This is a genomic window from Streptomyces sp. NPDC041940, assembly GCF_055589465.1.
In genome coordinates this window covers 112,686-166,888 of sequence record NZ_JBVJBP010000020.1, presented here as the reverse complement: position 1 = coordinate 166,888, position 54,203 = coordinate 112,686, and the positions used below count along the sequence as shown (strand labels likewise).

The 54,203-nt window shown below is 70.3% G+C and carries 59 protein-coding genes and 1 pseudogene (2 of these 60 cut by a window edge); 31 read left to right on the top strand and 29 right to left on the bottom strand.

Annotation, left to right across the window (positions count from 1 at the left end):
* A protein-coding gene (locus tag ACZ6I3_RS29410; protein WP_469418670.1) for an HAD family hydrolase crosses the window boundary here: on the bottom strand, positions 1-239 show its 5' end (the start). 679 nt of this gene lie to the left of the window's left edge; the window shows 239 of its 918 coding nt (coding positions 1-239); the start codon lies at positions 237-239; the stop codon falls past the left edge of the window.
* Between the two features lie 97 nt (positions 240-336).
* Here ACZ6I3_RS29410 and ACZ6I3_RS29405 point away from each other — a divergent pair, with 97 nt between their 5' ends.
* From ACZ6I3_RS29405 to ACZ6I3_RS29385, 5 genes are all read left to right on the top strand, one after another.
* A complete protein-coding gene (locus ACZ6I3_RS29405) occupies positions 337-615 on the top strand; it encodes a glutaredoxin family protein (RefSeq protein WP_184558945.1) in 279 nt (92 codons plus the stop codon).
* Between the two features lie 313 nt (positions 616-928).
* Positions 929-1,693 carry a redox-sensing transcriptional repressor Rex gene (locus ACZ6I3_RS29400; protein ID WP_469418668.1) on the top strand — a complete coding sequence of 255 codons (765 nt, stop codon included), beginning with the start codon at positions 929-931 and terminating at the stop codon, positions 1,691-1,693.
* A complete protein-coding gene (locus ACZ6I3_RS29395; RefSeq protein ID WP_469418666.1) occupies positions 1,690-3,390 on the top strand; it encodes a glutamyl-tRNA reductase in 1,701 nt (566 codons plus the stop codon). Before ACZ6I3_RS29400 ends, ACZ6I3_RS29395 begins: the two co-directional genes overlap by 4 nt.
* Positions 3,387-4,346, top strand: coding sequence for a hydroxymethylbilane synthase (gene hemC, locus ACZ6I3_RS29390; protein ID WP_469418664.1), 960 nt, complete (start codon positions 3,387-3,389; stop codon positions 4,344-4,346). The genes ACZ6I3_RS29395 and hemC overlap by 4 nt, the downstream gene beginning before the upstream one ends.
* Complete coding sequence (locus tag ACZ6I3_RS29385) at positions 4,343-6,049, top strand: bifunctional uroporphyrinogen-III C-methyltransferase/uroporphyrinogen-III synthase (protein ID WP_382827181.1); 1,707 nt, start codon at positions 4,343-4,345, stop codon at positions 6,047-6,049. The genes hemC and ACZ6I3_RS29385 overlap by 4 nt, the downstream gene beginning before the upstream one ends.
* Before the next feature lie 51 nt (positions 6,050-6,100).
* Here ACZ6I3_RS29385 and ACZ6I3_RS29380 read toward each other — a convergent pair whose 3' ends face one another.
* Positions 6,101-7,489 (bottom strand): FAD-binding oxidoreductase, encoded by a 1,389-nt coding sequence (locus ACZ6I3_RS29380; RefSeq protein WP_469418662.1) that lies wholly within the window; start codon positions 7,487-7,489, stop codon positions 6,101-6,103.
* Between the two features lie 321 nt (positions 7,490-7,810).
* On the opposite strand from ACZ6I3_RS29380, the gene hemB reads away from it, so the two are divergent.
* Complete coding sequence (gene hemB / locus ACZ6I3_RS29375) at positions 7,811-8,809, top strand: porphobilinogen synthase (protein ID WP_469418661.1); 999 nt, start codon at positions 7,811-7,813, stop codon at positions 8,807-8,809.
* Between the two features lie 8 nt (positions 8,810-8,817).
* Here hemB and ACZ6I3_RS29370 read toward each other — a convergent pair whose 3' ends face one another.
* Positions 8,818-9,486 carry a DUF4232 domain-containing protein gene (locus tag ACZ6I3_RS29370; protein WP_469418659.1) on the bottom strand — a complete coding sequence of 223 codons (669 nt, stop codon included), beginning with the start codon at positions 9,484-9,486 and terminating at the stop codon, positions 8,818-8,820.
* A 227-nt stretch (positions 9,487-9,713) separates the two neighbouring features.
* Between ACZ6I3_RS29370 and ACZ6I3_RS29365 the strand changes: the two genes are divergently transcribed.
* A complete protein-coding gene (locus tag ACZ6I3_RS29365; protein WP_469418657.1) occupies positions 9,714-11,105 on the top strand; it encodes a helix-turn-helix domain-containing protein in 1,392 nt (463 codons plus the stop codon).
* 27 nt (positions 11,106-11,132) lie between these two features.
* On the opposite strand, the gene ACZ6I3_RS29360 is transcribed toward ACZ6I3_RS29365, so the two are convergent.
* A complete protein-coding gene (locus ACZ6I3_RS29360; RefSeq protein WP_469418655.1) occupies positions 11,133-11,489 on the bottom strand; it encodes a hypothetical protein in 357 nt (118 codons plus the stop codon).
* Between the two features lie 86 nt (positions 11,490-11,575).
* On the opposite strand from ACZ6I3_RS29360, the gene ACZ6I3_RS29355 reads away from it, so the two are divergent.
* Positions 11,576-12,478: an SAM-dependent methyltransferase gene (locus ACZ6I3_RS29355; RefSeq protein WP_469418654.1), complete on the top strand. Its 903-nt coding sequence runs from the start codon at positions 11,576-11,578 to the stop codon at positions 12,476-12,478.
* Positions 12,479-12,503: 25 nt separating this feature from the next.
* Here the strand turns inward: ACZ6I3_RS29355 and ACZ6I3_RS29350 are convergent, their stop codons facing one another.
* Entirely contained in the window at positions 12,504-13,289 is a 786-nt protein-coding gene (locus tag ACZ6I3_RS29350; RefSeq protein WP_469418652.1) for a DUF4253 domain-containing protein, read from the bottom strand.
* Positions 13,290-13,368: 79 nt separating this feature from the next.
* Between ACZ6I3_RS29350 and ACZ6I3_RS29345 the strand changes: the two genes are divergently transcribed.
* Entirely contained in the window at positions 13,369-13,869 is a 501-nt protein-coding gene (locus ACZ6I3_RS29345) for a DinB family protein (RefSeq protein ID WP_469418651.1), read from the top strand.
* 45 nt (positions 13,870-13,914) lie between these two features.
* On the opposite strand, the gene ACZ6I3_RS29340 is transcribed toward ACZ6I3_RS29345, so the two are convergent.
* The gene (locus ACZ6I3_RS29340; protein WP_469418649.1) at positions 13,915-14,745 is read right to left on the bottom strand and encodes a helix-turn-helix domain-containing protein; all 831 of its coding nucleotides are present in this window, start codon (positions 14,743-14,745) and stop codon (positions 13,915-13,917) included.
* Positions 14,742-15,509 (bottom strand): peptidoglycan-binding protein, encoded by a 768-nt coding sequence (locus ACZ6I3_RS29335; RefSeq protein ID WP_469418647.1) that lies wholly within the window; start codon positions 15,507-15,509, stop codon positions 14,742-14,744. Before ACZ6I3_RS29335 ends, ACZ6I3_RS29340 begins: the two co-directional genes overlap by 4 nt.
* A 305-nt stretch (positions 15,510-15,814) precedes the next feature.
* Between ACZ6I3_RS29335 and ACZ6I3_RS29330 the strand changes: the two genes are divergently transcribed.
* The gene (locus ACZ6I3_RS29330) at positions 15,815-16,198 is read left to right on the top strand and encodes a peptidase inhibitor family I36 protein (RefSeq protein ID WP_469418645.1); all 384 of its coding nucleotides are present in this window, start codon (positions 15,815-15,817) and stop codon (positions 16,196-16,198) included.
* Positions 16,199-16,275: 77 nt separating this feature from the next.
* On the opposite strand, the gene argS is transcribed toward ACZ6I3_RS29330, so the two are convergent.
* The gene (gene argS / locus ACZ6I3_RS29325; RefSeq protein WP_469418644.1) at positions 16,276-18,030 is read right to left on the bottom strand and encodes an arginine--tRNA ligase; all 1,755 of its coding nucleotides are present in this window, start codon (positions 18,028-18,030) and stop codon (positions 16,276-16,278) included.
* A gap of 142 nt (positions 18,031-18,172) precedes the next feature.
* Between argS and lysS the strand changes: the two genes are divergently transcribed.
* Positions 18,173-19,915: a lysine--tRNA ligase gene (gene lysS / locus ACZ6I3_RS29320; protein WP_469418642.1), complete on the top strand. Its 1,743-nt coding sequence runs from the start codon at positions 18,173-18,175 to the stop codon at positions 19,913-19,915.
* Between the two features lie 42 nt (positions 19,916-19,957).
* On the opposite strand, the gene ACZ6I3_RS29315 is transcribed toward lysS, so the two are convergent.
* The 3 genes from ACZ6I3_RS29315 to ACZ6I3_RS29305 form a co-directional block, all read right to left on the bottom strand.
* Complete coding sequence (locus tag ACZ6I3_RS29315; protein ID WP_469418640.1) at positions 19,958-21,247, bottom strand: DUF2637 domain-containing protein; 1,290 nt, start codon at positions 21,245-21,247, stop codon at positions 19,958-19,960.
* Between the two features lie 88 nt (positions 21,248-21,335).
* The gene (locus ACZ6I3_RS29310) at positions 21,336-22,226 is read right to left on the bottom strand and encodes a DUF3558 family protein (RefSeq protein ID WP_469418639.1); all 891 of its coding nucleotides are present in this window, start codon (positions 22,224-22,226) and stop codon (positions 21,336-21,338) included.
* Positions 22,227-22,360: 134 nt separating this feature from the next.
* Positions 22,361-23,230 carry a DUF3558 domain-containing protein gene (locus ACZ6I3_RS29305; RefSeq protein ID WP_469418637.1) on the bottom strand — a complete coding sequence of 290 codons (870 nt, stop codon included), beginning with the start codon at positions 23,228-23,230 and terminating at the stop codon, positions 22,361-22,363.
* Positions 23,231-23,401: 171 nt separating this feature from the next.
* Here ACZ6I3_RS29305 and ACZ6I3_RS29300 point away from each other — a divergent pair, with 171 nt between their 5' ends.
* The gene (locus tag ACZ6I3_RS29300) at positions 23,402-24,595 is read left to right on the top strand and encodes an RtcB family protein (protein WP_469418634.1); all 1,194 of its coding nucleotides are present in this window, start codon (positions 23,402-23,404) and stop codon (positions 24,593-24,595) included.
* Positions 24,596-24,604: 9 nt separating this feature from the next.
* On the opposite strand, the gene ACZ6I3_RS29295 is transcribed toward ACZ6I3_RS29300, so the two are convergent.
* Positions 24,605-24,727: a hypothetical protein gene (locus ACZ6I3_RS29295; RefSeq protein WP_469418633.1), complete on the bottom strand. Its 123-nt coding sequence runs from the start codon at positions 24,725-24,727 to the stop codon at positions 24,605-24,607.
* 124 nt (positions 24,728-24,851) lie between these two features.
* On the bottom strand, positions 24,852-25,628 hold the full coding sequence (locus ACZ6I3_RS29290; protein ID WP_399018403.1) for an SDR family NAD(P)-dependent oxidoreductase: 777 nt from the start codon (positions 25,626-25,628) through the stop codon (positions 24,852-24,854).
* 136 nt (positions 25,629-25,764) lie between these two features.
* Between ACZ6I3_RS29290 and ACZ6I3_RS29285 the strand changes: the two genes are divergently transcribed.
* The gene (locus ACZ6I3_RS29285) at positions 25,765-26,202 is read left to right on the top strand and encodes an ester cyclase (RefSeq protein WP_469418631.1); all 438 of its coding nucleotides are present in this window, start codon (positions 25,765-25,767) and stop codon (positions 26,200-26,202) included.
* Between the two features lie 32 nt (positions 26,203-26,234).
* Here ACZ6I3_RS29285 and ACZ6I3_RS29280 read toward each other — a convergent pair whose 3' ends face one another.
* Positions 26,235-26,570: a YnfA family protein gene (locus tag ACZ6I3_RS29280; protein WP_215119737.1), complete on the bottom strand. Its 336-nt coding sequence runs from the start codon at positions 26,568-26,570 to the stop codon at positions 26,235-26,237.
* 5 nt (positions 26,571-26,575) lie between these two features.
* A complete protein-coding gene (locus ACZ6I3_RS29275) occupies positions 26,576-27,442 on the bottom strand; it encodes a DUF6597 domain-containing transcriptional factor (protein WP_469418630.1) in 867 nt (288 codons plus the stop codon).
* A gap of 62 nt (positions 27,443-27,504) precedes the next feature.
* Here ACZ6I3_RS29275 and ACZ6I3_RS29270 point away from each other — a divergent pair, with 62 nt between their 5' ends.
* From ACZ6I3_RS29270 to ACZ6I3_RS29255, 4 genes are all read left to right on the top strand, one after another.
* Positions 27,505-28,149: a TIGR03086 family metal-binding protein gene (locus ACZ6I3_RS29270; RefSeq protein WP_469418629.1), complete on the top strand. Its 645-nt coding sequence runs from the start codon at positions 27,505-27,507 to the stop codon at positions 28,147-28,149.
* 22 nt (positions 28,150-28,171) lie between these two features.
* Complete coding sequence (locus tag ACZ6I3_RS29265) at positions 28,172-29,248, top strand: LLM class flavin-dependent oxidoreductase (protein WP_469418628.1); 1,077 nt, start codon at positions 28,172-28,174, stop codon at positions 29,246-29,248.
* Between the two features lie 137 nt (positions 29,249-29,385).
* Entirely contained in the window at positions 29,386-30,183 is a 798-nt protein-coding gene (locus ACZ6I3_RS29260; protein WP_469418626.1) for a response regulator transcription factor, read from the top strand.
* Positions 30,184-31,623 (top strand): HAMP domain-containing sensor histidine kinase, encoded by a 1,440-nt coding sequence (locus ACZ6I3_RS29255; RefSeq protein ID WP_469418625.1) that lies wholly within the window; start codon positions 30,184-30,186, stop codon positions 31,621-31,623.
* Between the two features lies 1 nt (position 31,624).
* Here the strand turns inward: ACZ6I3_RS29255 and ACZ6I3_RS29250 are convergent, their stop codons facing one another.
* A complete protein-coding gene (locus tag ACZ6I3_RS29250; RefSeq protein WP_469418624.1) occupies positions 31,625-31,813 on the bottom strand; it encodes a hypothetical protein in 189 nt (62 codons plus the stop codon).
* 55 nt (positions 31,814-31,868) lie between these two features.
* Positions 31,869-32,678 (bottom strand): GNAT family N-acetyltransferase, encoded by an 810-nt coding sequence (locus tag ACZ6I3_RS29245; RefSeq protein ID WP_469418622.1) that lies wholly within the window; start codon positions 32,676-32,678, stop codon positions 31,869-31,871.
* Between the two features lie 161 nt (positions 32,679-32,839).
* On the opposite strand from ACZ6I3_RS29245, the gene ACZ6I3_RS29240 reads away from it, so the two are divergent.
* The gene (locus ACZ6I3_RS29240; protein ID WP_469418620.1) at positions 32,840-33,076 is read left to right on the top strand and encodes a hypothetical protein; all 237 of its coding nucleotides are present in this window, start codon (positions 32,840-32,842) and stop codon (positions 33,074-33,076) included.
* A 36-nt stretch (positions 33,077-33,112) separates the two neighbouring features.
* Here ACZ6I3_RS29240 and ACZ6I3_RS29235 read toward each other — a convergent pair whose 3' ends face one another.
* From ACZ6I3_RS29235 to ACZ6I3_RS29220, 4 genes are read right to left on the bottom strand one after another with little or no spacing between them, the layout of a single operon-like run.
* Entirely contained in the window at positions 33,113-34,453 is a 1,341-nt protein-coding gene (locus ACZ6I3_RS29235; RefSeq protein ID WP_469418619.1) for a cation:proton antiporter, read from the bottom strand.
* Between the two features lie 38 nt (positions 34,454-34,491).
* Complete coding sequence (locus ACZ6I3_RS29230) at positions 34,492-34,911, bottom strand: SHOCT domain-containing protein (protein ID WP_469418618.1); 420 nt, start codon at positions 34,909-34,911, stop codon at positions 34,492-34,494.
* Entirely contained in the window at positions 34,911-35,258 is a 348-nt protein-coding gene (locus ACZ6I3_RS29225) for a carboxymuconolactone decarboxylase family protein (RefSeq protein ID WP_469418617.1), read from the bottom strand. Before ACZ6I3_RS29225 ends, ACZ6I3_RS29230 begins: the two co-directional genes overlap by 1 nt.
* Positions 35,251-36,585 carry a hypothetical protein gene (locus ACZ6I3_RS29220; protein ID WP_469418616.1) on the bottom strand — a complete coding sequence of 445 codons (1,335 nt, stop codon included), beginning with the start codon at positions 36,583-36,585 and terminating at the stop codon, positions 35,251-35,253. Before ACZ6I3_RS29220 ends, ACZ6I3_RS29225 begins: the two co-directional genes overlap by 8 nt.
* Before the next feature lie 295 nt (positions 36,586-36,880).
* Here ACZ6I3_RS29220 and ACZ6I3_RS29215 point away from each other — a divergent pair, with 295 nt between their 5' ends.
* Positions 36,881-37,372 (top strand): hemerythrin domain-containing protein, encoded by a 492-nt coding sequence (locus tag ACZ6I3_RS29215; RefSeq protein ID WP_469418615.1) that lies wholly within the window; start codon positions 36,881-36,883, stop codon positions 37,370-37,372.
* A gap of 25 nt (positions 37,373-37,397) precedes the next feature.
* On the opposite strand, the gene ACZ6I3_RS29210 is transcribed toward ACZ6I3_RS29215, so the two are convergent.
* On the bottom strand, positions 37,398-37,574 hold the full coding sequence (locus tag ACZ6I3_RS29210) for a hypothetical protein (protein WP_469418614.1): 177 nt from the start codon (positions 37,572-37,574) through the stop codon (positions 37,398-37,400).
* Positions 37,575-37,962: 388 nt separating this feature from the next.
* On the opposite strand from ACZ6I3_RS29210, the gene ACZ6I3_RS29205 reads away from it, so the two are divergent.
* Entirely contained in the window at positions 37,963-38,319 is a 357-nt protein-coding gene (locus tag ACZ6I3_RS29205) for a hypothetical protein (protein ID WP_469418698.1), read from the top strand.
* 286 nt (positions 38,320-38,605) lie between these two features.
* Here the strand turns inward: ACZ6I3_RS29205 and ACZ6I3_RS29200 are convergent, their stop codons facing one another.
* Together ACZ6I3_RS29200 and ACZ6I3_RS29195 are read right to left on the bottom strand one after the other, a co-directional pair.
* The gene (locus ACZ6I3_RS29200) at positions 38,606-39,136 is read right to left on the bottom strand and encodes a GNAT family N-acetyltransferase (RefSeq protein ID WP_469418612.1); all 531 of its coding nucleotides are present in this window, start codon (positions 39,134-39,136) and stop codon (positions 38,606-38,608) included.
* Positions 39,121-40,374 carry a helix-turn-helix domain-containing protein gene (locus ACZ6I3_RS29195; RefSeq protein WP_469418610.1) on the bottom strand — a complete coding sequence of 418 codons (1,254 nt, stop codon included), beginning with the start codon at positions 40,372-40,374 and terminating at the stop codon, positions 39,121-39,123. The genes ACZ6I3_RS29200 and ACZ6I3_RS29195 overlap by 16 nt, the downstream gene beginning before the upstream one ends.
* 253 nt (positions 40,375-40,627) lie before the next feature.
* Here ACZ6I3_RS29195 and ACZ6I3_RS29190 point away from each other — a divergent pair, with 253 nt between their 5' ends.
* The 7 genes from ACZ6I3_RS29190 (at position 40,628) to ACZ6I3_RS29160 (ending at position 45,994) form a co-directional block, all read left to right on the top strand.
* Positions 40,628-41,044 (top strand): ATP-binding protein, encoded by a 417-nt coding sequence (locus tag ACZ6I3_RS29190; RefSeq protein ID WP_469418695.1) that lies wholly within the window; start codon positions 40,628-40,630, stop codon positions 41,042-41,044.
* 371 nt (positions 41,045-41,415) lie between these two features.
* Positions 41,416-41,718 (top strand): putative ATP-grasp-modified RiPP, encoded by a 303-nt coding sequence (tgmA, locus tag ACZ6I3_RS29185; RefSeq protein WP_469418609.1) that lies wholly within the window; start codon positions 41,416-41,418, stop codon positions 41,716-41,718.
* A gap of 5 nt (positions 41,719-41,723) precedes the next feature.
* Positions 41,724-42,686: an ATP-grasp ribosomal peptide maturase gene (gene tgmB / locus ACZ6I3_RS29180; RefSeq protein ID WP_469418607.1), complete on the top strand. Its 963-nt coding sequence runs from the start codon at positions 41,724-41,726 to the stop codon at positions 42,684-42,686.
* The gene (gene tgmC, locus ACZ6I3_RS29175) at positions 42,676-43,863 is read left to right on the top strand and encodes an ATP-grasp peptide maturase system methyltransferase (protein WP_469418606.1); all 1,188 of its coding nucleotides are present in this window, start codon (positions 42,676-42,678) and stop codon (positions 43,861-43,863) included. The genes tgmB and tgmC overlap by 11 nt, the downstream gene beginning before the upstream one ends.
* A gap of 31 nt (positions 43,864-43,894) precedes the next feature.
* Positions 43,895-44,221 (top strand): DUF6087 family protein, encoded by a 327-nt coding sequence (locus tag ACZ6I3_RS29170; RefSeq protein ID WP_469418604.1) that lies wholly within the window; start codon positions 43,895-43,897, stop codon positions 44,219-44,221.
* 199 nt (positions 44,222-44,420) lie between these two features.
* The gene (locus ACZ6I3_RS29165; RefSeq protein ID WP_469418603.1) at positions 44,421-44,858 is read left to right on the top strand and encodes an NfeD family protein; all 438 of its coding nucleotides are present in this window, start codon (positions 44,421-44,423) and stop codon (positions 44,856-44,858) included.
* 29 nt (positions 44,859-44,887) lie between these two features.
* Positions 44,888-45,994 (top strand): SPFH domain-containing protein, encoded by a 1,107-nt coding sequence (locus tag ACZ6I3_RS29160; protein ID WP_469418601.1) that lies wholly within the window; start codon positions 44,888-44,890, stop codon positions 45,992-45,994.
* A gap of 176 nt (positions 45,995-46,170) precedes the next feature.
* On the opposite strand, the gene ACZ6I3_RS29155 is transcribed toward ACZ6I3_RS29160, so the two are convergent.
* The 3 genes from ACZ6I3_RS29155 to ACZ6I3_RS29145 form a co-directional block, all read right to left on the bottom strand.
* On the bottom strand, positions 46,171-46,662 hold the full coding sequence (locus ACZ6I3_RS29155) for an SRPBCC family protein (protein ID WP_469418599.1): 492 nt from the start codon (positions 46,660-46,662) through the stop codon (positions 46,171-46,173).
* Complete coding sequence (locus ACZ6I3_RS29150) at positions 46,659-47,042, bottom strand: ArsR/SmtB family transcription factor (protein ID WP_469418597.1); 384 nt, start codon at positions 47,040-47,042, stop codon at positions 46,659-46,661. Before ACZ6I3_RS29150 ends, ACZ6I3_RS29155 begins: the two co-directional genes overlap by 4 nt.
* 101 nt (positions 47,043-47,143) lie before the next feature.
* Positions 47,144-48,391 (bottom strand): lactonase family protein, encoded by a 1,248-nt coding sequence (locus ACZ6I3_RS29145; RefSeq protein ID WP_469418693.1) that lies wholly within the window; start codon positions 48,389-48,391, stop codon positions 47,144-47,146.
* A gap of 335 nt (positions 48,392-48,726) precedes the next feature.
* On the opposite strand from ACZ6I3_RS29145, the gene ACZ6I3_RS29140 reads away from it, so the two are divergent.
* Positions 48,727-49,287, top strand: coding sequence for a DM13 domain-containing protein (locus ACZ6I3_RS29140; protein WP_469418596.1), 561 nt, complete (start codon positions 48,727-48,729; stop codon positions 49,285-49,287).
* Positions 49,288-49,309: 22 nt separating this feature from the next.
* Here the strand turns inward: ACZ6I3_RS29140 and ACZ6I3_RS29135 are convergent.
* Both ACZ6I3_RS29135 and ACZ6I3_RS29130 read right to left on the bottom strand, forming a co-directional pair.
* Positions 49,310-49,429, bottom strand: a pseudogene (locus tag ACZ6I3_RS29135) (PucR family transcriptional regulator); the annotation flags it as partial.
* Between the two features lie 258 nt (positions 49,430-49,687).
* The gene (locus ACZ6I3_RS29130; protein ID WP_149512092.1) at positions 49,688-50,125 is read right to left on the bottom strand and encodes a hypothetical protein; all 438 of its coding nucleotides are present in this window, start codon (positions 50,123-50,125) and stop codon (positions 49,688-49,690) included.
* A 612-nt stretch (positions 50,126-50,737) separates the two neighbouring features.
* Here ACZ6I3_RS29130 and hemL point away from each other — a divergent pair.
* The 3 genes from hemL to ACZ6I3_RS29115 all read left to right on the top strand — a co-directional run.
* Positions 50,738-52,054, top strand: coding sequence for a glutamate-1-semialdehyde 2,1-aminomutase (gene hemL / locus ACZ6I3_RS29125; RefSeq protein WP_469418594.1), 1,317 nt, complete (start codon positions 50,738-50,740; stop codon positions 52,052-52,054).
* Positions 52,051-52,797 carry a histidine phosphatase family protein gene (locus ACZ6I3_RS29120; protein WP_469418593.1) on the top strand — a complete coding sequence of 249 codons (747 nt, stop codon included), beginning with the start codon at positions 52,051-52,053 and terminating at the stop codon, positions 52,795-52,797. Before hemL ends, ACZ6I3_RS29120 begins: the two co-directional genes overlap by 4 nt.
* A gap of 130 nt (positions 52,798-52,927) precedes the next feature.
* A protein-coding gene (locus tag ACZ6I3_RS29115) for a polysaccharide deacetylase family protein (protein ID WP_469418591.1) crosses the window boundary here: on the top strand, positions 52,928-54,203 show its 5' portion. 14 nt of this gene lie beyond the right edge of the window; the window shows 1,276 of its 1,290 coding nt (coding positions 1-1,276); its start codon is at positions 52,928-52,930; its stop codon lies beyond the right edge, outside the window.

The following is a 54,203-nucleotide window of genomic DNA, read 5'->3' as shown; positions in this document are numbered from 1 at the left end:
TTCCGCTTGTACAGGCCCCGCCCGAAGTGGAAGATCGCGGCGCCCTGCATGACCGTGTTGTCCAGGTCGAAGAAGGCGGCGGCCCGGTCGTCGCCGTGGACCGGGAACTGCGGTTCCTCGGTCGTGCTGGAAGCTTCCTGCGTGGATTTGCGGGCTGCCTCCGCCGAGGCCTCGCCTGCCAAAACGCTCCGCGCCGTGGCGGAGCGCCTACGGGGAGTGAGCCATCCGAGAGCGGCCATGGCGTGAGCATAGCCAGTTTGTTCGGGGGTTCCGGAGTCGAGAGGTTGGGAGCGTGTGAACTCTCGGCGAGTGTGTCGTTAAAGAGGGCGCGCGACAATGGCCGACATGAGTCCCCTCTTTCGCCGCACACCCCCTCGGGACCGGCTCGTCACCCTGATCCGCAAGCCCGGCTGCCATCTGTGTGATGACGCACAGGTCGTTGTGGAGAAGGTGTGCGGTGATCTCGGTGTCCCCTGGGAGCAGAAGGACATCACCGAGGACCGGGAGCTGCACGACCAGTACTGGGAGCAGATCCCGGTTGTGCTGGTGGACGGCAGGCAGCACACGTTCTGGCGCGTGAACGAGGGGCGGCTGCGCAAGGCCCTGACCGACTGAGTCCGGCCGTCCGGCGACTGACCGAGCAGTCCAAAGCGGCCGTAGGGGTCGCTTAGGATCGAGGGTGACTGGTCTCGGGGGCGGGATACACAGAGGAGAGTGTGCTGTTTTGCCCCCAGAAGCGAAGGAACGACGGTGCTTGTGCGCCGGTTCCCCGGGAGTGCGCCGGGGGCGCGTGAGCCCGGTCACGTTGGGCGGGCAAAACGGACACCATCTTTGTGCACGCGTTCACAAAGACATAGCCTGCTTTCGACGGGGCGGTCATGTAGGGACGTATGGCCGCCTACAGCCCCGCTCTACCCGCAGGAGCACCGTGGCAACTGGCCGAACTCACCGACCGGCGACCCGCAGCCGAGGGATTCCCGAGGCCACCGTCGCCCGGCTTCCGCTGTATCTCCGCGCTCTGACCGCGCTGTCGGAGCGCTCGGTACCCACGGTCTCCTCCGAGGAGCTCGCGGCCGCCGCGGGGGTCAACTCCGCGAAGCTGCGCAAGGACTTCTCGTACCTGGGGTCGTACGGCACCAGGGGTGTCGGCTACGACGTCGAGTATCTCGTCTACCAGATCTCCCGTGAGCTGGGGCTCACGCAGGACTGGCCGGTTGTGATCGTCGGTATCGGTAACCTCGGTGCCGCGCTCGCCAACTACGGCGGTTTTGCCTCCCGCGGTTTCCGGGTCGCCGCGCTCATCGACGCCGACCCGGCCATGGCGGGCAAGCCCGTCGCCGGGATCCCCGTGCAGCACTCCGACGACCTGGAGAAGATCATCCAGGACAACGGCGTGTCGATCGGTGTCATCGCCACCCCCGCCGGTGCCGCCCAGGCGGTCTGCGAGCGGCTCGTGGCCGCCGGTGTCACCTCCATCCTGAACTTCGCGCCGACCGTGCTGTCCGTGCCCGAGGGCGTCGACGTGCGCAAGGTCGACCTCTCCATCGAGCTGCAGATCCTCGCCTTCCACGAGCAGCGCAAGGCCGGCGAGGGGGCCGCCGCCTCCGACGGGGGCGCCCCGGCCGTCGCCGCCCGCAACGAGTCCGCCGACCAGGGGCCTGACGGGGACATGCCCGCCGTGATGCCGGCATGAGCCTTCTCGTCGTCGGACTCAGCCACCGCAGCGCCCCGGTCAGCGTCCTGGAGCGGGCCTCGCTGAACGCGGACGCGCAGGTCAAGCTGCTGCAGGACACGGTCGCCGCCGAGCCGGCCACCGAGGCCGCGGTGCTCGCCACCTGCAACCGCATCGAGCTCTACGCCGACGTGGACAAGTTCCACGCCGGTGTCGCCGAGCTGTCCACGCTGCTCGCCCAGCACAGCGGGGTCGGCCTTGAGGAGCTCACCCCTTATCTCTACGTGCACTACGAGGACCGGGCCGTCCACCACCTGTTCTCGGTGGCCTGCGGGCTGGACTCGATGGTCGTCGGCGAGGGACAGATCCTCGGCCAGATCAAGGACTCCCTGGCCCTGGCCCAGGACCTGCACTCCGCGGGCCGCCTGCTGAACGACCTGTTCCAGCAGGCCCTGCGGGTCGGCAAGCGCGCCCACTCCGAGACCGGCATCGACCGCGCGGGCCAGTCCCTGGTCACCTTCGGCCTGGAGCAGCTGGCGCGGGGCGGTGACATACAGGAATGGGCCCGGGGCAAGAAGGCCCTGGTCATCGGGGCCGGTTCGATGTCCTCCCTGGCGGCGGCGACGCTCGCGCGTGCCGGTGTCGCCGAGGTCGTCGTCGCCAACCGGACCCTTGACCGGGCCGAGCGCCTCGCCCAGATCTTGATGGAGGGCGACGACACGGACGTGGCGGCCCGCGCGGTCCCGATGGAATCGGTGCCGGCCGAGCTGACACGTGCCGACGTCGCCGTCTCCTGTACCGGCGCGACCGGCCTCGTTCTGACGGCCGAGGCGGTCGCCGCCGCGGTGGAGGGGCGCACCGGACAGCCCGCCGCCGAGATCGAGGACGACCGGCGTGCGGAGCCCCGGCAGGCCGAACCGCCGCCCACCACCGTCGGCAACGACGAGAACTGCCCGCTCGACCTGGCCGCCGTGCAGCCCGGCTTCTCCGTCATGGGGGAGGCCGCCGTGGCCGGTATGGACGCCGCCACGCTGGAGCAGCACGCCGCATGGGTCGCGGGCGGCACCGTCGACCGCCGGGAGGGCGCCCGCATCGGCCCCGAGGCCGACGCCGAACTGATCGGCGCCCTCGCGGCCACCGCGGCCGCCGTCGGGCGCATCCCCGAGCGGCGCAGGCCCGAGCCCGTCGAGGAGCCGCCGCGGCCGCAGCCCGTGCTCTTCCTGCTGGACCTGGCGATGCCGCGCGACATAGACGCGGCCGTGCACCGGCTGGCCGGCGTGCGGCTGGTGGACATCGAATCGCTGGCGGAAGCCTCCGCGGGCGCTCCGATGGCTGCCGATGTGGACCAGGTCCGGCGTATCGTCTCCGACGAGGTCGCGGCCTTCGGGGCGGCACTGCGGGCCGCGCACATCACGCCGACCGTGGTCGCCCTGCGCACCATGGCCGCCGATGTCGTGGCAGGCGAGATCGCCCGGTTGGACGGAAGGCTGCCCGGCCTCGACGACAAGCACCGTGCGGAGATCACCCAGACCGTGCGGCGCGTGGTCGACAAACTGCTGCACGCGCCGACCGTACGGGTCAAGCAGCTCGCGGCCGAGCCCGGCGGCGCCGGGTACGCGGACGCGCTGCGGACCCTGTTCGACCTCGACCCCGAGACGGTGGCCGCCGTCTCCCGCGCCGAGGACAGCACTACGCAGAAAGACCGAGGCCCGGCATGACCGACAAGACGCTGAGGCTCGGTACCCGGCGGAGCAGGCTCGCCATGGCCCAGTCCGGGCAGGTGGCCGAGGCCGTGACCCGGGTGACCGGGCGGCCCGTGGAGCTCGTCGAGATCACCACGTACGGCGACACCTCGCGCGAGCAGCTCGCCCAGATCGGCGGCACCGGCGTGTTCGTGACCGCCCTGCGCGACGCGCTGCTCAAGGGCGAGGTCGACTTCGCGGTGCACTCGCTGAAGGACCTGCCGACCGCGCAGCCCGACGACCTGGTCGTGGCGGCCGTACCCGTGCGGGAGGACCCGCGGGACGTGATCGTCGCCCGGGACGCGCTGAAGTTCACCGACCTGCCGAGCGGGGCCCGCATCGGTACGGGTTCGCCCCGCCGCATGGCCCAGCTCAACTCGTACGCGCGCGGCCACGGACTGGACATAGCGACGGTCCCGATCCGCGGCAACGTCGACACCCGGATCGGATACGTGCGGGGCGGTGAGCTCGACGCCGTCGTGCTGGCCGCCGCCGGACTGAACCGGATCGGCCGCGGTGACGAGGTGACCGACTTCCTGTCGGTCGACACGGTTTTGCCCGCCCCCGGCCAGGGGGCACTAGCGATCGAGTGTGCCGCAGGCAATGCGGACCTCGTCGCCGCGCTCGCCGAGCTCGACGACCCGTTCACGCGGGTCGCCGTGACGGCCGAGCGGTCACTGCTCGCCGCCCTGGAGGCCGGCTGCAGCGCTCCCGTGGGCGCTTTGGCCGACTTGCTGGCCGACGGGCAGATTGTCAAGGAAATGCGCCTGCGCGCCGTCGTCGGTACGACCGACGGCACGCGCACGGTGCAGCTGTCCACCACCGGTCCCGTGCCCGAGACGCACGACGGGGCAATGGCGCTCGGTCGCGAACTCGCGGCCGAGATGCTCGCCCAGGGCGCGGCCGGTCTGATGGGGGAGCGAGCACATTGAGCCCCACCACCCTTTCCGCCGGTCCTGAACACGGGCACGTCACCTTCCTGGGTGCCGGACCCGGAGATCCGGGACTGCTAACTCTGCGCGCCGTAGAGGCGCTGGCGAGCGCGGACGTTCTCGTCGCCGAGCACGAGGTGCTCGACGTCGTACGTCAGCACGCCAGGCAGGGCGTCTCCGAGGTGCACACGGATTCGGATCCTTCCCAGGATCCGGCGCCGGGCACAGGAACGCCCCAGCTGACGGTAGTTGACGGCACGTCAACCACCGCCGCGGTCCCCGCGGTGCGGGATGCCGCACATCTTGTCATGGAGGCCGCGCGGGGCGGCAGGCGGGTCGTGCGTGCGGTGTCCGGTGACCCGGGCCTCGACACGTACGCCGCCGAGGAGATGCTGGCGTGCGCCGCCGCCGGGGTGCCTTTCGAGGTGGTCCCCGGTATCGCGAGCGCCGTCGGTGTGCCCGCGTACGCCGGTGTGCCGCTGCGCGACGCGCAGGGCGCGGACGTGCGGTTCGTGGACGCGCGGACGGCGTCGGACCGGTGCTGGACGGAGGTCGGGGCGTCGGACGGCACGGTGGTCGTGTCCACAACGCTGGACTCCGTCGCCGCGGCGGCCGGCGAGCTGGTCTCCGCGGGCCGCAAGCCGGACACCCCGATGACGGTCACCGTCGCCGGTACGACCACCCGGCAGCGCACCTGGACCGCCACGCTCGGCACCATCGCGCAGACGCTGAAGCAGGCGAAGGTGCTGCCCTCGCCGGACGGCGGCCGGCCGGTGATAGCCGTGGTCGGTGAGCGTTCCGCAGCCGCCCAGCGCGACCAGCTCGCGTGGTTCGAGTCCAAGCCGATGTTCGGCTGGAAGGTGCTCGTGCCGCGCACGAAGGAGCAGGCGGCGTCGCTCTCCGACCAGCTGCGGTCGTACGGGGCCGTGCCGCACGAGGTGCCGACCATCGCCGTCGAGCCGCCGCGCACGCCCCAGCAGATGGAGCGCGCGGTCAAGGGGCTCGTGACGGGCCGCTACGAGTGGATCGCCTTCACCTCGGTGAACGCGGTCAAGGCCGTGCGGGAGAAGTTCGAGGAGTACGGGCTCGACGCCCGGGCCTTCGCCGGGATCAAGGTCGCGGCGGTGGGTGAGCAGACGGCCAACGCGCTGATCGCCTTCGGTGTGAAGCCGGACCTGGTGCCGAGCGGGGAGCAGAGTGCCGCCGGGCTGCTGGAGGACTGGCCGCCGTACGACCCGGTCTTCGACCCGATCGACCGGGTGTTCCTGCCGCGTGCCGACATCGCCACGGAGACGCTGGTCGCCGGGCTGATCGAGCTGGGCTGGGAGGTCGACGACGTCACGGCCTACCGGACCGTGCGGGCCTCGCCGCCGCCGGCGGAGACGCGCGAGGCGATCAAGGGCGGTGGGTTCGACGCCGTGCTGTTCACGTCGTCCTCGACCGTGCGGAACCTGGTCGGCATCGCCGGCAAGCCGCACAACGTGACCGTGATCGCGTGTATCGGCCCGGCCACGGCGAAGACCGCCGAGGAGCACGGGCTGCGGGTGGACGTGATGGCGCCCGAGCCGTCCGTGCACAAGCTGGCCGAGGCACTGGCCGACTTCGGCGCGAAGCGCAGAGCCGCCGCTGTCGAGGCCGGGGACGCGGTCACCCGGCCGAGCGAGCGGCGGCCGGGGGCGCGGCGGCGGCGTTCGACGACGTGAGCCGGTCCGGTAGGTAGGACGGGCGTAGGCGGATCGAGGGTGTGGCTGCGGCTACGCGGGAGTCACCGCGTGGCCGTAGCGCAGCAGGTTCGCCGGGTCGTAGGTGGCCTTGTCGTGGCGCAGGCGGTCGTAGACCTCCGGGGTCCAGGCGCGGGCGATGTCCTGTTCGCCGCCCGGGGTGCCGTGGATGTTGACCATGGTGCGGCCCGTGCCGTAGGGGGCCATCGCGGTGTAGAGCCGGGTCGTCGCCTGTTCGAGGGCCTCGGCGACGGGCGGGGCGGCCAGGATGCCGACCGATTCGAGGAGGTACCGGGCGTCGCGGGCGCAGACGGCGTCCTCGACGGCGGACGGGCGGGCCATCGCGCCGCCCATGTGCCGCAGCGAGACGACCAGGAGCGGGTGGTCGGCGCCGGCGGCGGGGCCGGCCTGCTCCAGGAGCGTGCTGACGGCCTCCGGGGACAGGTCCCGCAGGAGCAGACAGCACTCCCGTGCCGGGAGCGGGTCCCGGGGTTCCATGTGGATGCGGTCCAGGGCCGCGTAGTCCATTTCCTCGACCGTGTCGACCGTTACGGGGGCGGCTTCGCGGAGCGGTGCGATCAGGGCCTCGCCCTCGGCCGTGTCGCCCGGCCAGGCGATCGCGACCCGGGCCCAGAAGCCGCCGCGCAGGGGCTCCGGGATCTGGGGGATGGGCGGCAGGCGCAGGACCGAGAACATGCTGCACATCTCGTCCGGGACGGTGCGGGTCCAGTCCGTCCAGGTGCGGAGGAGGGTCTCCGTGTGCTCGCCCGGGCAGTAGATGCCGCCGCCGTAGAGGCGGGCCAGGGGAAGCAGGTCGGTCACGAGTGAGGTGACGACGCCTACGTTGCCCTTGCCGCCGCGCAGCGCCCAGAACAGTTCCGGCTCGTGCCGGGGGTCCGTCTCGCGCAGGTGGCCGTCCGGGGTGACGACCTGGAAGGAGCGGACCAGGTCGGCGGCGTAGCCGTAGGCGCGGCCGAGGACGGGGAGTCCGCCGCCGAGGGTGTAGCCGGTGACGCCCGCGTCCGTGGAGGTGCCGCAGAGGCCGGCCAGACCGTGCGGGGCGGCGGCGGCCATGACGTGGCTCCACTTCGCGCCCGCGGCGATGGTGGCCGTGCGGGTGGTGGGGTCCGTGTGGACGTCCGTCATGCGGGACGTGTTGATCAACAGGCCCTGGTCGATGGGGAAGTTGGCGCCGTGGCCGGTCGCCTGGACGGCTACGGGGGTGTTGGTGGCCTTCGCCCAGCGCATGGCGGTGACGATGTCGTCGGGGCCGGTGGCTCCTATGGCGATGTCGGGGGTGTGGAGGGCGGCCAGGTTGAAGCCGGTGACCTCGTCGGCGTAGGCGGGGTCGCCGGGGCGTAGGACCGGGCCGTGGATCTCTGACAGGGCGAAGAGGTCGGGGGTGTGGTGGGGGGCGGTCATCGCGTCCTCCGTGGGGCGGCGTACGGAGGGACGGCGGCGGCGGGGTCGTAGGCCTGGGCCTGGGCCGTCGGGGTCCTTGGTCTTCTGTTTCAGGATGGACCTGGGTGGGTGGGGGCGCATTGCGGGGCTGTGGACTTCAGGGTGCTCGGCGTGAGGGCTGAGGGCGGGGGGTTTCGCAGCCCGGCGGAGCGGGGTGCCGCTGCGCCCACCCGTGCCGCCCCTAGCGGCACGCATGCCCGCAGCGGGGGCGGCGCGCATGCCCGTAGTTACGCGACAGGGCGTCGGTATCGGGGGGTTTGGGGCGGGCGTAGCGTAGAGGGCATGACGACGTACGGATCTTTTCCCGGTACTCGGCCGCGGCGTTTGCGGAGTAACACCGTCATGCGTCGGATGGTTGCCGAGACCCGTCTGCACCCCGCCGATCTCATTCTTCCGGCCTTCGTGCGCGAGGGCGTCAGTGAGCCGGTGCCGATCGGGGCCATGCCCGGGGTCGTGCAGCACACCCGGGACAGTCTGAAGAAGGCCGCCGCGGAGGCGGTCGCTGCCGGAGTCTCCGGGATCATGCTGTTCGGCGTGCCGGAGGAGTCGAAGAAGGACGCCCTGGGGACGCCCGGGACCGATCCGGACGGGATTCTGCAGGTCGCCCTCCGGGACGTGCGGGCCGAGGTGGGGGACGACCTGCTGGTCATGTCCGACCTGTGTCTCGACGAGACGACCGACCACGGGCACTGCGGGGTGCTGGACTCCGAGGGGCGGGTCGACAACGACGCGACCCTGGAGCGGTACGCCGAGATGGCCCAGGTACAGGCCGATGCCGGGGCCCATGTGGTCGGGCCCAGCGGGATGATGGACGGGCAGGTCGGAGTCATCCGTGACGCCCTCGACCAGATCGGGCGGGAGGATGTCGCCATCCTCGCCTACACCGTGAAGTACGCCTCCGCGTTCTACGGGCCGTTCCGGGAGGCCGTCGGCTCGTCCCTGCGCGGGGACCGGAAGACGTACCAGCAGGATCCCGCGAACGTGGGTGACTCGCTGCGGGAACTCGCCCTCGACCTAGAGGAGGGCGCCGACATGGTGATGGTCAAGCCGGCCGGGCCCTACCTGGACATCATCGCCCGGGTCGCGGACGCCTCGGACGTGCCCGTCGCCGCGTATCAGATCTCCGGCGAGTACTCGATGATCGAGGCCGCCGCCGAGAGGGGCTGGATCGACCGGGACCAGGCGATCCTGGAGTCCCTGACCGGCATCCGGCGGGCCGGTGCGCGGAACATCCTCACCTACTGGGCCACCGAGGTGGCCCAGAAGCTCAAGGAGCAGTAGGCCGGGGATCAGTAGGTCAGGGCCTCGTCCATGTCCCGCAGCCAGTACGTGGTCGTCAGCGAGCTGTCGTAGTACATGCCCTTGGCCGGGAGGGACGGGAGCGCGGAGGGGCCGCCGCTGCTGTTCGGCGTGCGGCCCTGGAACCCGACAGCGAGCTTGTGGCCGGTGGTGCCGCCGTCGCCGCTGCCGTCGGCCGCCGACAGTGTCACGCCCGCGTAGCCGGACTCGCCGGGGGCCAGGGTCGTGACCGCCTGCGGCTTGGAGTCCTCGATCGGCCGCGGGGCCCACTGCATCTCGTCGAAGCGCAGCACCGGGTAGTAGGTGAGGTCGCAGTACTTCGAGCCGGTGTTCTTGACCGTGATCAGCATGTGGTTGAGGGGGCGGGGGACCGGCCGTGCGGTGACGGTGGTGTTGGAGCCGTTGCAGGAGACGCGGTTGGCCGGGTCGGCGGGGTCGGTGGGCTTGGCGGCCCCGGAGGTCCCGCCCTGCGCCTTGCCGGTCGTCCCGGACTGCGCGCCCTTCGCCTCGGTGGCCGTCTGCTGGGGTGCGTCGGTCGTCGTCGATGACGTCAGCTGGGGCTTGGCCGCACCCTCGTCCTGTGTGCCCGTGCCGTCCTCGCACGCCGTGAGGGCGAGGACGGCCAGGAGGGCTACGGGGAGAGCGTGGTGCTTGCGCATGGGTGGGTTCCCTTTCGGACAAAGGCGGTTGGCGAGAAGGCCCGAGCGAGCCGCCGACCGGTGGGCCGCGAGCGGCGTGCTTGGATGACCGGAGCTTGTGCGGTGATCCGTCCCGGCCGCCACACCCGGCGGACCATCAGGGACGCTGGAACGCCCGTACACGCTATGACCTGGGGAAACGTCCCTGCTCTGGAACGGGTGAACGGGACATGGGGGATGGAGGAAGCGTGTCGGAAGGCACGGCCGCGGCGGAGTTCGCCGCGCTGCTGGGGGAGTTGAAGGAGCGTTCGGGGCTGAGCTACGGGGTGCTCGCCAAGCGGCTCCACATGAGTACGTCGACGCTGCACCGGTACTGCAACGGGGATGCCGTGCCCGCCGACTACGCGCCGGTGGAGAGGCTCGCCCGGCTGTGCAAGGCGTCGCCCGGGGAGCTCGTCGAGTTGCATCGGCGGTGGGTGCTGGCGGATGCCGGGCGGGGGCGCAAGGGGGGCGGGGGGTCGGCCGAGCCTGTGGGGGCGGCCGTGCCCGCGGTGGTCGCCACGCCCGTGGTGGCAGCCGAGTCAGTGGTGGTAGCCGAGCCCGTGGTGGCAGCGCCTTCGGATGCTGACGCCCCGGCCCCGGTTGTCGACGCCGCGCCTTCGGAGGCGGTGCCCGCGCAGGAGTCCCGGTCACGACGTCCTCGTCCCGCGCTTCTCGCCGGTATCGCCGCGGCCGTCGTCCTGGGCGGGGTCGGGCTCGCCGTGGCCGTTCCCTCCGGCGGGGCGGACGACGACGGGCGTCGGGGCGCGGCTGCCGTATCCGACGGTGGCCGGACGCCGGACGGGGACACGGTCGCCTCGGCGTCGCCCTCGGGCAGTTCCTCCGCCGACAGCCGTAAGGAGAAGGGCAAGAGCGGGGACAAGGGCAGGGAGGAGGAGGAGGCCGCCTCCGCGACTCCCAGCTCACGCGCCCCCGCCACCGGCGCCGACGGCGGCCGGCCCGGTCGTACCACCGGCCCCGCCTCCGGCCCGACCCCTCTCACTGTGAACACCACCCCGCACGCCTGGGAAGACCCTTGTTCCCAGCGCTACTTGGTGAACCGTCCGCCGGGGCAGGTCGGGCCGCCGCCGCTGGAGCAGGACGCGCCCGCCTGGGTGGCGGCGAACGGGGCCGTTCCGTCGGGGCAGCAGTTTCTGAAGCTCACCGTGCAGGGCACCGGCAAGGAGACGGTGGTCGTCGACGGGCTGACGGTCCGTATGGCGGGCAAGCGGACGCCGCTCGCCTGGAACGACTACGCCATGGGCTATCCGGGCGTCGGCTGCGGCGGTGGCGTCCCGACGCGCTTCTTCACGGTCGCCCTCGATGCGGCGCGTCCCTCCGTCGTCCCCGAGGCGGGCCATGACGACTTCCCGTTCTCGGTGAGCCAGTCCGACCCGGAGGTCTACTACATCCGGGCCGACGCCTCCGCCTACGACGTCAGCTGGTACCTGGAGCTGAGCTGGTCCAGCGGCAGCCGGCACGGCACGCTGACGGTGGACGACAAGGGCCGGCCCTTCCGTACGAGCGGGAACAACGGGCGCCCCGCGTACGAGTTCCCGCTGGGCGGTGACAAATGGGTCGAGGAGGGGACCACTCAGTGACCGGCTTGCTGGCTGGCTGACGGGATCTCAGTGGAACTCGTGGACCAGCTCGATCTTCCCGACGATGTGGGCGTTGAACTCGTCGAGTTCCTCGGCCGGGACCCACAGTTCGAGGATCGTCCGCCCGCCGGCCTGCTGGACCGGGTAGCGGCTCAGGAACTCGGAGTCGACCTCGAACCGGGTGACGTAGCCGGCGCCGTCGTGCTTGACGTTCCAGTCGCGTGCGATCTTGACGGCGTAGTCCTCGTTGAGGACCGGGTAGAAGATCGGCTGCTCGGGAAGCCGGGGCGGCCAGGCGCGCCAGTCGAGCTCCCGCAGCAGGTCCAGTTCCCTGGGACCGGTGGGGCGCCACAGGGTCGTCGTCGCTCGCTCGCTGGTCTGCACGGGCACCATCAAATCACTTGAGGCGTTAGGTTGTTGACCGTCGGAGTGGTTGCTGATTGAACCACCTACTCTTCAGGGAGACGTCCATGTCCGGTGACGCGCTCAGCCAGGATCCCGCCGAGTTGCAGAGGAGGATCGACAGCGGCAGGGCGCACCCGGCGCGGGTCTACGACGTCTTTCTCGGGGGCAAGGACCACTACCCGGCCGACCGGGAAGCGGCCGCCGCCGGGCTCGCCGCCAACCCCCGCGGATACCTCGACGTTCGGCACAACCGCGACTTCCTGCGCCGCGCGGTGACCACGCTGGTGGAGCAGGACGGCATCCGGCAGTTCCTCGACATCGGCACGGGGCTGCCGACCGCCGAGAACGTGCACCAGATCGCGCAGCGCGTCGCCCCCGAGTCGCGGGTCGTGTACGTCGACAACGACCCGGTCGTGCTCGCGCATGCGCGGGCCCTGCTGACCAGTGGGCCCGAGGGCCGTACGGACTACATCGACGCCGACCTGCGCGACCCGGCCCGCATCCTCGAACAGGCCGCCAAGACACTGGACTTCGACCAGCCGGTCGCGCTCTGCCTGGTCGCGATCCTGCACTTCGTCGAGGACGGGGAGGCGTATCCGCTGGTGCGCGAGCTGCTCGACGCGCTGCCCGTCGGCAGCCGGCTGGTGCTCAGCCACCTCACCGAGGACCTCAACCCCGAGAAGATCCGCGCGGTCCAGCGGACCTACACCGAGCGGGGGTTCACCTTCGTGCTGCGGACCCGGGCGGAGGTCGAGCGGTTCTTCACGGACAACTTCCTGGAGATCGCCGACCCGGGCGTCGTCCCGGCGCACCACTGGCGGCCCGACCACGCGGCCCCCGTCCCCGAGCAGCCGGAGGAGTCCTTCCTCGCCGGCCTCGACGACATCGAGCGGGTCCGCTACCGCGACATCAACGACGTCACGGACGCCGACATCAACGTGTACGCGGGGATCGGGGCCAAGGGCTGAGCCGGTACGGCCGAGGGGCGGGGGCTCAGTCCCACCAGAAGTGCCAGGTCGGCCGGCTCATGACCTGGCGTTCGGCGTAGGCCCGCACGGTGGGGTCGGTGCTCTGCAGGACGTTGTCCGGGCAGAACGCGAAGTGCTCGGCGGCGACGGCCTCCGCCTCCGCGAGGGTGGTGGGCGGGGCGGCGACCGACACCAGCAGATGGTCGAAGCCGAGGGCCACGACCCGTATGCCGAAGCGGTCCTCCCAGGAGCGCAGTACCGCGCTGACACGGGCCGTGTCGCCCTCGTGGTTCGCCGGGCCCGTCCAGCCGATCGCCGTCGGGATGTCGGCGCTGCGGCGGGCCGGGACCAGGGCGAGGCGAGGGTCCTTGAGCGGACCGCCGCCCTCGAGCAGCGAGTCCGCGGTGGCCGTGGCGACCGCCTCCGGGTCCTGATCCCGGGCGATGGGGGCGGCCGGCCCGGGCCATGCGTCGCCGTCCGCCGCGCACTCCTCCCAGTACTCCGCCAGCACCTCTTCGGCGTCGTGATCCCCGGGGTAGGACACCTCGTCGGGCATCAACTCCCAGCTGTCCGGCCCGCCATGCCCGTCCCCCACGTCGAGCACGACCGGCAGCAGCCCGACCCGCCGGGTCGGCTCCAGCGCCGTCCAGCCGCCCGGCACGGCCCGCTCCCGCGCGCACCACAGCAACGGCTCGTGCCAGGGGCCCTCGTCGGTGCTGTCGACCAGTGTCCCGGCGGGGAGCCTGAATCCCAGCGCGCGGCCGCTCGGGTCTGCCGCCAGGGTCGGGAGCGGGTTCGGAAGTGTCGCCATGGGCTGACTGTAAATCCGACCACTGACAAGGGGACATCAGCGGACGGGAGCTGACCTAATTGCTCCGTACGGTCCTTCCATGACCACTTCCTCGGAGAAGACCGACCTGTCGTACGCGCTCGCCGAGCAGCGGGAACTGCTGCTGATCACCGTGCGCGGACTCGACGACGAGCGGGCCGCCCGGCGTACGACCGTGAGCGAGCTGACCCTGGGCGGGATCGTGAAGCATCTTGCTCAAGGGGAGGCAGCGTGGACGCGGGTCATGGTCAGGGGCGACGGTGAACTGCCGGACGGAATGCTCGACATGGAGCAGTACCGGATGGCCGAGGGCGACACGCTCGACGGGCTGCTGGAGGCGTACACCACCGCCGCGCGGGCGACCGACGAGGCCCTGGCCGGGCTGCCGGATCTGGACCACTGCGTACCCCTGCCGACGACTCCCTGGTCGCCGCCGGAGCGTGAGTACTGGTCGGCGCGCCGGATCCTGCTGCGTCTGATCCAGGAGACGGCCCAGCACGCCGGGCACGCGGACATCATCCGGGAGGCACTGGACGGTGCGAGCAGCACGGCTCAGCGTTGAGACGGGGACGGAGACACAGAAGGGCGGGACGGCGACGGCTACCCGTCAGACGCGGGCCTCGAAGCATTCACGGCTGCCTCCCGCCACCGGGCGGAAGCAGGCCCGCACGGTTGCGCCGGGTCTCGCCTCGGTCATGGGGGTGTAGACGTACGACTGCGCGGCGATGCCGTCCGTGATCTCCGCGGTGTGCGGGCGGCTTGTGACTTCGTCGGCCGGGTCCATCTCCAGGCGGTCGCCGATGCGCGTGCTCCACATCCTGGCCCAGCCCGCCCCGCACTCCGCGCTGTAGCGCAGTTCGAGCTGCGCTCCGGTGGCCGTGTGGTGCGAGGCCAGGGTGAGCGGGTGCGTGCCGCACCTCATCGGCATCGGGTCCTGGCCCTCGCAGGTGGCTCCCAGACAGCGGGGCGTCGGTGCGGAGGAGGGCGGTACCGCGGGCCGGCTGTCGCCGGTGTGGCCCGCGACGAGGACCAGAGCGACCGAGAGGCCGCCGGCCGCGATCGCGCAGACCGAGGCGAGGATCGCCATGACCGCGCCCCTGCCGCCCGCGGGATGCCCGGCGTCCGCGCCCGGGGAGTCCGCGGGCACCGGCGCGTCCGTGGGCCGCGCCGCCGCCCGGCCGCTCCATTCCGACTCCGCGAGTTCCCACAGCGCCAGGCAGCGGCCCTCCGGTTCGCCCGCGAGGCGGCACAGCTCCCGCACCGCCTGGCCGGGCGGGAGCGTCTTGCCGTTGAGGTAGCGCTCCCAGGACGACTTGCTGAAGGTGGTCCTCGCCGCGAGGGCCGCCAGGCTCAGGCCCGTGCCGGTGCGCAACTCCCGCAGCGCGGCGGCCAGTCGGGCGCGTTCCGGCGGCAGCGCGTGCCGCGGGGGCCGCGTCATCCCCGCAGGGCCTTCCAGGTGTGCGGGCCGACGATGCCGTCCACGACCAGGCCGGAGTGCTTCTGCAGCTCCTTGACCGCGCGTTGCGTGTGCGGGCCGAAGATGCCGTCCACGGCTCCCGGCGAGAAGCCCGCCCGATGCAGCAGGCACTGCGCCTCGGCCACCTCGGGTCCGGCGTGGCCCTTCGCCAGGACGGCCTTCCGGGTGCGGCTGTTGCCCGTGTACCAGCGGCCGTCGATTCGCTCCGCCTCACAGGTGTAGGTGGGGCGTTCCGACCGCTTCGGCGACCCCGGTGCCTGCGCGGCCGCGGACGCGGTGAGCGGGGTCGCGGCCGCCTTGCCCTCGCCGTCCGTGAGCCGTACGGCGAGCAGGACCACGGTGGCGACGGCCAGCACCAGGGCCACCGACCCGGCGATGAGGGTGATGCGCAGCGCCCGGCCGTGGGGGAGGGGTGCGCCGGTGCCGGGCCCGGTCGGCGGTCCGTGGTGCTCGGACGCCGTGCCCCATGCCTCGGCGGCGACCTCGTGCAGCGCCAGCAGCCGGGTCGGATCGTCACCGTCGAGCCGGGCCATCGCCTCGACGGCATCCCTGGGCGGGAGTGACTTGCCGTTGAGGTAGCGCTCCCACGACGACGTGCTGTAGCCCGTCTTCGCCGCGAGCCGGCGCAGGCTCAGTCCGCTGTGGTCCTTGGCCCGGCGTAATCGCACCACCAACTGCCGTACGCGCGGGTCCAGTTCTTCGGGCAGCCCTTTCCAACGCGACATGTTCCCCCCATTCGCGTTCGCGGACCGTGGTCAGCGGTCCCCTTACCGCCGCATTCTGCATCAGCATCCACGCGGTGCCCCATACATCGGTTCCGATCCCCCTGCCGCCCCCTACCGATTCGGCCACCGCACGCCGCGAGCGTCCCGCCGTACCGTCCCGGCGCGTGATGTCCGGGCAGGTCAGGGGGTGGGACGTCCCGTGAGCACGTCACTTCCGGGGCGGGTGTGGTGGAGCCGGGCTCCCGGCCCGCAGTCTCGTTGTCGAGCCGGCCGGTGCGGTCGGCCCGTCACAAAGGGGGAAGCACATGCGAATGACCAGGAAGCTCGCCGTCATGGCCGGGGGGATCGCGCTGACCGGTGGTCTGCTGGCCGGCAACGCGGGTACGGCCGGTGCGGCGGAGGCGTCGCCCCAGGCGGCGTCGGACTGTCCGTCGGGCTGGTTCTGCGTCTGGGCAGGCAAGGACTACACCGGCCGCATGCAGAAGGTCGAGGGCAAGAACGCTGACCTCACCCCGTTCGTGGTCTTCCAGGGCTTCAAGTCCTGGTACAACCACGGCAGGTCCTGCGACTACAAGTGGTACACGGAGAAGAACTTCCGCGGCGACACCGGGGTTCTCGCCCGGGGCGTCAAGGGGACCGGCGACACCGTCTGGTTCCAGAAGTCCAACGAGTGGGTCAACTGCCGCTGACCGGCGGCTCTCCACAACGCCCGAGGGCGGCACTCCACGGGGGAGTGCCGCCCTCGGCCTGTCGTCAGAGGGCGGGATCAGAGCCGCTCGGGCGTCCGGATGCCCAGCAGGCCCATGCCCTGGTGGAGGGTGCGGGCCGTGATGTCGCAGAGGAACAGGCGGTTCTCGATCTGCTCGGGCGTCTCGGCCTTGAGGACCGGGCACTTGTCGTAGAACGACGTGTACAGCGACGCCAGCTGGTACAGATACGCGGCCAGCTTGTGCGGGGCGTACTCTGCGGCCGCTTCGAAGACCGTGTCGCCGAACGCGTCCAGGTGCAGACCGAGCGCCCGCTCCGCCGGGGCGAGTTCGAGCTCCGGGTGCGCGACCGGCTTCGTCTCGCCGGCCTTGCGCAGGATCGACTGGATCCGGGCGTACGCGTACTGGAGGTAGACCGACGTGTCGCCGTTCAGCGACACCATCTGGTCCAGGTCGAACTTGTAGTCCCGGTTCGGCGACGTCGACAGGTCCGCGTACTTCACCGCGCCGATGCCGACCTGCGCGGCCCGCTCCTGGATCTCGTCCTCGGTGAGGTCCTGTGCCTTCTCCCGTACGACCTCGGCGGCCCGCTGCACCGCCTCGTCCAGCAGGTCCTCAAGGCGTACGGTCTCGCCCTCACGCGTCTTGAACGGCTTGCCGTCCGCGCCGAGCACCGTGCCGTAGCCCATGTTGTGCGCGGTGACGCCGTCGCTCAGCCAGCCGGCCCGCCGGGCCGTCTCGAAGACCATCTTGAAGTGCAGCGACTGACGGACGTCCACGACGTAGAGCAGGGACGAGGCGTGCAGGTCCTGGACCCGGTTGCGGATCGCCGTCAGGTCGGAGGCCGCGTAGCCGAAGCCGCCGTCGGCCTTCTGCACGATCAGCGGGACCGGCTGGTCGTCCTTGCCGCGGATCTCGTCGAAGAACACCACCAGCGCGCCCTCGGAGCGCACCGCGACACCCGTCTCCTCCAGGATGCGGGCGGTCTCGGGCATGCCCTCGTTGTAGGCGGACTCGCCGACGATCTCCTCGTCGCGGATCTCCATGTCGAGCTTCTCGAAGACCGAGTAGAAGTAGACCTTCGACTCGTCCACGAACTGCTGCCACAGCTCGAGCGTCTCCTTGTCACCGGACTGCAGGGCGACGACCCGCCCCCGGGCCCGCTCCTTGAACTCCTCGTCCGCGTCGAAGAGCGCACGCGACGCCTTGTACACCCGGTTCAGGTTGCTCATCGCCTGCTCGCCGTCGACGTCGGCCGCGGGGGCCAGCTCGCCGGGGTGCTCGAACAGGTACTGGATGAGCATGCCGAACTGGGTGCCCCAGTCGCCGATGTGGTGCCGGCCGATCGTCTTCTCGCCGGTGAAGTCGAGCATGCCGCGCAGGGCGTCGCCGATGACCGCCGACCGCAGGTGGCCGACGTGCATCTCCTTCGCCACGTTCGGCTGGGCGTAGTCGACGACCGTGATGCCCGCGTTCTCCTTCGGCGGCACGCCGAGACGCTCGCCGTCCGCGTGCCGCGCGGCGAGGTTCTCGGTGATCGCCCGGTCGGCGATCGTGATGTTGAGGAAGCCGGGGCCGGAGACCTCGACGTCCTTGATCACGTCACCGGTGACGATGTTGCCGACGACCTCCGTCGCCAGCTCCCGGGGGTTCGACTTGGCCTTCTTGGCGAGGGCCAGGATCCCGTTGGCCTGGAAGTCGGCCCGGTCGCTACGTCGCAGCAGCGGGTCGGCGTCGGCCTCCGGCCGGGTGGCCGACAGGGCGTTCGCGAGACGCTGCTGTACTTGAGCGGTGAGCGACGTGACCGAGGTCATGGGATGGATGCCGTTCTCCTCGTGGAATCGATAGACACGCTCAGTATCCCACGGGGCGTAAAGCCGTTTTCCCGGGCGGGATGCCGTCTGGGAGAATGGGCACCGGCCGTTGACCGTACGGCTGCCCTGGAGAAAGAAGGACGTGCCGATCGTGGCTCAGAGCACCGAGACCACCGACTGGGTCTCCCGTTTCGCGGATGAGGTCATCGAGGAGTCGGAGCGTCGGGCCCCGGGCAAACCCGTCGTCGTCGCGTCCGGACTCTCACCGTCCGGCCCCATCCACCTCGGGAACCTGCGCGAGGTCATGACCCCGCACCTCGTCGCCGACGAGATCCGCCGCCGGGGCCACCAGGTGCGCCACCTCATCTCCTGGGACGACTACGACCGCTACCGCAAGGTCCCGGCCGGGATCGCCGGCGTCGACGAGTCCTGGGCCGAGCACATCGGCAAGCCGCTGACCTCCGTCCCGGCGCCGAAGGGCTCCTCGTACGCGAACTGGGCCGAGCACTTCAAGGCCGCGATGGTCGAGTCGCTGGCCGAGCTGGGCGTGGAGTTCGACGGGATCAGCCAGACCGCGCAGTACACCTCCGGGGTGTACCGCGAGCAGATCCTGCACGCCATCAAGCACCGCGGCGACATCGACGCGATCCTCGGCCAGTACCGGACGAAGAAGGCCCCGGCCAAGAAGCAGGGGCAGAAGCCGGTCGACGAGGCCGAGCTGGAGGCCGCCGAGGGCTCCGGCGCGGCCGGTGAGGACGACGGCAGCTCCACCGCCGCCGGCTACTTCCCGTACAAGCCGTACTGCGGCAACTGCGAGAAGGACCTCACCGCCGTCACGTCCTACGACGACGACTCCACCGAGCTGACGTACGCCTGCACCGCGTGCGGCTTCTCGGAGACGGTCCGGCTGAACGAGTTCAACCGCGGCAAGCTGGTCTGGAAGGTCGACTGGCCGATGCGGTGGGCGTACGAGGGGGTCGTGTTCGAGCCGAGCGGCGTCGACCACTCCTCTCCCGGGTCGTCGTTCCAGGTCGGCGGGCAGATCGTCGGGATCTTCGGCGGGCAGCAGCCCATCGGGCCGATGTACGCCTTCGTGGGCATCAGCGGCATGGCGAAGATGTCGTCCTCGCGCGGCGGCGTGCCGACCCCGGCGGACGCCCTGAAGATCATGGAACCGCAGCTGCTGCGCTGGCTGTACGCCCGGCGCCGGCCCAACCAGTCCTTCAAGGTCGCCTTCGACCAGGAGATCCAGCGGCTGTACGACGAGTGGGACCGGCTGGATGCCAAGGTCGCCGACGGCAGCGTCCTGCCCGCCGACGCCGCCGCGCACGCCCGTGCGGTGGGTACGGCCGCCGGTGAGCTGCCGCGGACGGTCCGGCCGCTGCCGTACCGGACGCTGGCGTCCGTCGCGGACATCACCGCCGGGCACGCGGACCAGGCGCTGCGCATCCTCAGCGAGCTGGACCCGGAGCAGCCGCTGACCTCGATCGACGAGGCGCGGCCGCGGTACGACAAGGCCGAGGCCTGGATCAACACGCACGTGCCCGCAGACCAGCGGACGATCGTGCGCGACGAGCCCGACGCCGAGCTGCTGAAGTCGCTCGACGAGGCCTCCCAGCGGTCGCTGAGGCTGCTGCTCGACGGGCTCGCCGGGCACTGGTCGCTCGACGGGCTGACGCATCTCGTCTACGGCGTGCCGAAGGTGCAGGCCGGGTTCTCCGCCGACGCGACGCCGAAGGAGCTGCCGCCGGAGATCAAGACGGCCCAGCGGTCCTTCTTCGCGCTGCTCTACCACCTGCTGGTCGGGCGGGACACCGGGCCGCGGCTGCCCACGCTGCTGCTGGCGGTGGGGCAGGAGCGGGTCCGGGCGCTGCTCGGGGAGTAGTCGCCGTCGTGACGAAGGGGCCCTGGTGTCAGGGCCCCTTCGTCACGCGATGTGCTCTTCTTCCATTTCCTGGTAGTGGCGGCTGCTGAAGCGGTCGACCATGCGCTTGCCCTCCGTGGTGTCCAGGCGGATGCCGTACTCCGCCTCCACGTTGTCGAGGAGCTGGTTGGGCGTCGGGTAACTGCCGTTGATCGACTGCTTGAAGACCTGGTAGTACGCCTCCTCGTCCGGCTCGGGGGCCGGTGGGGTGCCGCCGCCGTCGCCGAGTTCCCGGGTGCGGTTGGGGCCGACCGGGATCTGGAAGCTGCCGGTGTCCTCCGGGGTGGCGGGTGCCTGTTCGTACTGGGGGTCGTACCGCTCGGCCTCTTGCTGTTCCGCGATCCACTGGGCGTACTGCTCGGGGTTGTAGGCCGGGTCGTAGCCGCCCTGGTAGTCGACCTCGCGTTGAGCGTTGAACCACGGGCTCTGGTCTGGGCCGAGTACTTCTTCCACGTACTCGGCGTCGGGGTCGCTCTCGAGCTGTGGGCGCTGCTCGCTTCGAGGTGCTTTCGGTGGGACGGGCGCCGCCTCAGCCGCACGATTGCCCGCAGCGGGGTTGGCCTCCAGCGCCGACCGCTGTGGCGGTGGCGGGATCAGCGCCGGTTCGATGCCCGCCGCCGCCAGGCCCGCCGGGGCCGTCTCCGCGAGCGGGACGCCGTAGCGTGCCAGCCTCAGCGGCATCAGGGACTCCACCGGAGCCTTGCGGCGCCAGCTGCGGCCGTAGCGGGAGCGCAGCCGCGCCTGGTAGACGAGACGTTCCTGCTCCAGCTTGATCACCTGGTCGTAGGAGCGGAGCTCCCAGAGCTTCATGCGGCGCCAGAGGAGGAACGTGGGGACCGGGGAGAGCATCCAGCGGGTGAGGCGGACGCCCTCCATGTGCTTGTCGGCCGTGATGTCGGCGATCCGGCCGATCGCGTGGCGGGCCGCCTCGACCGAGACCACGAACAGGACCGGGATCACCGCGTGCATGCCGACGCCGAGCGGATCCGGCCAGGCCGCCGCGCCGTTGAAGGCGATCGTCGCCATGGTCAGGAGCCAGGCCGTCTGACGCAGCAGCGGGAAGGGGATCCTGATCCAGGTGAGGAGCAGGTCCAGGGCCAGCAGGACGCAGATGCCCGCGTCGATGCCGATCGGGAAGACGTAGGAGAAGTTCCCGAAGCCCTTCTTCAGGGCCAACTCGCGGACCGCGGCGTACGAACCGGCGAAGCCGATGCCGGCGATGATCACGGCACCGGCCACGACCACGCCGATGAGAACGCGGTGCGTCCGAGTCAGTTGCAGTGGCGCGGCCACCCGTCTTCCCCTCCCCTTGCGTGCTGTTGCGCGCAACAGGGTGGCACATCTGTGCGGAGGACGGGTGGCCGGTTCCGGTCGGTGGTGTTCAGCTCTTCTTGGCGGGCGACTTCGAAGGCGACGCGGAGGAGTCCTTCGAAGCCTCCTTCGAGGGCTCCTTCGAGGTCTCCTTGGACGGGGACTTCGACGGGGCCTTCGACGACGGCTTCGAGGTGTCGCCGCCGGGCTTGCCGCCGCCCGCGCCGTTCGCCCCGGACACCGCGGCCACCGCTTCCTTCGCGGCCTTGTCGGCGTCCTTCGCCAGGTCGTCGGCGCTCGGGGACTTGTCGCCGGCCAGACCGGCGCCGTTGTAGTCCAGCGTCACGACGACGTTCTCGACGCGTGCCACGACCGTCTGCTGCTTGAAGGTGCCTTCCTTCTTCTTCAGGTCGTAGCGCACGGCCGTCGCCTGGTCGCCCGTGCCGGGCGCCGGCTCCGACTTGACGCCCTTGGCGCCCTCGGAGGCCTGGACGTCCTGGACCTGCTTCTCGTAGTACTGCTGGGCCAGCTTCTCGCCCGAGCCGCGCGAGGCGTCCGACTCGAAGCGCAGCATCGACACGTTCAGCCAGCGGAACTGCGAGCCCTTCACGCCGTTGTTGTCGAGGCTGTTCCAGGAGCAGCTGCCGCGCGTGGAGATATCGTCTGACTTGCCCTCCTTGCCGGACTTGCTCTCCGGAACGAGGTCCTTCAGCGTCTTCTTCGACAGTGCCTTGCAGGGCTCCGGAAGCTTGCCGTACGCCGCCGCCTCGACGGTCGGCGACGGGCTGGCGGACGCCGAAGCCGCCGCGTTCGCGGCCTTGTCCGTGGTGTCGCCGGAGCCGGAGTCCGAGGAGCAGCCGGCGGCGACCAGCATCACGGGGACGGCGGCCGCGCAGACAAGGGCGCGGTGGAGGCGCTTCGCTCGCTGGTCCTGCTGGTCTCGCTGTGCTCGTCGCTGCATGGTTCCTTCACTCATGACGCTCGTGGTTCCCTGCGGTCGGAACGGGGCCGAGTGGTCACCGTACGCGGTGAGGCGGAGGTGTGGCCTTCCTTCGCGTGCTTTGCGGGTGCGCGTGAAGGGGGCGTGAAGGGGCCTCAGTCGCTCAGCGAGTCGGCCAGCTGGGAGGCCAGTTTCTGGGCCCTGTCCTGCAATTCCTTGCTGTCCGGGACGACGCCGACGGTGGCCGGCTGTTCGACGTACTCGATGGTCACGATGACATTGGACGTGCGGAACGCCACAGTCACCGTGCGCTGCTTGGCCGTCGAACCGGAGCTGCTCAGCTCGTCGTCGATGAAGGCCTCGTCGCCGAAATCCTCCAGCACGCGGGGCTGGAGTTCGGTGGGGGTGGCGGAGGTGGACGTCGAGGGCGACGAGGGTGACGAGGGCGACGCGGAGCCGGTGGGCTTCGAGGTGTGCGTCGAGCCGGGGGAGTCGCTCGGGGCGGGGGAGGCGCCGCCGGCCGGGGTGCTGCCCGCGGCGGGGGACTCCGTGGCGGCCGACTCGGTGGCCGTCGGCTCGGGGAGGTGGGCCGCGGCCTCCCGCTCCGCGAAGAGCTGTTCGGCCTGGTTGTCGTCGCTGACGGCGTTGTCGTAGGAGACGACCCGTTCGAAGTCGACGAGGAGGTGGTCGGTGGCCTCCCGGCCGTCGACCTTCCACTGGCAGCCGACCTTGCGGTCGGTGTCGAACGTGACCGTCGGCTCGCCCTCGTAGGCCGTCTCGCGCTGCTCGCCGTCGGTGATCTGCCGGATGCCGGGCAGGAGTTCGTCGAGCATGCTCTGGCCGACCGCGGCGCAGGGCTCGGGGAGCGTGCGGTAGCGGCCCGGCTCGGCGACGGCCGAAGCCGTGCCGGTGTCGCCCGGGTTGGAGTCGTCCGTCGGGCCGCCGTCGCCCGAGCTGCCGGTGCAGCCGGCCAGCAAGGCCGCGAGGAGCGCGGCGATACTGGGTGCGTACGCCTTCCGTTGCACGTGGTGGCTCCTCTCGGGGCGGATATTGGCTTGCCGTCGCCGGGCAGCCGATGAACACAATGTGTATCGCACGCACTGCCGTGAACGCCGGTCCGGATTCCCTTTCGTAGACCTTGGCTCCGGTATTTGCTCTTGAAGACTTCTGTTCGCTTACGGGGGATTGAGGACGTTATGTCGTATGTAGAGGTACCTGGTGCGAAAGTGCCGATCCGGATGTGGGCGGACCCCGCCTCGGTCGAGGAGGGCGCGCTCCAGCAGCTCCGGAACGTCGCCACGCTGCCGTGGATCAAGGGCCTGGCCGTCATGCCCGACGTGCACTACGGCAAGGGCGCGACGGTCGGCTCGGTCATCGCGATGCAGGGTGCGGTGTGCCCGGCGGCGGTGGGGGTCGACATCGGCTGCGGAATGTCGGCGGTGAAGACGTCCCTGACGGCGAACGACCTGCCCGGGGACCTCTCGCGGCTGCGGTCGCGGATCGAGCAGGTCATTCCGGTGGGGCGGGGGATGCATGACAGCGCCGTCGACCCGGGGCGGCTGCACGGGTTCGGTACGGGCGGGTGGGATGATTTCTGGGGGCGGTTCGACGGTGTCGCCGAAGCGGTCAAGTTCCGTGCGGAACGCGCCACAAAGCAGATGGGAACGCTCGGCGGCGGAAACCACTTTGTCGAAGTTTGCACGGATACGACCGGCTCTGTCTGGCTGATGCTGCACTCCGGTTCCCGGAACATCGGCAAGGAACTGGCCGAGCACCACATCGGCATCGCCCAGAAGCTCCCGCACAACCAGGGCCTGGTCGACCGCGACCTCGCGGTCTTCGTGGCGGACACCCCGCAGATGGCGGCGTACCGCAACGACCTGTTCTGGGCGCAGGAGTACGCGAAGTACAACCGGTCGATCATGATGGCGCTCCTGAAGGACGTGGTCCGCAAGGAGTTCAAGAAGGCCAAGCCGGCCTTCGAGCCGGAGATCAGCGCGCACCACAACTACGTGGCCGAGGAGCGCTACGACGGGATGGACCTGCTCGTGACCCGCAAGGGCGCGATCCGGGCCGGCTCCGGCGAGTACGGGATCATCCCCGGCTCCATGGGCACGGGTTCGTACATCGTGAAGGGCCTCGGCAACGCCAAGTCCTTCAACTCGGCCTCGCACGGCGCCGGCCGGCGCATGAGCCGCAACGCGGCGAAGCGCAGGTTCTCGACGAAGGACCTGGAGGAGCAGACCCGGGGCGTGGAGTGCCGCAAGGACTCCGGCGTCGTGGACGAGATACCGGGCGCCTACAAGCCCATCGAGCAGGTCATCGACCAGCAGCGGGACCTGGTGGAGGTCGTGGCGAAGCTGAAGCAGGTCGTCTGCGTGAAGGGCTGACGCGCCGGCTCACTCCAAGAGGCCCTCCCGGAGGGTCGCCGAGAGGGCCGGTGCGTCCAGGTCCAGGGCGTTGGTCACGTAGTCGGCTGTCGAGCCGTAGCGGTTCGTCAGGTCCGTGAGGAACAGGTGCATGACTTCGGCGGGGGCGCGGCCGAACGACGGCCAGGTGGGGGAGCTTGCCCAGGGAGTCGGCGCGGTAGACGCGGCCCCGGCGGACGCGGTTGCCGTCCGTGCTGTGGGTGTGTCTGCGGCGGCGTCAGAGCTCCCGGTGCACCTTCGTGTTCGATGCCTGGGCGCGGGGGCGGAGGACCAGGAGGTCGACGTTGACGTGGCTGGGGCGGGTGATGGCCCAGGTGATCGTGTCGGCGACGTCGTCGGCGGTGAGGGGCTCGGCCACGCCCTCGTAGACCTTCTCCGCCTTTGCCTCGTCGCCGGAGAAGCGGGTCAGGGCGAACTCGTCCGTCTTGACCATGCCGGGGGCGATCTCGATGACGCGGACCGGCCGGCCGACGATCTCCAGGCGCAGGGTCTCGGCGAGGACGTGGGCGCCGTGCTTGGCGGCGACGTAGCCGCCGCCGCCCTCGTAGGTGCCGTGGCCCGCGGTGGAGGAGACGACCACGACCGTGCCGTCGCCGCTCGCGTCCAGCTTGGGCAGCAGGGCCTGGGTGAGGTGGAGCGTGCCGATGACGTTCGTCTCGTACATCTGGCGCCAGTCCGCCGGGTCACCGGTCGCGACCGGGTCGGCGCCGAGCGCGCCGCCCGCGTTGTTGACCAGGACGCCGATCGTCTTGAAGGCCGTGGCGAACTCGTCGACCGCCGCGCGGTCCGTGACGTCGAGGGCGTAGGCCGTGGCCTGGTGGCCCGCCTTGTTGATCTCCTCCGCCAGTGCCTCGATGCGGTCCTTGCGGCGCGCGGTGAGGACGACCCGGTAGCCCGCCGCGGCGAGCTGCCGGGCCGTGGCGGCGCCGATTCCGCTGCTCGCACCGGTGACGACGGCGATGCGGGAGGCTGCGGACGGGGCGGCGGTGGCCATGGGAGCTCCTCGGGCGTGGGTGCGGTGGGCGGGGCCGGCGAGACCCCCAGCGCTTCCGGCCAGGATAGGCGGGGCCCTCGGTGGGAGAATGGGGGCGGGTGGTGCCCTGGTTTTCCGGTCTTCCTGGAGGTGGATCATGGGCGAGGCACGTGAGGTCATGGACCGGCTCACGGACGCGATCACCACGCACGCCGATCTGAAGGTCATCGGCGAGCTGTACGCCGAGGACGCGGTCGCCTTCACCCCTGACGAGGGTGAGCTGCGCGGGCGCGACGACATCGTCGAGTACTGGCGGACGATGACGGAGGCGGTCCCCGAGGCGACGTTCCGGCCGTTGCACTCCTACGAGGTCGGCGACACGGCCATCGACGAGGGCGTCTTCAGCGGGCGCAACACCGGGCCGCTGGAGCTGCCGAACGGTGAGACGCTCCCGGCGACGCAGAAGGAGATCCATATCCGCGGGGTGGACATCGCCACCGTGCGGGACGGGCGGATCGTCGACTACCGGCTGTACTTCGACGAGTTGGATTTCCTGGGGCAGTTGGGGTTGCTGCCGCCTGACGAGCCGTTCTGAGATTCCGGGCCGAGGGCCGGCCGGTCGGCGGCTCAGTCTCCTCGCGGGGCGTACATGATGACCGCCATGCCCGCGAGGCAGATCAGTGCGCCCGCGATGTCCCAGCGGTCCGGGCGGTATCCGTCCGCGACCACGCCCCACAGGATCGAACCGGCGACGAAGATCCCGCCGTACGCGGCGAGCACGCGGCCGAAGTGGGCGTCGGGCTGGAACGTCGCGACGAAGCCGTACGCGCCGAGCGCGAGGACGCCGCCGGCCGCCCACAGCCAGCCCCGGTTCTCGCGCACGCCCTGCCAGACCAGCCACGCGCCGCCGATCTCGAAGAGGGCGGCGACGACGAACAGGGCGGCGGAGCGGAGCACGAACATGGTCGTCAGCTTCGCATGCCCTCGCCCGGGCCTTCCCTTCGGTGGGGCGGCTCCGGGCGCCGGGCCTCCGCCGCGTAGGCCGTGGGGGGTACTCCCACCGTCGTCGTGAAGTCCCGGACGAGGTGGGCCTGGTCGGCGTAGCCGAGGTCGGCGGCGAGGGCGGCCCAGTCGACGTCGTCGCGGTGGCCGGCCTGTTCCAGGGCCTCGTGGATGCGGTAGCGGAGGATGACCCACTTGGGGCTGACGCCGACCTGGGTGGAGAAGAGCCGTTGCAGGGCCCGTACCGACAGGCCGTGCGCGTGGGCGAAGTCGCCGACGCGGCGTACGGCGCGGTCCGCGCGGATGCGTTCCACGAGGTCGATCGCGAGGTCCGCCTGCGGGTCCGGGGTGCGGGGCAGGGCGAGCAGGAAGGCGTCGAGGGCGGCGACCCGGGCGGCGTCGCCGGAGGGGGTGACGACCGCGCGGGCGGTGTCGGCGGTGGCCCCGGGGAACACCTCCCGGGCGGGCAGGGCGCGGCCCGTCCAGCGGGAGACCGGCTCCTCGGGGGCGTACGGCCGGAAGCCGCCGGGGCGGAACTTCGCCCCGCAGACCCGGCCCCGCCCGGTCAGCTTCCTGGTGTAGAGGCCGAGTGCGACGCCGGTGACCTCGCCGTAGGGCGGGCCCTCGTCCTCGTCCCACTGGAAGGTGAGGTTGACGGAGGGGTGCGGGACGACGTGGGAGGCGTAGGGCGCGGGCAGGTCCCAGTCGATGAGCCAGTACCACTCGACGTACCGGCGCAGCGGCTCGGCGGGCTCGTGACGGCGGAATCGCACGCGGTTCAGCAGCCCGGACGGGTCGACGATCCCGCGGGTGCCGTGGCGGGGTGCCTCCATGGCCGGATCGTACGTCGCATTTCTTCAAGATGGGCGGTCGTCGCTGTCCCTACGGTCGGACCATGGACACGAGCATGGACACGAATCCTGTGGAGACGTACCGCATCGGTGAGCTGCTGGGCATGGCGCGGGAGCGGGCGGTGCCGGTGGTGCGGGGCATTCCCGACGCGGCGCTCGCCGCGCCCACGCCCTGTGCCGAGTACGACGTGCGGGCGCTGGTCGATCACCTCTTCCAGGTGATCACGCAGTTCCAGCGGCTGGCCGCGAAGGAGGCGTCGGACTTCGGTGAGAAACCCGACCCGGTCGCCGGGAGCCCCGAGTGGCGTGGGCGGTTCGCCCGGGAGGCGGACCGGCTGGTGGCGGCCTGGTCGGCGCCGGGTGCCGAGGAGGGCACGACGGGCGGGATGAACATGCCTGCGCGGCTGGTCGGCTCGATGGCGCTGCTCGATCTCACCGTGCATGTGTGGGACCTGGCGCGGGCGACGGGCCAGGAGTACCCGGGTGCCGACGAGGCGGTCGTGGCGGAGCTGTCCGGCGCGGTGGACGAGCTGGCGCCGACGGCCAGGAAGATGGGGGTGTTCGGGGAGCCGGTGCCGGTGGCGGAGGGTGCGTCGGCCCTGGAGCGGCTGCTCGGGCGGACCGGCAGGGACCCCCACTGGAATGCCCCCGCGCCCGCTGTCGTTCCCCCGAGTACTGTTGAAGGGTAAACAACCTGGAGGGTGAGCGACCATGCAGTTCGGGATCTTCAGTGTCGGCGACGTCACGCCCGACCCGACCACGGGCCGGACACCGACCGAGCGCGAGCGGATCAAGGCCATGGTCGCCATCGCGCTCAAGGCCGAGGAGGCCGGGCTCGATGTCTTCGCGACCGGCGAGCACCACAACCCGCCCTTCGTGCCCTCCTCCCCGACCACGATGCTCGGCTACATCGCCGCCCGCACCGAGCGTCTTGTCCTCTCCACGGCCACCACCCTCATCACCACCAGCGACCCGGTGAAGATCGCCGAGGACTTCGCGATGCTCCAGCACCTGGCCGACGGCCGGGTGGATCTGATGCTGGGCCGTGGGAACACCGCGCCGGTCTATCCCTGGTTCGGGCAGGACATCCGGCAGGGCATCCCGCTCGCCGTCGAGAACTACGCCCTGCTGCACCGGCTGTGGCGCGAGGAGGGCGTCGACTGGGAGGGGAGGTTCCGTACGCCGCTGGAGGGGTTCACGGCGACGCCCCGGCCGCTGGACGGCGTACCGCCCTTCGTCTGGCACGGGTCGATCCGCTCGCCGGAGATCGCCGAGCAGGCCGCGTTCTACGGCGACGGCTTCTTCCACAACAACATCTTCTGGCCGGCCGACCACACCAAGCGCATGGTCGAGCTGTACCGGGCCCGCTACGCCCACTACGGGCACGGCACGCCCGAGCAGGCGGTCGTCGGGCTCGGCGGGCATGTGTTCATGCGGCGGAACTCGCAGGACGCGGTGCGCGAGTTCCGGCCGTACTTCGACGTCGCCCCTGTGTACGGGCACGGGCCGTCGCTGGAGGACTTCACCGCGCAGACGCCGCTGACCGTCGGCACCCCGCAGCAGGTCATCGAGAAGACGCTGGCCTTCCGGGAGTACGCCGGCGACTACCAGCGCCAGCTGTTCCTTCTCGACCACGCCGGGCTGCCGCTGAAGACCGTGCTGGAGCAGATCGACCTGCTGGGCGAGGAGGTCGTACCGGTGCTGCGCAAGGAGTTCGCCGTGGGCCGCCCGGCGGACGTGCCGGACGCGCCGACGCACGCGGCCCGGCTCGCGCGGGCCCGGGGCTGAGCGGACGGCAGGTCCTCCGGCCCGTGGTTGCGCGGGCCCCGGTGAGATGCGCGGGCCCTGGTGAGAGGGGAGTAAGAAGGACGCTCCGGCGCAGCGCATCCGGACCCGGGGAGCCGGTCGCCAGGCACACTGGACGCGTGCCCCACACCGTGCTGCTCGCCGAAGACGACCGCGCCATCCGCAACGCCCTGGAGCGCGCCCTGACCCTGGAGGGCTACCAGGTCATGGCGGTCGCCGACGGTGTCGAGGCACTGGCGCAGGCCCACCGCAACCGCCCCGACGTGCTCGTCCTGGACGTGATGATGCCCGGCATCGACGGGCTCCAGGTGTGCCGGGTGCTGCGCGCGGAGGGCGACCGGACGCCGGTCCTGATACTGACGGCCCTCGTGGAGACCGCCGACCGGATCGCCGGCCTGGACGCGGGCGCCGACGACTACGTGGTGAAGCCCTTCGACGTGGAGGAGGTCTTCGCCCGGCTGCGCGCGCTGCTGCGCCGCACCAGCACCAGCCCGGTGGGGGTGGGCGACTCCCTCGGCGGCGCACCGGTCGGTGGCGCACCGGGCAATGGCGCTCCCGTCGGTGGTGCGCCCGTCGGCGGGGCGTCCGCGCCCGAGGCGCCCAGGCAGCTTCCCGAGCGGTTCATCGAGGCGGCCGGCATCCGCATGGACCCGCAGGCGCGCCGGGCCTGGCGGGGCGCGCGCGAGCTGGAGCTGACCCGCACCGAGTTCGAGCTGCTGGAGCTGCTGGTCCGCAACGCGGGCATCGTCCTCGACCACTCGACGATCTACGACCGTATCTGGGGCTACGACTTCGGCCCCGGCTCGAAGAACCTCGCCGTCTACGTCGGCTACCTGCGCCGCAAGCTCGACGATCCGGACGGGCCGCAGCTGATCCACACGGTGCGGGGCGTGGGTTACGTGCTGCGGGAGGACTGAGTGGGCCGCCTCCGCCGGCTGCTCAGCGGGCGGCGGCCGAAGCTGGTCTCGCTGCGTACGACGTTCGCGGTGTCGTTCGCTGCGGTGACCGCGGCCGTGACGGTCCTGGTCGGCATCCTGTCCTACAGCGCGGCGGCCCGGCTGGTGCGGGTGGACCAGCAGACGGTGTTCGACGAGGTCGTGCAGGACCTGCGGGACGAGGTGCGGGAGAACCGGATGACGCCGGGCGACTTCTCCTCCGCCGCGCCGGGCCACGACCTCGTGCGGCCCGCGCGTACCGATGTGCAGGTGCTCGGCCCGGACGGCCGTGTCGTCGACCGGGGCAGTCCGGGACTGCCGGTGACCGGGGCCGATGTGCGGATCGCCGCCGCTTCCTCGTCCGGGCGGGTGGCCGAGCACAAGGACGTCGACGTGGGCGACGACGTCTACCGTGTCGCGACCGTCTCCCTCGGCGGCGGGCGGGGCGCGGTGCAGGTCGCGCAGGAGTTCAGCGACGTAGAGGACCTGCTGCGGGCGCTCCAGCGGCGGACGCTGCTGCTGATGGCCGCCGTCGTGATCGCCGCCGGTCTGTTCGGCTGGTGGCTCGCCCGGCGCATCACGCGGCGCCTGGTCGTCCTGACCGACGCCGCCGAGGACGTGGCCCGGACCCGGCGTCTCGGCATCCAGGTGCCCGTCGCCGGTCATGACGAGGTGGGCCGGCTGGGCCGGGCCTTCGACCGCATGCTGGGCCGGCTCGCGCAGTCCGAGGAGGACCAGCGCCGGCTGGTCCAGGACGCGGGCCATGAGCTGCGGACGCCGCTGACCTCGCTGCGGACGAACATCTCGATGCTCCGCCGGATCGACGAACTGCCGCCCGGGACCCGGGAGGAACTGGTCGCCGACCTCGGCCAGGAGGCCCGTGAGCTGACCGACCTGGTCAACGAGCTCGTCGACCTCGCGGCCGGGCAGTCCGACGCCGAGCCGCCCCGGCGGGTGGACGTCGCCGACCTCGCCGAGGAGGTGGCGGGCCTGGCCCGGCGCCGCAGCGGCCGGCGGATCACGCTCCGCGCGAGCGGCGACACCACGACCGACGGACGGCCCGGGATGCTGACCCGGGCGCTGTCCAACCTCGTCGAGAACGCCGTGAAGTTCGACCAGCACGGCACGGCCCCCGTCGAGATCGTCGTCGCCGGGCCCGCCCGGCCCGGCACGATCCGCGTCGAGGTCCTCGACCGCGGCCCCGGCATCACCGACCACGACCTCGCCCGCGTCTTCGACCGCTTCTACCGCGCCGCCGACGCCCGCTCCCTGCCGGGCTCGGGCCTCGGCCTGTCCATCGTCCGCGAGGTGGCTCTCGCACACGGGGGAGCACCGTTTGCGTTCCGGCGGGACGGGGGCGGGACGGTGATCGGGTTCACGGTGGGCGGGTTCCCGGTGGATGACGGGAGAGCGGCACACTGAGTCACCAGCCGGAACCGTCGTGGTCGCCGGCCTCGGCCGCCTCCTGGTGGGCCTCGGCGCTGGTCCACTCCGTGCTCAGGAACCAGCTGACGTCGACGAGGCCGACGGGCGGCGGCTCCAGTGACGCCAACTCATCTTCTACGGCGGCCCGTTGCCGGTCGGGGCCGTCGGCGTACCGGGTGCCGATCAAACCGCTTCTCGCCGATTCCCGCCGACGGCCCGCACCGCACCGCACCGCCGGCCGCTCAATCCCTCAAGGCGTAGAAGCCCATGGGGGAGTTCGGCTCGAAGCCGATGCGCGGATACACGGGTGCTCCGGCCGCGGTGGCCTGCAGCGTCGCCCGGGTCAGTCCGGTGGCGCGACCGCCCTCGTACAGCGCCTTGCGCGTCACGGCTTCGCCGTACCCACGTCGCTCCCACTCCGGGTCGGTGGCGACGAACAGCACGAAGAGGCGCCCGTCGGCCTCCACCGTGGCGGCGCAGGTCACGGCCGTACCGTCCCGTACGCCCAGGTAGGCGTGCACCTGGTTCTTCCACAGCGCGGAGCGCCCGAGACCGTCGCGGCCGTCCTCCAGCTCGAAGCCGTAGGCACGTGAATTGACGTCGGCGAAGGCCCGCAGCTGCTCGTCGGTGGTCACGCGGACGAACGTCAGGTCCGGGTGGGCCGGTTCGGGAAGGGGCAGCAGGTCTCCCGCCATGCCCGTGCCGGGGAAGGCGTGTACGAGCCCGGCCTGTTCGGCGGCGCCCTCGAGCCCCGCCCGCGCCTCCTCGTCGAGCAGATCCTCGAAGACCCACAGGAACCCGGGATGCCGCTTCGACCGCATGATCTCCGCCGCCTCCTGCAACCGCTGCTTCGCGAGCCCGGGGCCCACGCCGTGTTCGGTCAGCGTCACGCAGTTCCAGAAGGCGAACCGGCAGTCGGCCCACCGCACGGCGATCCCGGGAAGGTCGCGGACATCCGCTTGCGGATCCCGGTCGAGGACCATGATCCGCCAGACGGTGGCGAGCTGTTCCATCGACTCGACGGAGTCCGCGAGATCACGCCTGTCGCGCATGAGTACCCCTCAGATCGGCGGTGGGAAACGGGAGTTGTCCGCACTCCGCACCCTGCCCTCCACAGACCTTTCTCATCCACACCCGGGAACATTCTCGATCGCGAACCGCGAGGCGCTCACCCCTACACTGAGCGGCGTTTTCAGGATGATCGGAGCACCACATGCGTCGCCTCGCCACCGCCTTCGTGGCAGTCAGCGTTCTCGCCCTCGCCGGATGTGCGCAGGACTTCGACAAGGGACCGGAGGGCAAGGTCACCGAGAAGGTCAAGGACGGGAAGAAGTTCTACCTGGTCGTCGACCCGGCCAAGGCCGGTGACGAGACGAGGTTCAGGGTCAGCAAGTACGACTACCACGACTGCAACCGGGGCTCGAAGTACCCCAAGTGCGTCGAGGACTGAGCCGGGACGATGCGGGCCGCCCGAGGTCGGTAGTACCTAGTCCGGGGGCGAGTGCCCGGTCTCTGCGTCCCCGGGCAGGTTCTCGCGCAGCCGCGGTCGCCGGTCGGCGGCCTTCCGGTACCAGGCGCCGTACCGCTTCGCGAGGACCACGGCCGACATGCCGTGCAGGAGGATGCTGAGCGCGACGGTGACCGCGATCACCCGGCCGAGGAGCTGAAGGCCGGGGACGTGTTCCTCCACCAGGAGAAGCCCGAAGACGACGGAGGCGAGGCCGCGCGGCCCGAACCACCCGATGTAGGCGACCGTGGGAAGGGCCAGGCCGGTCCTGGCCAGGGAGAGGGCGACCGGCAGCATCCTGACCACGGTGAGGCTCAGCACGGCGTAGACGATGATCCGCCAGTCGAGGTCGTCCAGCGTCGGCCCGAGCAGGACGGCACCGAAGACCAGGAAGCTCAACGAGGCGAGCAGGTCGGCGAGATGTTCGGCGAGGCCGGCGGATTCGTCGACGGCGGACGGCGCCTCAGCCGGTGTTCTGGTCGATGCTTCCGCCTCCGCCTCCGCCTCCGCCTCCGCCGCCCCGCCCCGCCGCAGGGCGACACCGAACGCGAAGCCCGCCACCCAGGCCGCGATGAAGCCGCTCCCCTCGAGGACGACGGCCAGGGTGTACGCGCCCGCGGCCACGGCCAGGACGAAGGTCTGCCGCCAGTCGCCACTGATCCAGCCCCTCGCACGCGACCACCGCAACAGCCGCCCGCCGAGTCCTCCCACGACCAGGCCCCATGCGGTGCTGAGCACGAGCGCCCGCCAGAAGACGCCGCCGGCTCCCTCCTCCGAGGCCATGGTTCCGGGCAGCGCCGCCAGGAAGAGCACGAAGAAGGGCAGCGCCATACCGTCGTTGAGGCCGGATTCGACGTTCAGGCCGCCGCGCACCAGGGGTGGGACACGCCGGTCGGAGACCGCCGTCTTGCCGAGAGCGGCGTCGGTCGGCGCGAGCACGGCACCGAGCAGGGCCAGCTCCCACAGGGTCAGCCCCGGCAGCAGGGGCCAGGCCAGCAGCCAGCCCGCCCCGATGGTCAACGGCAGACCGATCCCCAGCAGACGGCCGGGGAGGAATCCGCCCAGGCGCAGATCCCGTCGCCGTACGGACATCGCGTCGGTGAACAGGACCAGCGTCAGGGCGGCTTCGGCCAGGGTGAGCACGGGGCCCGCGTCGTGCTTCAGGTCGAGCAGACCGAGCCCGACCGGGCCGATGGCGATCCCGCAGCCGGTGAACACCATCGGCCCCGACACGACGGTGGTGGCCAGCCGCCGGGAGCAGAGGGCGTACCCCGCCGTCACGGCGGCCACGGCCGCCCCCGCCCAGACGCTGCCGCTCACCGTGCCTCGCCCGGCCCGTCAGTACGCGTCGCGCGCGGTCACGAGTGGAGGACCTTCTCCTTGGCCTTGCGGAACTCCTCGTCGGAGATGTCGCCGCGGGCCCGGATCTGCGAGAGCGTGGCGAGCTGGTCCGCCTCGCTTGCAGGGCCGGTGGCGCCGACGGTCTCGCGGATGTAGCGGTCCGTCTCGTCCATCTTGGCCCTGACGTGGTCCTGTTCACGCTTGCCCATGCCCTTGCCCCTGGCGACGACGTAGACGAAGACGCCCAGGAAGGGCAGGACGATGGTGAAGACCAGCCATCCCGTCTTGCCCCAGCCGCTCAGGGCGTCGTCACGGAAGATGTCGACGATGACGCGGAACAGCAGGAAGACCCACATGACCCACAGGAAGATCCACATGATCGTCCAGAAGGCCCCGAGGACCGGGTAGTCGTAGGCCAGGTTCACAGAGTCGCCCATCACCGCTCCTCCTCTCCGGGAAGGTCCAGCCCGAACGCGTCACCGATGGCGCGCGCGGCGGACACGACGCGGGCGCTGCCGACCACGGGGGCGATCGCCACGAGCGTTCCCTGGATCTTCTCCAGCGGCACGCCGACCTCCGCGGCGGTGCCGATGTTGAGGAGGTAGGAGGGAGCGGAGGCGTCCATGGCCACCAGAGCCGCGATGCGTGCCAGCAGGTATGTCTCCTCGTCCAGCCCGGACCGCTCGAAGGTGTCGAGCGTCATCTGGACGAGCGTCTCGAACACCGGCGCGTTCGCCTCGGCGAGAGCGGCGACGCCGCTCGCCCCTGTCTCTTGCTCAGCCATTTCGGGCTCCTTTCTCGGGTGGTTGGTGCGACGTACGGCTTGGTTGTGCCGTCCTCGCCGTCCTCGCCGTCCTCGCCGTGCCGGAGGCCGCGGCGAGGACGGCGAGGAGGACCAGCACGAGGACGACGACGCCGAGGACGAGCGCCACGGATCCGGGGGTGGGGTAGTTCCACAGCACCAGGGCGAGCGCGCCGCCGGCGATGGCGATGCCGGTGGTCCACTTGCGGTGGGCGTCCAGCACGCGGCCGGTGTCCCCGGTGCGCAGACCGTGGCGCGCCATGGCCCGGCCCGTCGCCCCGGTTCCGCCCGCCGCCGCCCGTCTGATCCACCGGGCACCGCGTCCGGGCCCGTACAGGTAGCCGGCCAGCGTGGTGATCACGGCGATGACCAGCACCGTGACCGTGGTGTTCTTGAGGAAGCGCAGGAAGATGTCGTAGATGTCGGCCGCGGTGTTCTGGGGCAGGGCGGTCGTGGAGACGGAGTCCAGATAGATCTGGCGCGTCACGGCGAGGCCGACGAGCAGCACGATCATCATGACCCCGACGCCGATGGCCGTGGTCATCAGGGCGACGCGGTGCGCGGGCCCGCTCCAGACGGCGAGTGCCGCCAGGACCAGGACCAGGACGGGGAGCCAGACGCCGAGCACGTTCAGCAGACGCATGGCGCCCTGGGCCTCGTTGAGCTTGTCGGTCTGGAACAGGGTGATCGTCTTGTCGACGTCGGGGATCTTCGAGGCTTGATCGAATCCGGCGTCCACGAGACGTTGCTTGACGTTGTCGACGACGGTGCCGATGTTCAGGTCGATGCTGTCGTCGCCGGCCTGGATGGCACTGCTGCCCTCGCCGGTGAGGACCTTGACCACGGCGGCGTGGGCCCGCCGGTTGGCGTCTTCCCACACCTCGGCGAACTGGTCACTGGTCACCACCCGGTACACGATCCTGTGGACGGCCGAGCTGAGCGCGCTCGTCAGCGGGCCGGTCAGCGCGTCGGCGCCCTGGACCACCCGGGGCGGTGCGCCTTCCCGCTGCAACGTCCGCGCGACGGCCTCGGTGAAGGCGGCGACGTCGACGTTGTCGACCACGCGCTTGGTGAGCCGGTCGGTCACGGTGTTCTGGACCGAGGGCTCCGTGGCGAGCGGAGCGACGGTCTGGACATAGCGGTCGGTGTCGGCGACCTCCGAGTCCACCCAGGCGGCGACCACGGCCAGCGGCGCCAGGAGGAAGGTCAGGACCAGCAGCACGGAGGTCGCCGTGTAGCGCAGCCGCCGGTGGTGAACGGAGGCCGCCTTGCGCAGCCGTTCGTACTCTTCCCGTTCCGTGGCGCTCAAGGGAGGTCCGCCGGCCGGACGGTCACGACCTTCCGAGGCGGACGAGGAACCAGCGGAACCAGCGGAACCAGCGGACGAGGAACCATCGGAGGAATCCATGAATCTCCCCCGTGATGCTTTATAGGTAGTTTTGTCCTGCTTACCGATTTTATCGAGGACGAGCGAACGGCGCATGTGCTCTGCGAGGGGGGAGGGGAGGAGGGGGGAGGGGCGACCCGAGCCGGGATCACTGAACACGGCGGACGGGGGTATCCGGTCCGGCAAGGTTCCCTCGAACGGAAGTGATGCCCGCCCCATGTCAGAGACACGAGACGTCGTCGAACTCATCCTCCAGGACCACAGAAGAATGGAGGATCTCTTCCATCAGATGCGCAGCGTCGAAGCCGACCGGGCAGCCGCCCTGCGGGAATTCGCCGATCTGCTGATCGCGCACGCGCAGACGGAGGAGTCCGAGGTGTACCCCGCCCTCAAGCGCTACCAGAACATCGACGACGACGAACTCGAGCACGGCGAGGAGGAGCACGAGGAGGGCAACAAGGCACTTCTCGAACTCCTGGAGGTCGACGAGGTCGGCTCCGCGGAGTGGGACGAGAAGCTGGAAGAGCTGGTGAAGGCCATCACCCACCACACCGACGAGGAAGAGCGCACCATCCTCAACGGCGCCCGCGAGAACGTCGCCCTCGACCGCCGGGAGGAACTGGGCGGCGCGTTCCTGGCGGAACGGGAGCGGCAGCTGAAGGCGGAGTGCGGAGCGGTGGACAACGTGCGCCGTATCGTCAGCGCCTGACCGCGCCGCGTCGCCGCGCAGCCCCTCACAGGTCCCGCGCCGGCTCCTTCAGCAGGGCTTCGTGGAGCCCCGACAGCCCGTCGACGCTTGCCAGGCGATCGCCCAGTGCCTCGACGGGGCCCGGCGCCTGGTCGACCTGACGGTCTGCGCGGCGCGACCCGGGCACGAACGGCAGACACAGACCGGGTTGGGGCTCGCCCATGCCGCCGGGGCTCTCTGATCTCGGCCTCGCCCTCGCGAGGGACGCCACGGATTTGAGATTCAGCTCGGGGCCCCTCGCTCGTTGCGCTTCGCGGACCGCCCCCGATCAGTGGCCAGCCCCGAAGAAGATCAGCAAGTAGACGCGTTGCCAAGTGTGTGTGCACTCGTCGCTAACGACTCCATGCTGCTGCCCCCCCTACCGTGAAACGCATGCGCCGGTGAGCGGGACCGGAACTGCGTCGGTCAGATTCTGATGGGTGATACAGCGGATGCCGCGTATCTGGCGATAGTCTCATATGTTCTGTATTCGCCAATTTCTGGAGGGGGAAATCAACATGAACGTATCCCGGACCAAGGTTTTAGGGGCGTGTGCGGCTGCGGTCGCGTGCGTGGCACTCGCGAACTCACCGGCCTTCGCCGGCGCCAACACGCCGCACGCGCGCAGTGGGGGCAGCCACGGCTGCAGCTTCAACTCAGAGGGCTGGTTCGTGGCCAACGGCGACACGCTGCGCATCAAGGACACCTGCGCTGACGGCTGGGCTGCGGTCTTGAAGGTCGACGTGGCTCCGATGAAGCCGAATGAGTGGGACTACGACCACCTGATCACCAACCACGGCGGCAAGGGGACCACGAAGACCGAGAACGGCTTCAACTTCCCCGAGGGCAAGAAGATCTGCGTCTCCGCGGGTATCTCGACAGGCGGCGAGATGGGCGACTTCGGCTCCTGGCAGTGTGGGACCACCTGAGCCTGATCCCTTCCGCCTAAGACAGTCCTCGAAGATGTCCGCGTCGGTCTCCTTCTGCCAGTCGGGCAGGTCGGTCCAGTCGGCGACGTAGCGGCTCTTCTGCTCGCGGGTGAGGCGGGTGGCGTGCATGCTGTGCGACACACTCGCCCTGGAAGTCGGACTGCGGAGCCTTGCATGAGCAGCCTGCACATCACATGCCGGTGGGGATCTGCAGCGGTGTATGACGCCTACGAGCGACTTGTGCGGGCCGGTTTCGACAGCCGCCTCGTCACCGGCTGACGGCGACTCAGTCCCGAAGGTCTTTGACCATGACCGCGTACACCGGTGAGTCGGCGAACGGTTGCTGCTCGCCGACTCTGGTGTATCCCCATGTCTCGTACAGAGCTTGGACCTTGGGGTGCGTGACGTCGACCAGCAGCACGGCGACGTCTTCCGTGCGTTCCTTGAGCAGCGCCTCGTGCAAGCGGTCGGCGATTCCCTGCTTCCGCCACCTTGGGCGCACCATCACCTCGGAGACCGCGTAGGTGGAGGAGTAGCCGTTGTCCGGCTCGTACGCGGTGGAGCGCCACCATTCGCGGCCGGGGGCGAGCGGGGCGCCGTAGGCGAAGCCGACCGGTTCGTCTTCGTCGTACGCCACTACGCAGGAGAAGCCGTCCATGCCGGTCCAGTGGTCGACGAACCAGGCGAAGCGCTGGTGGAAGGGGTCGTCCATCTGGTCGGCGTAGGCGTCGGCGTGTACGTCGATGAGCATCTGCCGGAAGACCTCGGGGAGGTCTCCGTGCTGGAAGTGACGCAGGTCGGTCACGCTCGGCTCCATTCGGTTCGCATGCGGTCTGCCCAGTCTCGCGCGTAGGAGGTGGAGGGGGCCATGACGAACAGGCTCCGGTGGAAGTCGCCCATGAGTGTGCGCATACGGCCGGGCAGTGGGTCGCCACCCATGATCGTGAAGACGTCAGTGGCTGAGGCCGTGGCCTGTTCGGCCTCTCCCTGGTGGAGCTGTGCGAGGGCGAGTTGGGCGGTCGCGAGGGCCTTGTTGCGCCGGAAGGCGGTCGGGATCCTGGCCAGGGCGCGGTGCGCCATGGCTTCGGCATGAGCGTGGCGTCCGCTGTTGACCTGGACGATTGCGGCGAGGTGGTCAAGTTCGGCCTGCCCGTAGAAGGCGGTCCAGCGCGGACGCTCTCGGTCGGCCACCCTCGTGAAGGTGTCCTGGGCTGATGCCAGTGAACGCAGGCCCGCACGGCCATCGCCGAGAGCCGCGTATGCGAGGGCGACGCGGACTCGGCCCAGCGAATCGAAGAACGGGTCTCGGCGAGCTGCTGAGGAGGCTTGCGCGGCCTGGGCCGCTGCGAGCGCTTCGGGCCAGTTCTGCCGCTGATAGGCGAGCATCGAGAGGTTGACCCACACTCGGATTTCAGTAGGGCCGTCCTGGGAGAGGCCGGCGTACGCCGCTGATTCGTTCAGGTAGCTCTGGGCCTGGTCGAGGTTGCGGGCGTCGATGCAGGACCAGGCGGCGATGGTGGTGTACTCGGCGGCCAGTGCGTACAGGGCTCGGCGGACGCGTTCGCCGGCGTTGCGCTGCTGTAGTTCCAGCACCCTGATGCGGCCCTGGGCGGCGGCCTTCTCCAGTGCCGCGTGTCCGCCCTGGCGGTCGTCCGCTTCAACAAGGGCGTTCATCCCGGCAGCGACCCGGGCCACGTCCGACATGCCGACGGTCCGGCGTTGGGCCACCAAGGGAACGGCGGCAGCTGCGCTTCCGGTCGCTGAGGTGAGGAAAGTGCGACGCCGCACGGGGTCCTCCTGCGGGTGTTGCATGGTGCGCGGTGCGCTGAACCCTAAGTCCTCGACGGGACAACCGAACACCCGCTCCAGGGCTGCACACGTGCGTCCGATGGGGCGGCGGGAGGTCCCATTGAGGAGGTTGCGGACTGTGCGGTCGGAGACGTCACCGGGCCTGCCAGTGATCTCTGCCAGCGCGGCGTTCATCCGACCAGCCAATTCTTCCTGGGTGAGCCCGAGTTCCTCCATCCGGCTCTTGAGGATGGCGTTCGCTCCCATGGACGGACCGTAGCCCTGTGGTTACCGGCCGAACCAGCCCCGAGGTCACCAGAGCGTAAAGTCTTCCGGTTCGCGTAGGTGCTGCGGGGCGCGACTTTTCCTGTTCGCCGTCGGCCAAGGGCCGTTGACTCGGTACCAGCCGTTGAGCGGGCGAGATTCCCCTTCCTGCCTCTCGATGGCGTGCAGGAAAGCCCGCTCCTGCGGACCCTTCGCGGGGCGGGCGTCCCAGCCTCGGAGGGATGACCCCGTGACCATGACCGCTGCCGAGCCAACCGGGACTGGTGTTCCGGGCTATGCCGAGACGGTGCCGTGCGAGCCGGAATCCGCGCGCCGCGCACGTCTGCTTGTCTCCGCGGCTCTGGACACTTGGGGCATAGGCGAGTTGGCCGAGGTGGGCACTCTGATCGTTTCGGAGCTGATCAGCAATGCCGTCAGCCACACGCCCTGTCGCGTGGTCCGTGTAGTGATTCGGCGCGAGACGGCCGAATTGATTCGGGTCGGCGTTGCCGACAAATGCCGAGATACCCCGGAACTGGGCTGTCCTGAAGGTGACTCCGAGGGCGGCCGTGGTCTGATCCTGGTCGAGTCGCTGAGCTGGCGGTGGGGCTACGACCTGCATCGTTGGGGCAAGCTCGTCTGGGCAGAGCTGAGGGTGCCTGCCGCATGCTGATCTCGCGTATCTCCTTACGACTCCTGCCTCGGAGGAACTGGTCGGCGACCCGTTCCCGGACGCGTGCGTGCAGCTTGTCTTCGGCCCGACGCGTCCGTCTGACGAGGTCGGCGCGGTTACTGTCCCAGAGTCGGTCCGAATTACTCCCGCCGACCTTGTGCGGCTGCGAGCCGAGTGGGGACTGGTTCTCGGCGAGATCCGCCAACGGGTCCTGGACGGGCTGCGGAATCCCGGTCCGGTTTCGACGTAGGGCCCGGTGCCTCTTGTTCCCGGAGCCCCTGAGACTCCCGCACAAGCAGGATCGTGTTCCTCGATGCCGTGCGGGTGAGCAAGTCAGGCGAAGGACAGAATTTCTGACAGGAAGGAAGACCGTGTTCAACCACATGGATCGATTCCCCACGGGCAGCCCGCTGCCGCAGGGGCATCTGACGGCGGCCCCGTGGGGTCTGCGTCGCATCGCCCCGTACCCGCCCATCGACGGCCCCGTCTACGCGACGGTGACGCTGGATCCGGAGACGCAGACCGCCCGGTACTTCGACACTTCCGGGGTGCCCACCATGTCCCCGGGCCACGGCACATCCTCCGGTACGAATCCCGCGACCGGCACCACGGGCCAGGGCGACCGCAACAGCGACTCCCCGGACAGCGACACGGGCAACGACACCGACCAGTGACTCTGGTGACGAACGACGATCGTCCGGTCCTGGTCGTCACCAACCTTGACGATCCGACCGCGGACTTCGTGATCGCCGAGCTGCACGACCGGGGCGTCCCGGTCGTGCAGCTCGACTCCGGTGACTTCCCCACCACCCTGTCGTGTTCGGCCACCATCGGTGGCACCGACAGGTGGCGCGGAAGCGTGCAGACCCCGAGCCGACGTGCCGACCTGGGCGCGGTGCGTTCCATTTACTACCGCCGCCCCTCCGGGTTTGCCTTCCCACACCTCGACAAGCAGGACGAGCGGTTCGCCGTGGCCCAGGCGCGCTACGGACTGGGCGGCATTCTCACCTCGCTGCCCGGCTGCCTCTACGTCAACCACCCCAACCGCATCGGCGACGCCGAGTACAAGCCGGCCGGGCTCGCGGTAGCGGCGGCGGCCGGCTTCAGGCTTCCGCCGACGTTGGTCACCAACGTTCCCGACGACGCACGGGCCTTCATCAGGACGCACGGTCCGGTCATCTTCAAGCCGATCTCGGTTCCGCTCTATCTGGTCGACGGCAAGGCCCAGACCGTCCCCGTGACCGAGGTGATCGCCGACGAGATCGACGCCTCCGTGTCCGGCACCATGCACCTCTTCCAGAAGCGGGTGGACAAGGTTGCCGATATCCGGGTGACGGTGATCGGCGAGCAGATCTTCGCCGTGCGGATCGACTCCGGTCTCCTCGACTGGCGTACGGACTACGGCACTCACACATACACGCCGCTTGCCGCGCCACCCGCGGCGGAGCGGTCGATGTATGCCTATCTGAAGCACTTCGGGCTCGTCTTCGGGGCGTTCGACTTTGCTCTGACCGACCGCGGCGAGTGGATCTTCATCGAGTGCAATCCTTCCGGGCAGTGGGCATGGATGGAGCCGCCGACCGGTCTGCCGATGACTGCGGCACTCGCCGATCTTCTGGAAGGAGGACTCTGTGGCCAGTGAGACCGATATCGAGACGGCTGCGGTCGATCTCCGGCGCCGGCTCGCCCGGCAACTGGAGAAGGACGGACGGCTGCACTCACCTGAGTGGCGGGCCGCCGTGGAGGCCGTGCCCCGGCACAGGTTCATCCCGCGCTTCTACCGGGAGAGCCATGTCCCGGGCGTCACCACCTGGGAGCCGGTCACACCGGAGACGGTCGGCAAGGAGGAGTGGCTCCGGCTCGTCTACACCGACGAGACATGGATGACTCAGTTCGACGGCCAGGACATCGACTGGGCCGAGCCGAAGCCGATCAGCAACGCGGCCCCGACCTCGTCGTCGACGTTGCCAAGCCTCGTGGTGCGGATGCTCGAAGACCTGGATGTGCAGGACGGCATGAACGTGCTGGAGATCGGCACCGGAACCGGATACTCGACAGCGCTGATGTGCCACCGGCTCGGTAGCGAGAGCGTGACCTCGATCGAGACGGACGCAGGCGTGGCCCGCCGAGCCAGCCACGCCCTCACCGAATCCGGTCATACGCCCCACCTGCTGGTGAAGGACGGCCGCGTCGGCCACCCCGACGGAGCCCCATACGACCGGCTGATCGCCACGTGCGGCTTCCGCAGCATCCCGCTCGTTTGGCTGGAGCAGGTCCGGCCGGGCGGCGTCATCCTCACCACCCTGCGCGGCTGGATGCGCTCCCTCGGCCTGGTCAAGCTCATCGTCACCGGTGACAGCGCGAGCGGCTGGTTCAGCGAGGACGACCCAAGCTTCATGATCGCCCGCCAGCAGGAGGCACCGGAGAGCCTCGGCATGGTGCCGGGGCCCGACGACGGGACGGTACGGAAAGCCGCACGCGGGCCAGAGGTTCTCACCAGCTCCGGGTCGGCGTTCATGGCACAGCTCGCGGCGCCGGACGCCCGCTTCTTCTCGATGGCGGTCGACGGTGGCACGGTCAGCACGTTTCTGTTGGACAGCGTTACCGATTCCTTCGCCGCCCTCGCTCCCACGGACAGCGGCTGGCAAGTCCGCCAGGGCGGCCCCCGCCGCCTGTGGGACGCGGTCGAATCGGCGGTGGCCACCTGGGAGGAGTACGGCTCACCGAACACCGCGGCGTTCGGCGTGACCGTCTCCCGCCACCAGCAGGCCGTCTGGCTCGGGAACCCGAATGGTCCGCAGTGGCCGCTACCCTCCTGAGACAGCCACCACCGACGCGAGGAACGCCAGGATGGACGACGAGCCGCTGAAGGACTGGGCGGAGCGCCGTGACGCGAAGATCGGCCGACTTCGCGCCGTGCATGTCGTGCCCGGCGACGGGCCCAGGGCATCGCATCTGAACCCGGATGCGCCCCGTGCCATCGAGTGTTGGAACGGGCACACCTGGGAGCTGTACGGGTTCGCCGACAGCCTGGCCGAGGCCCAAGCCATCCTGTACCCAGAGGCCAACGATCCCTCACCTGCAGGGCCGGTGTCGAAGCCACTCGGCTCCGGCACCGGCAAGCACCGCAAACCCCAGGCGCCCAGGCCGGGCAGTGGCGGCCGGGCGCAGAGGTGATCAACGCCGCCGCGCCTGCGGCTGCTGTGGGCGCGGGCGGCGTCGACGGTGACGTAGGGGCCAGGGCGAAGAACGAGAAGGCGATGATCCGCAGGGTGGTCTTGACTCGACGATCAAGGACCCCTGCTGCCCGTGTCTGTCCTGTCCAGACTGTCGGGCGGTAGCTTGGTGGAGAAGGCCCCTGAAGGAGGGCGATTCGATGCCGTGGTTCATATGGCTGCTCGCCGCCGCGGCGCTGGGTGCCGCTGAGTTCTTCACACTGACCCTGGTCTTCGGGTTGCTGGCCGGTGCCGCGTTGGTTTCCGCGGTGGTGGCCGGTGTGGGCATCGGCCTTCTCGGCCAGCTGCTGGCCTTCGCCGCGGCGGCGGCAGCGGGCCTTTTCATCGTCCGTCCTGTCGGGCTGCGGCACATGAACCAGCAGCCCCTCACTTACGAGGGCAGTGACGCGCTGATCGGCAAGCGGGCCGAGGTCATGCAGGAGGTCACCGCGACCCGTGGTCTGATCAAGCTCTCCGGCGAGGAGTGGTCCGCCCGCGCCTTCGACGAAAGCCTCGTGATCCCGGTGGGAGCGCTGGTGGACGTCATGGAGATCGAGGGCGCCACGGCCCTCGTCTACCCCCGCGAGCTTCTTCCGTGAACGGCTGAACGCACAGCAACGGAGGCACTGTGGAACCAGTTGTCGTCCTCGCCCTTGTGGCGGCCATCGTCGTCGTCTTCCTCGTGGCCTCCAGCGTGCGGATCGTCCCGCAGGCACGCCGCTACAACGTGGAGCGGTTCGGCCGGTACCGCCGGACGCTGCAGCCCGGGCTGAACCTGCTCCTGCCGGTGGCGGACCGCATCAACACCAAACTCGACGTGCGCGAGCAGGTCTATTCGTCCGACCCCAGGCCGGTGATCACCGAGGACAACCTCGTGGTCAACATCGACACCGTGCTCTACTACCAGATCACCGACCCGCGGGCGGCGGCCTACGAGGTCGCCGACTACCTGCAGGCGATCGACCAGCTCACCGTGACCACCCTCCGGAACGTCATCGGCAGCATGGACCTGGAGGAGACGCTCACCTCGCGTGAGGAGATCAACTCCCGGCTGCGCGCCGTCCTCGACGACGCCACCGGCAAGTGGGGCATCCGGGTCAACCGGGTCGAGATCAAGGCCATCGATCCACCGCACACCATCAAGGAGGCGATGGAGAAGCAGATGCGGGCCGAGCGTGACAAGCGCGCGGCCATCCTGCACGCCGAGGGGGAGCGGCAAGCCAAGATCCTCACCGCGGAGGGCACGAAGCAGAAGGACATCCTGGAGGCGCAGGGCACGCAGCAGGCCATGATCTTGCGGGCGGACGGTGAGGCGAAGGCGGTGGAGCTCGTCTTCCAGGCCGTCCACCGCAACAACGCCGACGCGAAGATCCTGGCCTACAAGTACCTGGAGACGCTCCCGCACCTGGCGAACAGCGACAACAACACGTTCTGGGTGATCCCGGGGGAGCTGACCGAGGCGATTCGGACCGTCACCACCGCATTCGGCGACCAGTCGGCAGCGGGCGCGCCCCCGCCCGCGCAACCCGAGGAAGCAGCCACGGCCGACCCCGGCGACACGTCATACGGAAGCCGGACTCCGGAGCTCGGCGCCTCGACGGCTTCGCTCGACGCAGCGGCGGCTGCAGACGAGGCAGAGAGGCAGGCCGCCGCCGCGGTGAGCGACGCCAAGGCCGAGGCCGAGGCCGCGAAGTCGCCTCAGACTCCGCGCCGGGGGCAGACGCCCGGAGGTTGAGCCGGCCCTCGGTCGTAGATGGACTGCCGTCAGGCTTCCAGAGCCCTGGAGGGGGGGGCGGGCCGTGCGACGCGTGCGCCCGTGCAGACCGTCGTCGACCGTGATGTGCCGGCCTCATGGGCAGCTACGGGCACGTCGCCGGCGATCGTCGACACCAGTCCGGGGCCGAGGGCCCCTCATGCCAGAGACTCGAAGTACGCCTTCTGCGCGGGGTAGTAGTCCTCGAAGTCGGGCTGGGGTCCGTCCGTGCGCGAGGCGGTGAGCATGTCCAGGTAGTACTCCCAACCGGGGCCGGTCGAGCCCAACTGGTCCGTGGAGGTGAGGTGGTGGACGAGCTGGACCTCGGTGGCGCCTTCGGTCTCGGCCAGCAGCAACTCCAACGACCAGGAGCCGGCCTCGTCCTGCATCGAGACGGCGAGCCGCCGCGGTGGCTCGCAAGCTTCGATCCGGATCGGGCACCATGGCGCCGACTCCTCGTACGCCAGCTGCACCTCGACGGTGCGGCCGGGCCCTGCCTCGCCGCGCCAGGGGCCGAACCAGCGGGCGGTGCGCTCCGGTTCGGTGACGCTCGCCCAGACGTCGTCGGCGGAGGCGCGGTAGGTACGGGTGAGGATCAGGTCGGATCCGGACAGTGTGGGGACGAGTCGTCCGGTGGGTTCGGGGGTCATGCCGTGTCCTCCCTGGGAGGGTGCGAGGTGGTGGCGGGCTCGGCCCGGATCCGGTCCCGTCGGGTGCGGTGGACCTCGGTCTCCAGCGCTGCGAGGCGCTGCGACCAGCCGGGCCGTCGCGTGTCGAACCGGGCGAGCCACGTGGCGAGGGCGCTCAGCCGGGAGGCGACGAGCGTGTAGCGGCGCTGGCGTCCGATCTGCTCGTCCCGGACCAGGCCGCTCTCCCGGAGCACCCGCAGATGACGGCTCACGGCGGGGCGACTGACGGGGAACCGGGCGGCGATCTCGCCCGCCGTCAGCGGCGTGTGACGCAACATGGACAGGATCTCCCGGCGAACCGGGTCGGCGATGGCGTCGGCCACCTCGGTCAGCTCCTCCACCCCAAAAGCGTAACCCATCGGTTACGCGTTCCGCTGGCACTTCGCTGCGTGCGGCGGGGCTCTACGGCCACAAGCGTGTTCTCGCCTGATCGCCCGGGGCGTCACATCGCGGCGATGCCCTCCATGCCGGACTCGGCGAACGCGGGCAGGCCCTCGGCGGTGGTGACCTTGGTGAGGGATCCGTTCCTTTCGACGCGGAAGCCGTCGATCGTGCCGGAGGTGGCGTTCTGGACGTAGACGAACTTCGCGTCCCCGGTCACGGCGATGTCGATCACACCCTGCGATTTCGCGGATGGCGGGGTGGCCACGCCGACCTCGTTGGTCAGGGCGAGCCGTCCGTGCTTGTCCATGCGGTACCCGGTGACGGTGGAGTTGCCGGTGTTGCCGCCGTAGAAGTTGTCGCCCGCGCGCTCCAGCCAGCACAGGACCTCCTGGCCGTTGGCGAGCGGCTTCTGAAGGACCCTCAGCTTTCCGTTGCGCTGGACCCGGTAGCTGGTCACCGTGGACTTCTCGGCCTCGGCGACCAGCATCCGGTTGCCGGAGCGGTCGAAGCTGATGGCGAACGGCACGTTGCCGGCGGACTTGTTGACGACCGGCTCGGCGACGGCCGGCAGGCCGTCGCTCTTCAGCGGGAAGACCTCGACGGTGTTGTTGCCCTTGGTGGTGACCACCAGGTTGCGGCCGTCCGGGGTGATCTCGACCTCGCCGGGCGAGGTGTCGAACCGTGGAACGTCCTCGTTGGCCAACCCGAGGGAGCGGAAGGATCCCCGTATCGGCACAGGCCCCTCGGCGGTGATGCGGAAGCCCTGGACGCTGCCCTCGCCGCCCGCGTTCATGACGTACGCCACCTTGCCCCGTACCGCGATGCTGGAGGGGAACTCGCCGCCGGTGTCCATGATTCGACGGTTCTTCAGTTTCGTTCCCTCGACGCGGAAGGAGGTCAGCGTGCCGCTGCCGGCGTTGACCGCCAGCAGCAGTTCGGAGGCGTGATCGTAGACGAGGGAGCCCTGGGAGGCGAGGGAGTCGGTGGGGGCGTCGACCTGGTCGCCGCCCCGACCGCCCGTGGCGTAGGTGCCTCCGGGCTTCAGCTTGCCCCGGCCGTCCCGGGCGAAGACGCGGATGGTGTTGCCGCTCAGTTCGTTGCCCTGCACGAAGACGGCTCGATCGGCTCCTGGTCCGGACGCCCCGTACTGGCTCGCCGAGGCCAGGGACACGGCCACGGTGGCCGCCGCGACGGTGGCGAGGGTGGTGCCGCCGATCACGATCCGCTGCGTCCTGGACTTCGCCCGGTGCCCGCGACGTCCTGCGGCCCTCCGGCTCGGACGGTGCTCGTTCCGCTCGCTGTACATACTCACGTCCCACTCCTTCAAGCCTCATGGCGTTTGTGCGTCCGTGTGGGTGCTCGTGGACGGGACAAGGGTGGCCGGTGGCGCCGGTGAGGTGAGTGGGGAACGCGGGTCGCGTCAGACTCTCGTAAGCAGTTCCCGGGCGCCCTCGGATCGGTGGGCTGTCCGTGGCTGCGGACCGTGATCACCCCGGTGGTTCACCGGACATCTATCGGGAAGGCGGCCAGGCTCGCGGGTCCCTGCGGCGACGTAAGACTTCCGTCATCCGCGTCGGGGTACACGCCGTCCGCGTGCCCCGTTGAATAGAGCGGAGGAAGCACTCAGGAAGCGAGGCGGGCATGGGGCGTGGACGGAAGGCGTGGGGCAGGCCGTTGGTCATCGGGGTGCTGGTGGCAGCGGTCGCCGGCGTCGGCTTGGGGCTGTACTGGTTCCAGCCGTGGAAGCTGTGGCAGGACGAAACCGTGCACGAGGCCCTGCCCGGTGCCGTAGCGCCTACGGCGCCTCCCGCCGGAGCGCCCTCCGAGTCGCCTTCTCCCGCTCCCCGGCCCCGGACGCTGGCGGGCGGCGAACTGATCAGCCACGAGCACGCCACCTCGGGCCGTGTGAAGCTCGTCCGGCTCGCCGACGGTTCCCATGTCGTACGGCTGGAGGACCTCGACACCAGCAACGGCCCGGATCTGCGCGTGTGGCTGACCGACGCGCCGGTGAAGGAGGGACGGGCGGGCTGGCGCGTCTTCGACGACGGCGCGTACGTCAGCCTCGGCAAGCTCAAGGGCAACAAGGGCAGTCAGAACTACGCCGTGCCCGCCGACGTCGACCCGTCCCGGTTCACCAGCGTGAGCATCTGGTGCGACCGCTTCGACGTGTCCTTCGGAGCGGCCGAACTCGCGCGCACCTGACCCCCGTCCGCAGGGCAGCCCGTCAGAGCTCCTCGGCGGGCCAGTCCAGCAGTCGCGCTCCGATCACCGCCGTCTGGAGCATGTAACGGTGGGCCGGATCGCCCGGGTTGGCGCCGGTGAGCTTGTGGATGCGTTCCTTGCGACCGCGTTGCGTAAATTTGGAGCCGCTTTTGGCATGGTTCCCCGAGCTGAGTCAGCCGCTGCGGTGCTGGGCGTCCTCACGGACGCCGCCGAAATCACTGTGCGAGGCGAGCGGGAACCGGCATGCACCGACGTCCCGAGTCAGCACCCCCAGCAAAACCAATGTGCCCTCAATGTGCCCTGGCCGCCTGACGGCCCCTCCCCGGCACGCAAAACGGCGAGGCCCGAAGACCCCGCCCGCACTCCACGAAACCCCAGCTCAGGGCCACACCAAGCAATACGGCTGATGCCCCGCCTCATGCAGCCGATGTGAGAAGTCCTGCCACTCGTGCAGCAGTTGGTACACATTGAACGCGTCCCGAGGTCCACCCCGGTCCGGCACCGTCGACCAGATGAAGGCCGCCGCGCCCACCGCCTCCTCGCCGATGCCCCGGAGGGGGTCGACGACGGTCATGGGGAGTTTGACCACGGCGTAGTCGGGGTGCAGGACGACCAGTTCCAGGGGCGGGACCTTGTGCAGGGGGATGCCCTCGATGCCCGTGAGGACCATCGCGGCCATGGTCTCCGGCTTGATCTTGGTGAACATGCCGTTCATGCCGAGTTCGTCGCCGCCGAGTTCCTCGGGGCGCATCGAGATCGGGACGCGGGCCGCCGTCGCACCGTCGGGTGCGCCGAAGTATTTGTACGTCACCCCCACCCGGCCACCATTCCTGCTCCCCGCACGAAGATCGTCCACCCGGTGTTCAGCCTGAAATTCATCCACGCGACGCTCACCCCGACGTTCAGCCCGAAGATCGTCCAGCCGATGTTCAGTACGTCCGTCGGGCCGCTCCGGTTCACTCTGCGGACCCTGCGTCTGACGAGTTTCCTGGGTGTCCTCCGCCTCGCGCCGGTGCTTGCCCCGTCTGGCACGTCGAGGACCCAGGTCATCGGTCCCCTCGCCCAGTCCGCCACCGCGATGCATATCTCCACCCGACTGCTTTTTCTAGGACGCGCCGCCCCCGCCGCGCAACCCGATCATCGTGTCAGTGACCTCCCCCGCGACCGCCCGCCGAAACGTGCGCCGAAACATCTGTCCGCGGGATCTTCGCAGCCTCTGACCACCTTGGGCCGTTTGATCTGTGTGTATCAGGTCCAGTCTCGCAGACGGCCGGGAATCGCGGGCTGGATGCGGGTTCGCCCACACCCTGTGCGTCCGTCGGCGCGTCCGCCCCGTAACCTCCCCTGGCCTACCCTGAACAGGTCACTGAACAGGTCACTGGCACCCGGAGCCCGACAACGTCGGAGAAGGTCGGAGAAGTCGCAGGTCATGAGCGAACTGGCATATCCGTATGAAGCACCGGCCTCGCAGGCTCTGTTCGACCGTGCGTCGGCCGTCACGCCCGGCGGTGTGAACTCACCGGTACGGGCCTTCCGCGCCGTCGGCGGCACGCCGCGGTTCATGGTGTCCGGAACCGGCCCGTATCTGACGGACGCCGACGGACGCGAGTACGTGGACCTCGTGTGCTCCTGGGGACCCATGATCCTCGGGCACTCGCACCCCGAGGTCATCGCCGCCGTCCAGGACGCCGTCGCCCGCGGTACGTCCTTCGGTACGCCCGGTGAGGGCGAGGTCGCGCTCGCCGAGGAGATGGTCGCCCGGGTCGGACCGCTGGAGCAGGTCCGGCTCGTGTCCAGCGGCACCGAGGCGACCATGTCGGCGATCCGGCTCGCGCGCGGATTCACGCAGCGCACCAAGGTGATCAAGTTCGCCGGGTGCTACCACGGCCACGTCGACTCGCTGCTCGCCGCGGCCGGCAGCGGCGTCGCCACCTTCGCGCTGCCCGACACCCCGGGCGTCACCGGCGCCCAGGCCGGCGACACCGTCGTCCTGCCCTACAACGACCTCGACGCCGTACGCGAGGCCTTCGCCGCCCACCCCGGCGAGATCGCCTGCGTGATCACCGAGGCCTCCCCGGGCAACATGGGCGTCGTGCCGCCCGCGGACGGCTTCAACCAGGGGCTCAAGGACATCTGCTCCGAGAACGGCGCCCTCTACATCTCCGACGAGGTCATGACCGGCTTCCGGACCAGCCGCGCCGGGTGGTTCGGGATCGACGGCGTCGTCCCCGACCTGATGACCTTCGGCAAGGTCATGGGCGGCGGCTTCCCCGCCGCGGCCTTCGGCGGGCGCGCGGACGTCATGGCGCACCTCGCTCCGGCCGGGCCCGTCTACCAGGCCGGCACGCTGTCCGGGAACCCGATCGCCACCGCGGCCGGTCTCGCCCAGCTGCGGCTGCTCGACGACGCGGCCTATGCCAAGGTCGACGCCGTCTCGAAGCGGATCCAGGGCCTCGTCACCGACGCCCTCACCAAGGAGGGCGTCGCGCACACGCTGCAGAACGCCTCCAACATGTTCTCCGTGTTCTTCACCGACCGTCCGGTCAGGAACTACGAGGACGCCAAGGCGCAGGAGTCCTTCCGCTTCACCGCCTTCTTCCACTCGCTGCTCGCCGACGGCGTCTACCTGCCGCCGTCGTCCTTCGAGTCCTGGTTCGTGTCCACCGCGCACGACGAGCGTGCCCTGCAGCGCATCGCCGACGCCCTCCCGGCAGCGGCCCGCGCGGCCGCGGAGGCGACGGCATGAGCGACGAGATCACCATCGGCGACGAGATCGCCACCGGCGGCGAGAACGGCGACGAGAACGGCGGCGACAACGGCGACATCACCGTCGTCCACGTCATGCGCCACGGCGAGGTCGCCAACCCGGACGGCATCCTCTACGGCCGTCTCCCCGGCTACCACCTCTCCGAGCTGGGCCGGCGCATGGCCGACCGGGTCGCCGAGCATCTGGCGGACCGCGATGTGACCCACGTCGTCGCCTCCCCGCTGGAGCGGGCGCAGGAGACGGCCGAGCCGATCGCGAAGGCGCACGGCCTCGACCTCGCCACCGACGAGCGGCTGATCGAGGCGGACAACATCTTCCAGGGCAAGACGTTCGGCGTCGGCGACGGTGCGCTGCGCAAGCCCGGCAACTGGAAGCACCTGGTCAACCCGCTGAAGCCGTCCTGGGGCGAGCCGTACGTCGACCAGGTCGTCCGCATGATGAGCGCGCTGAGCACGGCGAAGGACCGGGCCCGGGGGCACGAGGCGGTCGTCGTCAGCCATCAGCTGCCGATCTGGATCGTGCGGTCGTACGTGGAGCGGCGGCGGCTGTGGCACGACCCGCGCAAGCGGCAGTGCACGCTCGCCTCGCTGACGACCTTCACGTTCCGGGGCGACCGGATCGTCTCCGTCGGCTACACCGAGCCGGCCCGCGATCTCGTCCCGGCGCATCTCCTGGCCGGTGCCAAGCCGGTGAAGGGGCAGGGCAAGGCGTTCGGCGCGTAAGCCGTTTCTGTTCGCTTCCGAGCGTTTTCCGATCGCTCCGTTACGGAAACTGCAAGTATCGGCGGAACCTCCCCGTTCATCACGTCCTCTGACTGGGTGACCACCAGAGAACGTGATGAACGGGGATGCCATGCGCCCTTACTCCCGCAGGGGAATGCTCGGACTCGGCGCGGGGGCCGCGGCCGCCGTCTCGCTCGCCGGATGCGGCGGCCTCACCGGGTCGGACGGGTCGAGCCATGCCGACGGTTCCGGTGACTCCGCCCAGGGCGGCTCCAAGCCGAAGCCGAAGGCCAGGCCCATCGGCGACGGCTCCACCGCCCACACCGGCAAGCAGCCCCACCAGCCCGGCAAGCCCGAGCCGCTGGAGCCCGGCCAGACCCCGCCGCAGTTCGTCGTCTTCTCCTGGGACGGCGCCGGCGAGGTCGGCAACGGCCTCTTCCCGCGCTTCCTGGACCTGGCCAAGGAGCACGGCGCGAGCATGACCTTCTTCCTGTCCGGGCTGTATCTGCTGCCCGAGTCGAAGAAGCGCCTCTACGCCCCGCCGAACAACCCGCGCGGCGCCTCCGACATCGGCTACCTCACCGACGCGCACGTCAAGGACACGCTGAAGAACGTCCGCCGGGCCTGGCTGGAGGGCCACGAGATCGGCACCCACTTCAACGGGCACTTCTGCGGCGAGGCCCACGGCTCGGTCAAGAACTGGACGCCCCAGCAGTGGCGCAGCGAGATCGACCAGGCGAAGTCCTTCGTGAAGGAGTGGCGCACCAACACCGGCTGGACCGACCTGCCGTCCCTGCCGTTCGACTACGACAAGGAGCTCGTCGGCGGCCGTACGCCCTGTCTGCTCGGCCAGGACAACCTGCTGCCCACCGCCCGCGAGCTCGGCTGGCGCTACGACGCCTCCTCGCCCGGCGGCCTCCAGGTGTGGCCCGTGAAGCGGCAGGGGATCTGGGACCTGCCCTTGCAGCAGATACCTTTCCCCGGCCGGGGCTTCGAGGTCCTCTCGATGGACTACAACATGCTGGCAAATCAGTCCATAAGCACCACAAAGGCGCCCGCGCACAACTACCCGGGCTGGCGGGAACAGTCGGCCCAGGCGTACATCCAGGGCTTCCAGCGGGCCTACGAGTCCAATCGCGCGCCCCTCTTCATCGGCAACCACTTCGAGCAGTGGAACGGCGGCATCTACATGGACGCCGTGGAGGAGGCCTTCAAGCACATCGCGCGCGAGAAGGACAAGGGCGCGGATGTGCGCCTCGTCTCCTTCCGCCAGTTCACCGACTGGCTGGACGTGCAGAAGCCGGAGGTGCTCGACAGGCTCCGCACGCTGGGGGTCGGGCAGCAACCGGCCGGTGGCTGGAAGGGATTCGTCGAGCAGGCCCCGCAGGGGGCCGGGACGCCCTCGA

Excerpts from the sequence above, each read along its gene's own strand:
- ACZ6I3_RS29405 (WP_184558945.1), top strand. The coding sequence starts at position 337 with ATGGCCGACATGAGTCCCCTCTTTCGCCGCACACCCCCTCGGGACCGG.
- ACZ6I3_RS29395 (WP_469418666.1), top strand. The coding sequence starts at position 1,690 with ATGAGCCTTCTCGTCGTCGGACTCAGCCACCGCAGCGCCCCGGTCAGC.
- hemC (WP_469418664.1), top strand. The coding sequence starts at position 3,387 with ATGACCGACAAGACGCTGAGGCTCGGTACCCGGCGGAGCAGGCTCGCC.
- ACZ6I3_RS29380 (WP_469418662.1), bottom strand. The coding sequence starts at position 7,489 with ATGACCGCCCCCCACCACACCCCCGACCTCTTCGCCCTGTCAGAGATC.
- hemB (WP_469418661.1), top strand. The coding sequence starts at position 7,811 with ATGACGACGTACGGATCTTTTCCCGGTACTCGGCCGCGGCGTTTGCGG.
- ACZ6I3_RS29370 (WP_469418659.1), bottom strand. The coding sequence starts at position 9,486 with ATGCGCAAGCACCACGCTCTCCCCGTAGCCCTCCTGGCCGTCCTCGCC.
- ACZ6I3_RS29355 (WP_469418654.1), top strand. The coding sequence starts at position 11,576 with ATGTCCGGTGACGCGCTCAGCCAGGATCCCGCCGAGTTGCAGAGGAGG.
- ACZ6I3_RS29350 (WP_469418652.1), bottom strand. The coding sequence starts at position 13,289 with ATGGCGACACTTCCGAACCCGCTCCCGACCCTGGCGGCAGACCCGAGC.
- ACZ6I3_RS29345 (WP_469418651.1), top strand. The coding sequence starts at position 13,369 with ATGACCACTTCCTCGGAGAAGACCGACCTGTCGTACGCGCTCGCCGAG.
- ACZ6I3_RS29340 (WP_469418649.1), bottom strand. The coding sequence starts at position 14,745 with ATGACGCGGCCCCCGCGGCACGCGCTGCCGCCGGAACGCGCCCGACTG.
- ACZ6I3_RS29335 (WP_469418647.1), bottom strand. The coding sequence starts at position 15,509 with ATGTCGCGTTGGAAAGGGCTGCCCGAAGAACTGGACCCGCGCGTACGG.
- ACZ6I3_RS29330 (WP_469418645.1), top strand. The coding sequence starts at position 15,815 with ATGCGAATGACCAGGAAGCTCGCCGTCATGGCCGGGGGGATCGCGCTG.
- argS (WP_469418644.1), bottom strand. The coding sequence starts at position 18,030 with ATGACCTCGGTCACGTCGCTCACCGCTCAAGTACAGCAGCGTCTCGCG.
- ACZ6I3_RS29310 (WP_469418639.1), bottom strand. The coding sequence starts at position 22,226 with ATGCAGCGACGAGCACAGCGAGACCAGCAGGACCAGCGAGCGAAGCGC.
- ACZ6I3_RS29300 (WP_469418634.1), top strand. The coding sequence starts at position 23,402 with ATGTCGTATGTAGAGGTACCTGGTGCGAAAGTGCCGATCCGGATGTGG.
- ACZ6I3_RS29295 (WP_469418633.1), bottom strand. The coding sequence starts at position 24,727 with ATGCACCTGTTCCTCACGGACCTGACGAACCGCTACGGCTCGACAGCC.
- ACZ6I3_RS29290 (WP_399018403.1), bottom strand. The coding sequence starts at position 25,628 with ATGGCCACCGCCGCCCCGTCCGCAGCCTCCCGCATCGCCGTCGTCACC.
- ACZ6I3_RS29285 (WP_469418631.1), top strand. The coding sequence starts at position 25,765 with ATGGGCGAGGCACGTGAGGTCATGGACCGGCTCACGGACGCGATCACC.
- ACZ6I3_RS29280 (WP_215119737.1), bottom strand. The coding sequence starts at position 26,570 with ATGTTCGTGCTCCGCTCCGCCGCCCTGTTCGTCGTCGCCGCCCTCTTC.
- ACZ6I3_RS29275 (WP_469418630.1), bottom strand. The coding sequence starts at position 27,442 with ATGGAGGCACCCCGCCACGGCACCCGCGGGATCGTCGACCCGTCCGGG.
- ACZ6I3_RS29270 (WP_469418629.1), top strand. The coding sequence starts at position 27,505 with ATGGACACGAGCATGGACACGAATCCTGTGGAGACGTACCGCATCGGT.
- ACZ6I3_RS29265 (WP_469418628.1), top strand. The coding sequence starts at position 28,172 with ATGCAGTTCGGGATCTTCAGTGTCGGCGACGTCACGCCCGACCCGACC.
- ACZ6I3_RS29245 (WP_469418622.1), bottom strand. The coding sequence starts at position 32,678 with ATGCGCGACAGGCGTGATCTCGCGGACTCCGTCGAGTCGATGGAACAG.
- ACZ6I3_RS29240 (WP_469418620.1), top strand. The coding sequence starts at position 32,840 with ATGCGTCGCCTCGCCACCGCCTTCGTGGCAGTCAGCGTTCTCGCCCTC.
- ACZ6I3_RS29230 (WP_469418618.1), bottom strand. The coding sequence starts at position 34,911 with ATGGGCGACTCTGTGAACCTGGCCTACGACTACCCGGTCCTCGGGGCC.
- ACZ6I3_RS29225 (WP_469418617.1), bottom strand. The coding sequence starts at position 35,258 with ATGGCTGAGCAAGAGACAGGGGCGAGCGGCGTCGCCGCTCTCGCCGAG.
- ACZ6I3_RS29215 (WP_469418615.1), top strand. The coding sequence starts at position 36,881 with ATGTCAGAGACACGAGACGTCGTCGAACTCATCCTCCAGGACCACAGA.
- ACZ6I3_RS29210 (WP_469418614.1), bottom strand. The coding sequence starts at position 37,574 with ATGGGCGAGCCCCAACCCGGTCTGTGTCTGCCGTTCGTGCCCGGGTCG.
- ACZ6I3_RS29200 (WP_469418612.1), bottom strand. The coding sequence starts at position 39,136 with ATGGAGCCGAGCGTGACCGACCTGCGTCACTTCCAGCACGGAGACCTC.
- ACZ6I3_RS29195 (WP_469418610.1), bottom strand. The coding sequence starts at position 40,374 with ATGGGAGCGAACGCCATCCTCAAGAGCCGGATGGAGGAACTCGGGCTC.
- ACZ6I3_RS29190 (WP_469418695.1), top strand. The coding sequence starts at position 40,628 with ATGACCGCTGCCGAGCCAACCGGGACTGGTGTTCCGGGCTATGCCGAG.
- ACZ6I3_RS29170 (WP_469418604.1), top strand. The coding sequence starts at position 43,895 with ATGGACGACGAGCCGCTGAAGGACTGGGCGGAGCGCCGTGACGCGAAG.
- ACZ6I3_RS29165 (WP_469418603.1), top strand. The coding sequence starts at position 44,421 with ATGCCGTGGTTCATATGGCTGCTCGCCGCCGCGGCGCTGGGTGCCGCT.
- ACZ6I3_RS29155 (WP_469418599.1), bottom strand. The coding sequence starts at position 46,662 with ATGACCCCCGAACCCACCGGACGACTCGTCCCCACACTGTCCGGATCC.
- ACZ6I3_RS29145 (WP_469418693.1), bottom strand. The coding sequence starts at position 48,391 with ATGTACAGCGAGCGGAACGAGCACCGTCCGAGCCGGAGGGCCGCAGGA.
- ACZ6I3_RS29140 (WP_469418596.1), top strand. The coding sequence starts at position 48,727 with ATGGGGCGTGGACGGAAGGCGTGGGGCAGGCCGTTGGTCATCGGGGTG.
- hemL (WP_469418594.1), top strand. The coding sequence starts at position 50,738 with ATGAGCGAACTGGCATATCCGTATGAAGCACCGGCCTCGCAGGCTCTG.
- ACZ6I3_RS29120 (WP_469418593.1), top strand. The coding sequence starts at position 52,051 with ATGAGCGACGAGATCACCATCGGCGACGAGATCGCCACCGGCGGCGAG.